The sequence below is a fragment of the Solilutibacter pythonis genome (assembly GCF_003697345.1).
Classification (GTDB): domain Bacteria; phylum Pseudomonadota; class Gammaproteobacteria; order Xanthomonadales; family Xanthomonadaceae; genus Solilutibacter; species Solilutibacter pythonis.
The window spans coordinates 222,940-277,858 of the sequence record NZ_RFLY01000001.1; the positions used below are offsets into that span (position 1 = coordinate 222,940).

Sequence of the window (54,919 nt, forward strand, 5' to 3'; positions counted from 1 at the left end):
GTCCGCCTTCACCGTGGCGGCGCCCCCACACGAGGACACCGCCACATGGCCCGGCGGCAGCAGAAAGCGCACGCCCTCCAGGCTGGCGGTGGAGCCGCTCATGGCCTGTACGCTGGTACACATCGATTAGCGGATGCCCTCACGGACCCGCGTGCGCATGTCGGGCGCGCGGGCGGTGGCGCCGTTTTCCTTCAGGCAATCGTCGACGTCGGCCTGGGTGAGGCGGGCATATGGCTTGAACTCGGGCAGGGCGGCGGCCAGCTTGTCCTGAGTGGCGAGCAGCGCGGGCAATTGCGCGCAGATGCGTTTGGCATCGGCTTCCAGCTTTTTCGCCCCGGCCTCGATTTTCTGCCCGATCTGTTCGGGCTTGCCCTCAAGCAGGCCGCCTATCGCTTCCTTCACCGCTTGGCCGGCCAGGTCGGCACCCTGGATGCCGATCGCCATCCCGGTCTCGGCGATGCCGTGCATGCCCTTGCGATACTTCAGCAGCAGCGCGCGCTGGGCGTCGTCGATCTTTACCGGCTTGCCTTCGATCAGGAACTCGCCCTGCGGATCGATTTCGGCGGCGGGTTGATCGCCGCCACCGACAGGTATGCCCCGGCCGCTTTCAAGCGTCAGGTTTTCGGTCGTCATTTCCTTGCGTGCCTCGCCGATGGCGGCCTCGACCGCCTGGCCGATCGCGGTCCGTGGCGGGGTGGCGGGCGGCGGCGCGTTGTTGCAGGCGGCCAGCGACAGGGCGGCCAGAACGGGAACGATGAGGCGAAGTTTCATATTGGAATCCTCGAAAAAGACCCGAGCGTCAGGCATCGTCGCGCCAACGGCGCAGGCGGATGGCGAGAAGAATCATGGCGATGCCGGCGGCCGCGCCGATCCACAGGCTGGGATTGCGATAAACATCGCCACCGAACACCAGCGACAGATTTTGCGCCAGCTGATCGCCGCTGCCTCCCGACCCGATAAACCGGGGGCCCTTGGTCATGCCGAATAGGTGGCTGAGAGGCCACGCGCTGGTCAGCAGACGCGCCACGATGTGCTCCCAGAACCAGTTCGAACCGATATCGAAGAACTCGAACCAACTCACCAGGACGCCGGCCAGCAACGGCACCAGCACCGCCCACAGGAATGGCTTGGATCTGGCCCAGGCCGAGCACAGCATCAGCCAGCCGGCCGTCGGCAGCGCCCACAGCATGTAGATCGGAATCCAACTGAACAACAGGGTGAGTAACCTGAAGGGCCGCAGTTGCGCCCAGTAGATGGTGAATGGATTGCCGCCATTGATGGCGATGAACAGGCTGACCAGGATGCCGAAGCCCAGCATCACCGCCAGCGCGACCAGCACGGCGGTCAATGGCGCCACCAGCAGCGCGGTCAGCAGTTTGCTCCACACGGTGAGTCCGTCGGAGACCGGCAGCGACTTCCAGAACAGCACGCTGCGATCCCGGCGTTCGTCGTACAGCGCGCCCAGCAGGTAGAAGAACACCACGAAGCCGAACACCAGCAGCGGCCAGAACGCCGACATCAGCGTGATGCCATTGATGGCGTCGCTCAGTTGGCGCAGTTTCTCGGTGGGGACGTTGGCGAACAGGTCGTTCCAATTCATGCTGGAGAGCGGGACTTCCTTGCCCTCGAAATCGACGACCTGGTCGCTGTAACGGGCGAACATGAGCTGCCCGGTGCCGCCGCCGAGCAAGGTGAAGAACAGGAAGATCGCGCCGGCCACCACCGGCGCCCACAGGAAGCCGCCCCTGTGCTCCCAGAATTCGCGTTTCAGCAGCCACTTCAGTTTCTGGGTGGCTCGCGGTGCCGCGCGGACCGGCGTGGGGCTTTCGTTGACGGTGGCGTTCATGCGTAGGTTCCCTTCATGGTGGCGACGAACAGATCGGCGAGGCCGGGAATGCGGGTTTCGCCGTATTCGCGCAATCGCGGTGCCGGCACGCCGTCGAACAGCATCACGGTCTTGCCGAAGGCCAGCGCGCGCTCGTCGAGCGGTTTGAGCGCGCGCGCCTCGTCGAGCCTGCCGGCATCGACCAGCACTTCGACGTAGCGCTGGCCGATGTCCTCCATCGAGGTGTCCAGCACCACCTTGCCGTCGCGGATGAACATCACGTCGCTGAGGATGTGTTCGACCTCCTCCACCTGATGGGTGGTGATGAGGATGGTCTTTTCCTCGTCGAAATAGTCTTCCAGCAGACGCTGGTAGAACTGCTTGCGATAGAGGATGTCGAGGCCGAGGGTAGGCTCGTCCAGTACCAGCAGGCGGGCGTCGATCGCCATCACCAGGGCCAGGTGCAGCTGCACGATCATGCCTTTCGACATCTCCTTGACTTTCATCGCCGGGTGCAACCGGGTGCCTTGGATGAAGCGTTCGAAGCGCTCGCGCGAGAAGCGCGGGTGCACGCCTTCGACGAAATCGGCGACTTCGCGGACGCGGATCCAGCGCGGCAGCACGGCGACGTCGGCGATGAAGCAGATGTCGTTCATCAATTCGTCGCGCTGGCTGCGCGGGTCTTTGCCTAGCACCTTCAGCTCGCCCTCAAACTGGATCAGGCCGAGGATAGCCTTGAGCGCCGTGGTCTTGCCCGCGCCGTTAGGACCGATCAGGCCGACGATGCGGCCGGCCGGAATCTCGAAATCGGCGCCATCCAGCGCCCGTTTATTCTTGTAGACCTTACTCAGGCCGCGTGCGTTGACGGCGATGTTCATTTCGCTCCCCATTTCTTCGATGGATCGATCAATTCGTTCGGGTCCAGGCCAAGGCGCTCGATACGTTCGAGCACCAGCGGCCATTCCTCGCCAAGAAAACGCTGGCGTTCGCTGGCCAGCAGTTTCTGCGGCGCGCCCTCGATCACGAACATGCCGAGGCCGCGGCGTTTTTCCACCAGGTCCTCGTCGGCCAGCTCCTGGAAGGCGCGCGAGACGGTGATCGGGTTCAACTGGTATTCGGCGGCGATGGTGCGTACCGAGGGCAAGGCATCGCCGGGCTTGAGTTCGCCGTCGATGATCTTTGCCACCACCAGTTCCTTCAACTGGCGGTAGATCGGAACGCCATCGGCCCATTGGTGCTCGCTCATGGCGTGAGGCTCCGGGGCAATAGCGAGAAGAACGTCGCCGGCTTGGCGCCGGCCTCCAGCGCGCGCGGGGCGGTGGAGCCGGCATCGAGGGGAATGAGGCAGACCAGGCCGAACAGGGCCAGCGACAGCGTCATGATCGGCAGGAGGGCCAAGGCGGGGCGGTGGCGTCGCATGATGGGACTCGTGTCGAAAGTTGGTGTTGTATTTAACTATAACACCAGACTGGAAGCCGTCAAGTTCCCGTCTACCCAACTGAAGTCATGGTGGCGCGCAGCCAACGCGAGCTGAAGCGCGGCGCGGGCAATGGCCGGTTCGATTGCCGTTGCATGGCCCGCGCACCACAATGTCGCAATGCCTACGAAAATGGAGAAATTTCGAGTGAAAACGGCTGTCCTTGGCGTGGTTTTCGCGCTGTCGTTCGTCCATGCCGGCCCGGTTCATGCGCAGGCAACGCCATCGGCCGTCGGCGCCAAGCCGCTGGCCGGCGAGCGCGAAAGGCTCGGTTATGCCATCGGCATGGAAGTGGGCGCGGACAATGCCTTGCAAGCGGCGCTTCCCGATCTCGACTTGGCAGCCTTCGAACAATCGATACGGCGCTCGATCAGCGGTGCCGAGCCACTCATGAAACCCGCGGATGCGCAAAAGACCTCGCTCGCGTTGATGCAGCGCGTGCAGGCCCGCCAGTCCGGCAATGCCGGGAAAGCGCCGGCGGTGTCGCGGCAGCAGGTCGGGGAGCTGCTCGGCATCAACGTCGGCCGCTCGCTGGCGCCGGTGCGTGACGAATTCGATCTGGCCGCCTTCATGCGCGGGTGGCGGGTGGTGGTGGAAAAGGGTAAGCCGCTCATCCCGCCGGCCGAGGCGCAGGCGCTTCGTGGCACCTTCGCCGAGCGCCTGCGCGAGCGCAATGCCGCCAGGCGGGCCGAGGCCGGCGAGCGCAACCGCAAGACGGGCGAGGCGTTTCTGGCCGCCAACCGCGGCGCCAAGGGGGTGGTGACTACCCGCTCCGGCTTGCAGTACCAGGTGCTGAAGCCCGGCGCCGGCGCACGGCCGCTGCCGAGCAGCCGGGTCAAGGTCGATTACGAGGGCAAGCTGCTCGATGGCAAGGTCTTCGACAGCTCCTACCAACGTGGCGAGCCGGCGGTGTTCGCGCTCAATCAGGTGATTCCCGGCTGGACCGAGGGGCTCGGCCTGATGGCGGCCGGCGCCAAGTATCGTTTCTGGATTCCCGGCGATCTCGCCTATGGCCGCCGCGGATCGCCGCCCAATATCGGCCCGAACGAAACCCTGGTCTTCGATGTCGAACTGCTCGATATCGTCAAATGATCGATAATCCCCGCTTCTGAATCGTCGTCCGGCCCGCGCCGGACGGCCCCCCGCACGCATACGCACCGGAGTTCCCGCATGAAGTCATGTTCCGTTCTGGCCGTCACCGCATTGGCCGCCGCCCTCTCGCTTGCCGCTTGCGACAAGACCGCCGACAAGGCCGCCGGCAAGGAGAGCGCCGATAAGTCCGCCGTTGCCGAGGGCGCCAAGGATGCCAAGACCATTCCCGGCCTGAAGGACGAAAAGGCGCAGGCGAGCTACGTGGTGGGCTTGACCATGGGCAAGCAGTTGGCGGACATCAAGAGCGACATCGAGCTGGAAACCGTGGTGCGCGGCCTGAAGGACGAATTGTCCGGTGGCAAGAAGCTGGTCGACGACGGGCAGGCGCGCGAGATCATGGCCGGCTTCATGGAGAAGATGCAGGCCAAGATGATGGCCGAACAGATGGCCAAGGCGCGCAAGAACACCGAAGAGGGCCAGAAGTTCCTGGCCGAGAACGGCAAGAAGGAAGGCGTCAAGACCACCGCCTCCGGCCTGCAATACCAGGTCGTCACCGAGGGCAAGGGCGCCAAGCCGGGCGAGGGCGATGCGGTCAAGGTCAAGTACAAGGGCACGTTGCTGGATGGCACCGAATTCGACAGCACCGAGAAGCAGGGCGGCGAGCCGGCCGTCCTGCCGCTGGATCGGGTGATTCCGGGCTGGGCCGAGGGCATCCGTCTGATGCCGGTCGGCAGCAAGTACAAGTTCTGGATTCCCTCCAACCTCGGCTATGGCGAGCAGGTGCCCCCGGGCGCGCCGTTCCCGCCGAACGCCACGCTGGTGTTCGATGTCGAACTGCTCGACATCGTCAAGGCGCCGAAGCACTGAAGGCAGTCCGATGACAGTAAAATGAAACTGTCATCACCATGAAGCAAACTGCGACTGCCGCCGATGCGGCAGTCGTCGTTTTCGAGGGAGGCTCTCATGCGCGTCGCGATTTTCGGCACCGGCTACGTCGGCCTGGTCACTGGTGCCTGCCTGGCCGAGGTCGGCCACCAGGTGGTGTGTGTGGATGTCGATGCGGCCAAGGTCGCGGGCCTGGAAAACGGCGTCATTCCGATCTACGAGCCGGGCCTGGAATCGATGGTCAAGGCCAACCATGCCGCGGGCCGGCTGCGCTTCACCACCGATGCGGCCAGCGCTGTCGATTTCGGCGATGTCGTCTTCATCGCCGTCGGCACGCCGCCCGACGAGGATGGCAGCGCCGATCTCCAGTACGTGCTGGCGGTGGCGCGCAGCATCGGCCGGCACCTCGCGCGTCCGGCGGTGGTCGTGGACAAGTCCACGGTACCGGTCGGCACCGCCGACAAGGTGCGCGCGGTGATCGCCGAAACGCTGGCCGGGCGCGGCGCGGATATCCGCTTCGAGGTGGTTTCCAACCCCGAATTCCTCAAGGAAGGCGATGCGCTCAACGACTGCATGCGCCCGGATCGCATCGTCATCGGCGCGGACAACGCCGAGGCCATCGAGACCATGCGTCGTCTGTACGCCCCGTTCAACCGCAACCATGAGCGCATGGTGACGATGGACGTGCGTTCGGCCGAGCTGACCAAGTACGCCGCCAACGCCATGCTGGCGACCAAGATTTCGTTCATGAACGAAATCGCCAACATCGCGGAGAAGGTCGGCGCCGACATCGAGATGGTGCGTAAGGGCATCGGTTCCGACCCGCGCATCGGCTGGCATTTCATCTATCCCGGCGCGGGCTACGGCGGTTCCTGCTTCCCCAAGGACGTGCGGGCGCTCGCGCGCACCGCTTCGCAATACGGGTATGCGACCCGGATTCTCGATGCCGTGGAGGCGGTCAACGAAGCGCAGAAGGGGCACCTGTTCGAATTGATGGCGCGCCACTATGGCGGTGCCGGCGCGCTGCGCGGGAAGACCATCGCGCTCTGGGGCCTGGCTTTCAAGCCGAACACCGACGACATGCGCGAGGCGTCCAGCCGCCGCCTGCTGGCGCAGTTGTGGGAAGCCGGCGCGAAAGTGCGCGCCTTCGACCCCGAGGCGCGCGACGAGGCGAGACGCATCTTCGGCGAACGCGCCGAGCTGACGCTCTGCGACAGTACCGACGCCGCGCTGGAAGGGGCCGACGCGCTGGCCGTGGTGACCGAATGGAAACAGTTCCGCAGCCCCGATTTCGCCCACCTGCGCGAGCGCCTGGCCGACCGCGTGGTGTTCGACGGCCGCAATCTGTACGAACCGGCCGAAGTGGAAGCGGCGGGTATCGCCTATTGGGGCATCGGTCGCGGCCGATCTGTCAAAATGGACGCATGACCGAGACTGAACGCATCGCCGAACTGGAAACCCGCATCGCCTTCCAGGAGCACGCGCTCAACCAGTTGAGTGACGCGTTGGCCGATGCGCGTGTCGAAATAGCCCGCCACTCGTTGTTGCTGACACGGGTGGTGGAAGAACTGAAATCCGCGCGCGGCTCGGGCGTCAGCGTCGATGCCGCCGACGAACCGCCGCCCCCGCATTACTGATCCCGCTTCGCCATGTCCAACTCGCTCCGCGACCAGCTTCTCGGCCTTGGCTTCAAGGCCGCCCCGAAACCCGAACGCAAACCGCCGCCGAAGGCCGGAGGTAGGCCGGCCTCGGCGCGGCTGCCGCAAACGAAGACGCCGGGCAGGCCCCAGGCGAGGAAACCCAAGGCTGCCGAGATGGATCTGGCCAAGGCCTACGCCATCCGCGCCCAGAAGGAAAAGGAAGAACGCATCGAGGCCGAGCGGCAGAAGCAGGAGGCCGCCCGCCTGCGCCGGGAAGCCCGCGCGAAGCTGGCCGAATTGCTGGTCGGCAAGGCGTTGAATGCCGAGGAAGCCGAGATCGCCCGCCACTTCGAGTACGGCGGCAAGATCAAACGCATCTACGTCACCGGCGAGCAGTTGAAGGCGCTCAACGCCGGTGAGCTGGGCGTGGTGCAGCACAATGGCCGCTATCTGCTGGTGGATGCGGAGACGCTGGCCGCCGCCGGGTCGGTGTTCGCCGATGCCGTCGCGCTCAAGGTGGACCCGGACGCGCCGGTCGAGGCCGATCCCTACGGCGATCCGAAGTATCGGATCCCGGACGATCTGGTTTGGTAGACGCGCGCCGCCGCGATCACGCGATGTTTCCATCCACTGGGTGAGAATGCCCCGCTTTGCCGCAAGCGGAGCGCGTCTCGCATGGTATTTCGCCTTTCATTGATCCTGCTGATGACGTTGGTGCTGGCCGGTGTGCTGGCGCCCGAGCGCTTCGGTGAGCTGACCCGGCACGCCGAGTTGGCCACCCTGGCCGGGGGCGGCTGGTTGTATCTCTTGATCGTGTTCGGGGTGCTGATGTTTCTCGGCTTCCTGGCCGTCAGCAAGCTGGGCAACCTGCGCATCGGCGGTCCCGACGCCGAACCGGAGTTCTCGCTAGGCGCCTGGTTCGCCATGTTGTTCTCGGCCGGCATGGGCATCGGCCTGGTGTTCTGGGGCGTGGCCGAGCCGCTGTCGCATTACGCTCACCCGCCCGAAATGCTGGATGGTCAAAGCGTGGAGTCGGCGCGCGCGGCGATGCGCTACGCCTTCTTTCACTGGGGGCTGCACCCGTGGGCGATTTATGCGCTGATGGGGCTGGCGATGGCCTGGTTCCAGTTCAACCGCCGCGCGCGCGGTTTGCTGAGCGACTTGCTGGAGCCGCTGCTGGGCCGCTGGGCACTGGCCGCGCCGGGCAAGCTGGTGGATGTGCTGGCGGTGGCGGTGACCGCCATCGGCGTGGCCACCACGCTGGGTTTCGGCGCCTCGCAGATCGGTGCCGGACTGCATCGGGTGATGGGGGCGCCGGAGGGTTTCAGCACCCAATTGGCGGTGATCGGCGTCGCCTTCGTGCTCTACATGATTTCCAGCGCCACCGGCCTCAAGCGCGGGATCAAGTGGCTTTCCGGCTTCAACATGGCGATGGCGGCGCTGTTGCTGGCACTGGTCATCGTGCTCGGGCCGACCGCCTTCATCTTCGACATCCTCACCACCACGCTCGGTAGCTATATCAACCAGTTGCCGTCGATGAGCCTGCGGATGTCGCCGTTCTCGCAGAACAGCTGGGTCGGCGACTGGACGATCTTCTACTGGGCCTGGTGGATCGCCTGGGCGCCGTTCGTGGGTGCGTTCTTCGCCCGGATTTCCTATGGCCGCACCGTGCGCGAGTTCATCGTTGGGGTGATGCTGGGGCCGGCGCTGGTGAGCTTCCTGTGGTTCTCGGGTTTTGGCGGCACCGCGTTGTTTCAGCAGATGTTTGGCCAGGTCGATTTGTTGCCGGTGCTCGAGCGGGGCTACCAGTTCGTGTTGTTCAGCGTGTTCGAGCAACTGCCGCTGGCCGCATTGCTGTCATGGTGCGCGATCGTGCTGCTGCTGAGTTTCTTCGTGACCTCGGCCGATTCGGCCACGCTGGTGTTGGCCTCGATGTCGAGCGAATCCGCCGAGGACCCGCCGCTGTCGCGGCGGATGATCTGGGGTGTGATGCAGGCGGCCATCGCCATCGCGTTGCTGGCCGCGGGCGGCCTGGCCGCATTGCAGGCGGCGGTGATCGTCGCCGCGTTGCCGTTCGCGCTGCTGCTGGTGGCGGTGGCGATCTCGCTGTTCAAGGTGCTGGGCGAAGAACAGCGCCGCGAGGCGCGCGAGGCGCGCGAGTTGCACCGCGCCGAGTTGCGTTGGCTGGCCGAGGAGCGTGGTCGCTTGCAGGCGGTGCTGGATGAGGCGGCGGGCGAATCCTCCGACGATGCGCCCGGACGGCCTCATTCCGGGTCGTAATCGAGGTTCGTCGCCAGCAATCGTTCCGCCTGCGCCAGCGCGATGCCCTTGCGCCGCGCGTAGTCCTCGACCTGCGTCCTGGACACCCGCCCGACCACGAAGTACTGGCTGCGCGGGTGGCTGAAATACCAGCCGGACACGGCGGCGGCGGGGAGCATGGCGAAATTGTCGGTAAGCGTCATGGCGGCGTTTTCGCTCACCGAGAGCAGCTCGAACAAGGTGGCTTTCTCGCTGTGCTCCGGGCAGGCGGGATAGCCGGGAGCGGGGCGGATGCCACGGTATTTTTCCTCGATGATTTCCTCGACACTCAGCGATTCGCCGGCCGCGTAGCCCCAGAATTCCTCGCGCACGCGCTGGTGCAGGCGTTCGGCCAGGGTTTCGGCGAGGCGGTCGGCCAGCGATTTCAGCAAGATGGCGTTGTAGTCGTCGTGCGCGGCCTCGAAGCGGGCGACGTGCGGCTCGATGCCGATGCCGGCGGTGCAGGCGAAGGCGCCGATCCAGTCGGGCTTGCCGGAATCGGCCGGCGCGATGAAATCGGCCAGGCAGAAATCCGGGCGCTCCACTGGCTTGTCGGCCTGCTGGCGCAGGAAGTGCAGGACGGTGTCGCCATCGTTTGTCCGCACGATGACGTCATCGCCCGCCGATTGCGCGGGAAACAGCCCGATCACCGCTTTCGCGCGCAACCATTTCTCCGCCACGATCCGCTTCAGCATCGCCTGTGCGTCGTCGAAGAGATCGGTGGCTTGCGCGCCGACGATCTCGTCGCTCAGGATCGCCGGATAGCGGCCGGCCAGCTCCCAGGCGTTGAAGAACGGCACCCAGTCGATCAGCGGCAGGAGCTCTTCCAGCGGGTAATCGTCGAAGACGTGGATGCCGGGGCGCTTCGGCGCGGGCGGGGTGTAATCGTCCCAGCCGCCATCGAACTTCCGCGCGCGGGCTTTTTCCAGCGAGACCAGCCGTTTGGCGTCGCCGCGGTTGCGGTGGCGCGCGCGGATTTCGGCATAGTCGCTGTCGTTGGCGGCAATGAAAGGCAGGCGAAGCTCCGGGGAAATCAGCGATTGCGCCACGTTCACCGCGCGGCTGGCGTCCTTCACCCAGACCGTCGGCGCATCGTAATGCGGGTCGATCTTCAGCGCGGTGTGCGCGCGCGAGGTGGTGGCGCCGCCGATCATGAGCGGCATGGCGAACCCCTGGCGCTGCATTTCCTTCGCCACGTGGCTCATTTCCTCCAGCGAGGGGGTGATGAGCCCGGACAGGCCGATGATGTCCGCCTCCACCTCGCGGGCGCGGTCGAGGATGGTCTGCGCCGGTACCATCACGCCCAGGTCGACCACCTCGAAGTTGTTGCAGGCCAGCACCACGCCGACGATGTTCTTGCCGATGTCGTGCACGTCGCCCTTGACGGTCGCCATCACGATGCGGCCGTTGGACTTGCCGGCATCGCCGCTGCGCTGTTTTTCCTCCTCGATGAAGGGCAGCAGCCAGGCCACCGCCTTCTTCATCACGCGCGCGGATTTCACCACCTGCGGCAGGAACATCTTGCCGGCGCCAAACAAGTCGCCGACCACGTTCATGCCGCTCATCAGCGCGCCTTCGATCACATCCAGCGGGCGTTTCGCCGCCAGGCGCGCTTCCTCGGTGTCCTGTTCGATCCACTGGTCGATGCCGTGTACCAGCGCATGGGAGAGTCGCGCGGCCACTGGTTGTCCGCGCCAGGCGAGGTCTTCGAGCTTTTTCTCGCCCTTCCTGCCCTTGAACCTGCCGGCGATTTCCAGCAGGCGTTCGGTGGCGTCCCGGCGGCGATTCAGCACCACGTCCTCGACGCGTTCGCGCAGCTCGGCGTCGAGGTCGTCGTAGAGCGGCAGCGCCCCGGCATTGACGATCCCCATGTCCATGCCGGCCTTGATCGCGTGATAGAGAAACACGACGTGGATGGCCTGGCGTACCGGCTCGTTGCCGCGGAAGGAAAACGATACGTTGGAGACGCCGCCGGAAATGTGCGAAAGTGGGAAGCGCCGCTTCAACTCGCGGGTGGCCTCGATGAAGTCCACCGCATAGTTGTCGTGCGCCTCGATGCCGGTGGCGATGGCGAAGCAGTTGGGGTCGAAGACGATGTCCTCGGGCGGGAAGCCGACCGCTTCGGTCAGGAGCGCGTAGGCGCGCGAGCAGATCTCGATCTTGCGCGCGGCGGTATCGGCCTGGCCGACTTCGTCGAAGGCCATCACCACCACCGCCGCGCCGTAGCGGCGCACCTGTTCGGCCTGGCGGAGGAATTCGGCTTCGCCTTCCTTCATCGAGATGGAGTTGACGATGCCCTTGCCTTGCAGACATTTCAGCCCGGCCTCGATCACGCTCCACTTCGACGAATCCACCATCACCGGGACGCGGGCGATGTCCGGCTCGGCGGCGATCAGGTTGAGGAACTCGACCATCGCCTTTTCGGAATCGAGCAGGCCCTCGTCCATGTTGACGTCGATGATCTGCGCCCCGTTCTCGACCTGCTGGCGGGCCACCGCCAGCGCGTCGTCGTAGCGGCCTTCGAGGATCATCTTCTTGAACTGCGCGCTGCCGGTGACGTTGGTGCGCTCGCCGATGTTGATGAAATTCGATTCCGGCGTGATCACCAGGGGTTCGAGGCCGGAAAGCCGGGTCTGGCGGCGGAGGGTGGTCATGGCGTGCCGGCCAAGGATGTGCGTGAACACGCGCCGGTGAAGCGGGTTGGCGGCGCCAGTCGGGGCGGTTTGGAATCCGCCGGCGGGCGGCTTGCCGGGAACGGAGAATGGTGCGCGCTCATGCCGCGTCCTCCAATGCCGGGCGGCGGCGTGGCGGCAGATCGGCGAGCGCCGCGGCGATCGCGGCGATGTGCGCCGGCGTGGTGCCGCAGCAGCCGCCAACGACGTTCACCAGCCCGGATTGCGCGAAGCCGCGCAGGATCGCGGCCATGTCCTCGGGCGTTTCGTCGTAGCCGCCGAAGGCATTGGGCAGGCCGGCGTTGGGGTGGGCGGTGACGTAGGCGTCGGCGACCTGCGCCAGGGTGTCGATGTGGGCGCGTAGTTCCTTGGCGCCGAGCGCGCAATTGAGGCCGATGGCGAGCGGGCGCGCGTGCCGCAGCGAATGCCAGAAGGCTTCGGCGGTCTGGCCCGAGAGCGTGCGGCCGGAGGCGTCGGTGATGGTGCCGGAGATCATCACCGGCAGACGCGCGCCGAGGGCGTCGAAGGCTTCTTCGATGGCGAACAGCGCGGCCTTGGCGTTCAGCGTGTCGAACACCGTTTCGACCATGAGGATGTCGGCGCCACCTTCGACCAAGCCGTCGGCGGCCTCGCGGTAGGCGTCTTTCAACGCGTCGAAGGTGATAGCGCGGTAGCCGGGGCGGTTGACGTCGGGCGAGAGCGAGGCGGTGCGGCTGGTCGGGCCGAGCACGCCAATGACGAAGCGTGGCTTGCCGGGCGTTTTCGCTTCCGCCGCGTCGCAGGCGGCGCGCGCCAGTTTCGCGCCTTCGCGGTTCAACTCGCGTACCAGGTGTTGCAGCCGGTAATCGGCCAGCGAGATCGAGGTGGAGTTGAAGGTGTTGGTCTCGACGAGGTCCGCGCCGGCGTCGAGGTATTCGGCATGGATGCCGTGGATGATGCCGGGCCGGGTCAGCGAGAGCAGGTCGTTGTTGCCGCGCTGGTCGTGGCCTTCGCAGCCGCAATGCGCGCCATGGGTGTGGCCGGCCGGCGCGAACAGCGTGTCGTAGCCATCGCGGAAGCGTTCGCCACGGTAGTCGGCTTCTGTCAGGTCGTGGCGCTGGATCATCGTGCCCATCGCGCCATCGAGGATCAGGATGCGGCTTTCCAGCGCGGCCAGCAGCGCGTCGGCGCGCGTCGGGTCGCGCCAGGGGAGGGGCGTCACGGCTTCACTCCGATCATTGCGATCACCTCGAAATGCGGCGGCCGGCGCTCGCGCGTCACGGTGCCTTCGTCCTGCAATTCCAGCCCGGCTTTTCCGATGAATTTTTGCAATTCCTTGCGGGAGAAACCCAGGTTGACGTGGCCGAACGGCTCCACCGCCGAGGCATGCGCGTGCTTGCCCAGGCTGGACAACAGCAACCGCCCGCCGGGACGCAGCACGCGGGCGGCCTCGGCGACCGCCTGCTGTGGTTTGGCCGCATAGGTGAGGGCATGCATCATCACCACCAGGTCGAAGCTGGCGCCGGCATAGTCCAGCGCGTGCATGTCGCCTTCGTGGACTTCGACGTTGGCATGGGTGCGGAGCCGTTCGCTGGCGGCGTTGACCACGCGGCGGCTGGCATCCAGGCAGATGTAGCGGCCGGAATGCGGGGCGAGGAGTTCCGCCAGCACGCCGTCGCCGGAGGCGATGTCGAGCACGTCGCCGGGGTCGAGCAGCGGCAGGGCGCTCCTGGCCAGCGCTTCCCAGGTGCGGCCGGGCGAATAGTGGCGCTCCATGTCGCCGGCCACGTTGTCGGCCCAGTTCTGGTCGTTGGCGCGGGTGGCCAGCACCTGCGGCAGGCGGGCGGCGTCCTGTTCCAGCAAGGGATCTTCGCTGCCGTCGCGCAGTGCCTGCCACAGGGTGCGCTGGGCGGGGTCGAGCGCGTCCTCGTCGAAACGGTAGTAGGCTGACACGCCTGCCCGGCGGTCGCGCACCAGCGCGGCTTCCTTGAGTTTGGCGAGGTGGGTCGATACGCGCGGCTGCGCCAGCCCGGTGATGGCGGCGAGTTCGGCCACCGTCAGTTCGTCCCTGGCCAGCAGCGCCAGCAGACGCACACGGGTGGCATCGGCGAATACCTTGAGCCGGCTCGACCAGGCTTCCAGATCCATATTCATCTCTTTATTCGAATTTAGAGATGGATTGTCCTCCCTCCCTGTCCATACGGTCAAGCAGCGTGGGTTCCACGGCGCTGGCGGGCTACAATCGCGGTTTCCATTTCCGATGCGAGGGCATGCCGTGGATTTCAGCTTCACCGAAGAGCAGTTGATGATTCAGGACGTGGCCCGGCGCATCGCGCAGGAAAAGATTGGCCCCTCCGCCGAGCACTTCGACAAGACCGGTGAGTTTCCGCTGGAAAACATTCGCCTGTTGGGCGAAAACGGCCTGATGGGCATCGAGGTGCCGGCCGAATACGGCGGTGCCGGCATGGACCCGATCGCCTACGTGCTGGCGATGGTCGAGATCGCCGCTGGCGATGCCGCGCACAGCACGATCATGTCGGTCAACAACTCGCTGTTTTGCAATGGCATCCTCACCCACGGCAGTGAGGAACAGAAGCAGAAATACGTGCGCGCGATCGCCGAGGGCAGGGAAATCGGCGCCTTCGCCCTGACCGAGCCGCAGTCCGGTTCCGATGCCACCGCGATGCGCTGCCGCGCCGTGAAGCGGGACGATGGCAGCTTCGTCATCAACGGCAAGAAGAGCTGGATCACTTCCGGGCCGGTGGCCAAGTACATCGTGCTGTTCGCCATGAGCGAGCCGGACAAGGGCGCGCGCGGTATCACCGCCTTCCTCATCGATACCGAGCGCGCGGGCTTCGGCCGCGGCAAGACCGAGCCGAAGCTGGGCATCCGCGCCTCGGCCACCTGCGAGATCGAATTCGAGGATTACCTCGTCCAACCTGACGAAGTGCTGGGCAAGGAAGGCGAGGGCTTCAAGATCGCGATGGGCGTGCTGGATGCCGGCCGCATCGGCATCGCCTCGCAGGCCATCGGCATCGCCCGCGCCGCTTACGAGGCCACGCTGGCCTACGTCAAGGAGCGCAAAGCCTTTGGCCAGCCGATCGGCGCGTTTCAGATGACCCAGGCCAAGATCGCCGACATGAAGTGCAAGCTCGACGCCTCGCTGTTGCTCACCCTGCGCGCGGCATGGAAGAAGGGCCGAGGCGAGCGTTTCAGCACCGAGGCGGCCGTCGCCAAGCTGACCGCTTCCGAGGCGGCGATGTGGATCGCCCACCAGGCCGTGCAGATTCACGCCGGCATGGGCTACAGCAAGGAAATGCCGGTCGAGCGTTATTTCCGCGATGCCAAGATCACCGAAATTTACGAGGGCACCAGCGAGATACAGCGCTTGGTCATTGCCCGCAACGAGACCGGTTTGCGCTGACGGTCACTTCCATACGTCCCGCCTGTACAGGTAGATGAGATGACAAGCAAGAAAGCCGCCCCGCGCGCCGCTTCCGCAGCGCGTGCCCCCGTTGCTTTGCACCAGGCCGTTCTCGAAAGTCTTGGCAAGCACGGGGATGTCCGCCGTTTCGCCGAAGCGTTGTATGCGCGAATGTCCGATGCCGAACTCGGCACCTATCCGGCCGAGGTCTGGGCCGCGCTGGCCGCCGATGCCCTGGCCTTCGCCCGCACGCGCAAGGCCGGCCGGCCCTCGATCCGGGTGTTCAGCCCGGAGGCGAAGAAAAATGGCTGGGATTCGCAGCGCAGCGTCCTGCAAATCGTCAATGACGACATGTCGTTCCTGGTGGATTCCGTCACCAACGCGCTGACCGAGCGCGGTATCGGTGTGCATGTGCTGATCCACCCGGTGCTGCCGATCAGCCGCGACAAGGCCGGCAAGCTGCGGGCGGTGGGCGAAGGCGGGAACGAATCGTTCATGCACGTCGAGATCGACCGCCTGGACAATGCCGATGCCCGTGCGCTGGAGGACACCATCGCCGGGGTGCTGACCGAAGTGCGCGCGAGCGTCGAGGACTGGCCGGAGATGCAGCGCCGCATGAACGATGCCGCCGAGAGGCTCGCGGGACAGGGCGAGCCGGTGCCGGCCGAGAGCGTGGTCGAGGCGCAGGCGTTCCTGCGTTGGGCGGCCGACAACCATTTCACCTTCCTCGGCTACCGCGAATACGCCGTGAGGAAGCGGGGCAAGGAGGACGTGCTGGTGGCGGTGGCGGGTTCCGGCCTGGGCATCCTGCGCGAGGACGACAGCAAGCCGCGCATACTGAAATCGATGGACGCCTACCGGGTGCAGAAGGCCGGCAGGCTAGACCCGCTGATCCTGTCCAAGACCAATGCCCGCGCCACCGTGCATCGCCGCGGCTACATGGATTACATCGGCGTGGTGCGCTACGACGCCAGCGGCAAGCCGGTCGGCGAGAAGCGTTTCATCGGCCTGTTCACTTCCAGCGCCTACAACCGCCGGCCGTGGGAAATCCCGGTGGTGCGTTCCCGCTTCGATCAGGTCATGGCCGATTCCGGCCTGCTCGCCTCCGGCCACAGCGCCAAGACCCTGCGCCACGTGCTGGAAACCTTGCCGCGCGACGAACTTTTCCAGGCCAGCGCCGCTGAGCTTGCCGCGCTCGGCAGCGGCATCCTGGGCTTGCAGGAGCGTGCCGATAGCCGGTTGTTCATCCGCCGCGACCGTTATGGCCGTTTCTATTCGGTGCTGGTCTACGTGCCGCGCGAGCGCTTCAACACCGACGTGCGCCTGCGCATCGAATCCATGCTGAAGGAAGTGCTGGCCGCCGATCACGTCGAGAGCCACGTGCTGATGGGCGATTCGCCGCTGGCGCAGATTCATCTCATCGTGCATCCGCGCGATGACGCCGAAACCGTGGCCGATCTCTCGGCGCTGGAAAGCCGGTTGGCCGGCATCGTGCGCAACTGGCGCGACGACCTCAACGATCTGTTGATCGAGCGTCATGGCGAGATCGAAGGCGTGGCGCTGGCCAAACGCTACGGCAGGGCGCTTAGCCCGGCCTACATCGAGCAGGCAAGTCCCGCCGCGGCCGCCGACGACGTGGCCCGGCTCGCCGCCCTGGGCGGCGCCGGTGATCTCGGCATCAGCCTGCGCGTCGACCCCGCCGCCAGCCGCAACGCCGGCGCGATCGAGGTCAAGCTGTTCCATCGCAACGACAGCCTGCCGCTCTCCGACGTGCTGCCGATGATGGAGAACATGGGCCTGAAGGTGATCGAGGAATACCCGCACCGGATCGAGGCCGAGGACGAAGTCGCCTACATCCAGGATTTCGAGGTTGCGCTCTCCGACGAAGCGGCCGACCCGAACGGCAACTCGGCCGCCTTCATCGAAGCCTTCGGCCGCGTCTTCCGTGGCGAGCTGGAGAACGATGGCTTCAACAAGCTGATCCTGGGCGCCGGCCTGAGCTGGAAGCGGGTCGCCATGCTGCGCGCCTACTGCAAGTACCTGATGCAGGCCGGGGTGCCGTTTTCACAGCAATACGTCGAAGCCACGTTTGCCCGCTACCCGTTGCTGGCGCGTTTGATGGTCGAATATTTCGAGGCGCGTTTCGACCCCGCCACCGGCCGCGAGAGCAAGGCCGAGATCAAGGCCGGCGCCGATGCGTTCGCCGCCCAGATCGACGTGCTTTGCCGTGGCGATGATGCCGCCTGCGTCGCCGTGAAGCCGGTGATCGCCGCGCGCAGCCAATCGCGCAAGGCGCAGATGGAAGCGACCCGTACCGCGTTCCTCGGCCTGCTCGACCGGGTCAAGAGCCTGGACGAAGACCGTATCCTGCGCAGTTTCATGGGCGTGATCGATGCGACGCTGCGCACCAACTACTACATCGATTACGCCGGCGGCCTGCGCAAGGATGGCGGCCCGGCCGACTACCTCGCCTTCAAGCTCGATCCCTCCCTGGTGCCGGATCTGCCCAAGCCGCGTCCTTACCGCGAGATATGGGTCTGCGGGCCGCGCGTGGAAGGCACCCACCTGCGTTTCGGCCCGGTGGCGCGCGGCGGCCTGCGCTGGTCGGATCGCCGCGAGGATTTCCGCACCGAGGTGCTCGGCCTGGTCAAGGCGCAGATGGTGAAGAACACGGTGATCGTGCCGGTCGGCTCCAAGGGCGGCTTCTTCGCCAAGCAGTTGCCCGACCCGGCGGTGGATCGCGATGCCTGGTTCGCCGAGGGCGTGGCCTGCTACAAGTGCTTCATCAACGGCCTGCTCGACATCACCGACAACTTCGCCATCGACGGCAAGATCGTGCCGCCGGCCGGCGTGGTGCGTCATGATGGCGACGACCCGTACCTCGTCGTCGCCGCCGACAAGGGCACCGCGACCTTCTCCGACATCGCCAACGGCATCGCCCAGGCGCATGGTTTCTGGCTGGACGACGCGTTCGCCTCCGGCGGCTCGGTGGGCTACGACCACAAGGGCATGGGCATCACCGCGCGTGGTGCGTGGGAGTCGGTCAAGCGCCATTTCCGCGCGCTCGGCCACGATACCCAGAAACAGGCGTTCACCGTGGTCGGCATAGGCGACATGTCCGGCGACGTGTTCGGCAACGGCATGCTGCTGTCCAAGCACATCCGCCTGGTCTGCGCTTTCGATCACCGTCACGTGTTTATCGATCCCAATCCGGATGCCGCCCGCTCGTTCAGGGAACGCCAGCGGCTATTCAAGCTGCCGCGTTCGTCCTGGCTGGATTACGACAGCGCACTCATCAGCAAGGGCGGCGGGGTGTTTTCGCGGGCCGAGAAATCGATCGAACTGACGCCGGAAATGCGCGCGGCACTGGGTATCGATCCCGAGGTGCGGCGCCTGAGCCCGACCGAACTCATCTCGGCCGCGTTGAAAGCGCCGGTCGATTTGTTGTGGAACGGCGGCATCGGCACTTACGTCAAGTCCAGCCGCGAGAGCGACGCCGATGCCGGCGATCGTGCCAACAACGCGCTGCGCGTCAACGGGGCCGATCTGCGCTGCAAGGTGGTGGGCGAGGGCGGCAACCTGGGCTTCACCCAGCTTGGCCGGGTCGAGGCCGCCCAGCACGGCGTGTTGCTCAATACCGATTTCATCGACAACTCGGCCGGCGTGGACACCTCGGACCACGAGGTCAACATCAAGATTCTGCTCAACGGCGAAGTGCAGAAGGGCAAACTCAAGCTGGCCGATCGCAACAAACTGCTGGCGTCGATGACCGACGAAGTCGCGCGGCTGGTGTTGAACGACAACTACCGGCAGAACCAGACCCTGTCGCTGATGGAGCGCATGGGGCAGGCCCGGCTCGGCTCCAAGTTGCACTTCCTGCGTACACTGGAGGCCCAGGGGCAGTTGGATCGCAACATCGAGCATCTGCCGTCGGATGCCGAGATGGCCGAGCGCAAGGCGCGCGGGCAGGGCTTCACCCGGCCCGAACTGTGCGTGCTGCTGTCGTATTCCAAACTGGTGGCCTACCCGCAACTGCTCGACAGCGACGTGCCGGAAGACCCGTACCTGTCGAAGGAACTGGTGCGCTACTTCCCCGAGCCGCTGCAAGCCAAGTACGCCAAGACGATGGAGCACCACCGGCTGAAGCGCGAGATCATCGCCACCGCCGTCACCAACTCCACCATCAACCGCATGGGCGCGACTTTCCTCATGCGCATGCAGGAGGATAGCGGTCGCAGCATCGGCGACATCGCCAAGGCCTACACCATCACCCGCGAGACGCTGGACGCGCGCGAGCTGTGGGTGCAGATCGACGCGCTCGACGGCAAGGCCGCCGACGAGACCCAGATCGACGCCTTGCAGGTGATCTGGGAAGCACAGCGCGGCTTCACCCGCTGGTTGCTGTCGCGCCCTGGCGCCATCCCCAGCATCACCGCCGCGGTCGACCGCTACCACGACGGCTTCCGCGACATCCGGGCCGGCGAAGGCATCCTGCCGCCCTCCCAGCGGCCCGCCTACGAGGCCGCGCGCAAGGAATGGCGGGCGAAGGGTGTGCCGGCACGCCTGGCCGACCAGCTCGCCGCCTTGCCCTACCTGGAGCCCAGCCCGAACATCATCGAGTTGGCCCGCGAGCGCAAACTGCGGGCGGTGGAAGTGGCGAAGGTCTATTTCCGCCTGGGAGACGCCCTGCGCGAGCCGTGGCTGCGTGAACAGATCGAAGCGCTGAAAGTGGACGGCCGCTGGCACGCGGTGGCGCGTGGCGTACTGCGCGACGAACTGGCCGCGCAGATGCGCAAGCTCACCGAGCAGGTGCTGGCGATGCCGGGCAAGGATGCCGAGGCCAAGGTCACGGCCTGGCTGGAGCGTGACGACCCGACGCTGCGCTTCACCCTCGCCATGCTGAACGAACTGGCCGCGCAGAAGACGCTCGATTACCCGACCGTTTCGGTCGCGGTGCAGCGTCTGGCGCAACTGGCCTCGCGCGGCTGAGCGCCGGCGCGGGGTGGGGCGGTCCCGCTTCAGTACGCGTTTGGCGGCTGAATGGGACTTTCCCACCCCGGTGCCAGGGTGAAATCTCGGGCCGGCGCATCCACGAAACCGGATGCGCCACGGCCCCTGGGCGTGCCGCCAGACAGCGCTTTCGCTGGAGGAACAATGTTCGATACGGGAAGCATCCTATCCGTGGGCGACGCCGCTCTGTTCGTATCGGAAGCGGGCCGGGCCGATGGGCCGCCGATCGTCCTGCTTCATGGCGGGTTGGGGAGCCGCAACGACTTTCTGCCGCTGGCGAAGCATCTTGCCGCCGACCACCGCCTTGTCGCCATCGACAGCCGTGGGCATGGGCGCTCGACGCTGGGGAGCGCTTCGCTCACCTACCACCGGCTTGAACAGGACACCGCCGCCATCCTGACCGAACTCGGGCTGACAGATGCCGGGATCATCGGCCATAGCGACGGGGGAATCGTTGCCTTGCGCCTTGTCGCCTCCGGCGCCATCGCGCTTCGCTTCGTCGTCGCGGTCGGCGCGCATTGGCGGATGCCGGCCGATGACCCGACGCGCGCGCTCTATCGGCAAATCACGGTGGACGAGTGGCGTGGCATGTTTCCGGCGCAAGTCCGCCACTACGAGGCCGAGAATCCCGCAGCCGATTTCGGGAAGTTGTTCGACGCCACCGTGTCCATGTGGCTCGGTAGCGGCGACGAAGCCTATCCAGGCGAGTCGGTGCGTTCGATCGCCAGCCCGCTTCTGGTGGTGCATGGCGATGAAGATTTCCTGGTTTCCCGTCGCCAGGCTTTCGAACTGGTCGAGCAAGTCGAGGGCGCGCGCTTACTGAACCTGCCTTTCGCTTCGCACACCGTGCTGGAAGACAGCCCCGGGGAAATACTCCCGGCGCTCAAAGCGCTTCTCGCCAGCCTGCCGGGCCAATAGTCAGGATTCATGTGTGGAGAGACGCATGGCTTCGTTTTCGCATTGCCCATCCATGCGTCACCGGTCTTCGCGTTATGCTCGGCGTATGAGCTCCTCTCGCTTCGCCTTCCTCGCCAGTCCCGCCGCCGATGCCCAGGCGGCATTGGCCGCGCTGGTCACGCTGCATGGCCAGTGCGAGCCGGCCGAGGCCGAGGTGCTGGTCGCGCTGGGCGGCGATGGCTTCATGTTGCAAACCCTGCATCGCCACGGCGATCTGGGCAGGCCGGTATTCGGGATGAAACTCGGCACGGTGGGTTTCCTGATGAATCAGTACCGGCTGGAAGCGCTGCCCGAACGCCTTGCCGAAGCCGGGCCGGCGGTGCTGCGGCCACTGGAAATGGTCGCGCAGACCGAATCCGGCGCGAGCATCGGTTCGTTGGCCTACAACGAGGTTTCGCTGCTGCGCCAGACTCGGCAGGCGGCGCATGTCGCCATCGATCTCAACGGTATCCAGCGGCTCGACGAGTTGATCTGCGATGGCGTGATGGCCGCCACCAGCGCCGGCAGCACGGCATACAATTTTTCCGCCGGCGGGCCGATCCTGCCGCTGGGCACCGGCGTGATCGCGCTGACCCCGATCGCCGCTTTCCGCCCCCGGCGCTGGCGCGGCGCGGTGCTGAAGGCCGATACCGAAGTCCGCTTCCGAGTGCTGGACCCTTACAAGCGCCCGGTCAGCGCCACCGCCGACTCGCACGAGGTGCGCGATGTGGTGGAGGTGACGATCCGCGAATCGAGAACACGCACCGTCACGTTGCTGTTCGACCCGGAGCACAATCTCGAAGAGCGTATCCTGGCCGAACAATTCGTGGCTTGAGCGCATGGGCGGGCGGATATCTCACCGGCCGAGTATCGGCAATGGTGTCCGCAGCCTGGTATCAGTATGGGGGAACAAAGATATTCGTGGCGGAATACCAGAAGCGCGGTATACGAATCCACTGCTCAGACGGCTGGCTGGGGTAGGGATGGTTGCCTGGCTGTGGAGCCTGTTGGCGTTTGTGCTGGGGGTGGTCATTAGCTTCTGGTTCGCGGGCCTGGAGGACGAACGGGCCATCAAGGAGCATGCACGCGTTTTTCAAGCCGGGGCGGAGAGCGTCTACAGCGCGCTGGAGTATCGCCTGCAATCCTGCGAGCTCGTGCTGCGCTCGATGCAGTTGTTTTACCTGTCCTCGGATGAAGTGAGAGAGGACGAATTCGATGTCCTGGCCACCAATCTGATGACCGGACGCGGGCTGCCGGACTTGCAGGCGGTCACCTATTCCCGCCGCGTCGATTCCGCGAGTGGCATCGATTTCATCATCGAAAGTGTGGTTCCGCGGGCGGGCAACGAAACGTTGTACGGGCGCAGGCTCGGCTCGCGCCCAGGCGACCGCCAGGCCGCGCTGGCCTCCGCCGATGGCGACGATGTCAGGTTGTCGGCTCCCCTTCACTTGCGCCAGGTCGGGACTGAGGGTGCCGGCATCGGGGTGGTGATGCGGCTGCCTGTTTATTCGCCGGGGGGGCTTCCGCGCAATACGGCCGAACGCCGCCAGCGCTTGCGCGGCATGCTGGCGGCCTCGTTTCGCGTGAGTAAGTTGATCGAAGGCGCGGGCGCGATCATGCGGAAGCATCCATTGCGGGTGGAGGTGAAAGACCTGGGCAGCGGCGAAATCCTGCATGAGGGCATGGCGACGAAGCAGACGCCCGGTTTCATTCGCAATTTGGACTACGGCGGGCGTAGCTGGCAGGTGGCGATTGAGGACAGCGCGCCGGTGCATGCCGTATCCCGCTGGATGCTCGTGTTCTGGCCGGGCGTGTTTTCCAGCCTGCTTTTTGCCGCGCTGCTCCACTTGCTGGTGTTGCGGCGTAGCCGGGCGATGGAACTGGGGCGGGCAATGAGCGAACGCTACCGAGCCAGCGAGACGCGTTTCCGCAGGCTCAACGAGCTGCTGCCGACGCTGGTGTTGCTGATCGACGAAGAACACGGACGCATCGTCTACGCCAACCTGGCCGCCCGTGAGTCGCTGGGCATAGGTGAGCGCAATGTGCTGCTGGCCGGGCTGCTGGTCGATTCCGAGGAGACGACGCGGATCTCGGATGTTCTGAAGGCGGGAACCGGCAGTCGTGATTTCGAGATGCAATCGACCAGGGGGCAATGCTTCTGGGTGCATGCGACCTTCACCTCGATGCAGGTCGAAGAGCGGCGCAATTGGCTGATGGTGGCCAGCGACGTCTCCGAGCAGCGTCGTCTCACCGAGCGCCTGAGCTGGCAGGCCAGTCATGATGCGCTGACCGGGCTATTCAACCGCGACGAGTTCGAGCGGCGTCTACGCCAGGTGCTCGAAACGCAGGGGGACGGATACCACGTGCTTCTGTTTATCGATCTCGACCAGTTCAAGGTCATCAACGACACCGCGGGCCACGTCGCGGGCGACCAGTTACTGGTGCAACTGGCCAGGCAGATGAGCAAGAGCATTGGCGCGAACGACTTGCTGGCAAGGATCGGTGGCGACGAGTTCGGGGTGCTGATGTGTGACGTGGCGGACATGGATGCGGCGCTGGCGCGGGCCGAATGCCTGCGTTGCGGCATCGCCGGTCACAAATTCGTCTGGGAGGAGCAGCGTGGCTACGCGGTCAGCGCCAGCATCGGCGGGGTGCTGATCGAGAGCCGGGACGTATCGATCAAGGAATTGTTCATGCAGGTCGATACCGCCTGCTACATGGCGAAGGAGAAAGGCCGCAATCGCGTGCATTTCTATTTCGCCAATGACGATGCCAGTACGCGCCGGCGCAGCGAGATGGAATGGGCCAACCGCCTGCACGAGGCGATCGAGTGGAACCGGTTGCTGTTGTCCTACCAGGAACTGCGGCCCCTGCAACCGGATCTCGACACCGCGCCGTGCATCGAACTCTTGCTGCGCTTGAACGACGAGAACGGGCGGGAGGTTCTGCCTGGCGCCTTTCTGCCCGCGGCCGAGCGCTTCGGCCTGATGCCGCGAATCGACCGTTGGGTCATCGCCACCGCGCTCGCCAATCTCGACCGGCTGCATCCGGCGGGCGAAGGCCTGGCCCGGTGCGCGATCAACTTGTCCGGCGACAGCCTGGAGGACCCGTCGCTCGGCGATTTCGTGCTGGAACACCTTGCGCTTCATTGCGTCGATCCACGCCGCATTTCGTTCGAGATCACTGAAACCGTGGCGGTGCGCAACCTGACCGCGGCCAACAACCTGATCGAACGCCTGCAAGCCATGGGATGCGGCATTGCCCTGGATGATTTCGGCTCCGGCATGTCCTCGTTCGGTTATTTGAAGAACCTGCGGGTGGACACGGTGAAGATCGATGGCAGTTTCGTGTTCAACCTCCGCTCCGACCCCATGTCGCTGGCCATCGTCCGCGCGATCACCGATATCTGCCACCAGCGTGAGCTCAAGGTGGTGGCCGAATGGGTTCCCGATGCCGATACCTGCGTTCCATTGGCCTCGATCGGGGTGGATTACGCCCAGGGCAATGCTCTGCATTCACCGGAGCGGGTGGTTTTCCAGCGCTGAGGACGGCGGTATGGCAGACCGTGCGACGGCAATCTGGCATCCTGCCGGCATGGATACGCAAACCGCCCCACCCGAGCCGCTGGTCGTTGCGATCACCGCCCGCGCCTTGTTCGACATGGAGCACAGCCACGCCCTCTTCGAGCGCGAAGGCGTCGAGGCTTTCAGCGCCCACCAGCGCGCGCGAGAAGAGGAGCCGCTCGCTCCCGGCATCGCGTTTCCCCTGGTGCGGAAGCTGCTAGCGCTCAATCTCGGCATGCCGGCCGAGGAGCCGCGCGTCGAGGTGATCCTGCTCTCGCGCAATTCCGCCGATACCGGGTTGCGCGTCTTTAATTCCATCCAGCACCACGGTCTCGACATCCGACGCGCCACCTTCACTTCCGGCGCGCCGGTCTGGCCCTACATCAAGCCCTTCGGCGCGCATCTGTTTCTTTCGGCCAACCCGGAATCGGTGCGGCGGGCGCTGGAAGCCGGCATCGGCGCGGCGTCCATCCTGCCGGCCGGCGCGGCGGAGTCCCGCCACGACCAGTTGCGCATCGCGTTCGATGGCGATGCGGTGATCTTCAGCGACGAAAGCGAGCGTGTCTCGCGCGAGCAGGGCATCGAGGCATTCGGCATACATGAGCGCGAACGCGCCCGCGAGCCTCTATCGGGCGGTCCGTTCCGGGGGTTTCTCCAGGCTCTGCACGATCTCCAGCAGGTGTTTCCGGCCAGCGAAGCCGCGCCGATCCGCACGGCGCTGGTCACCGCCCGTTCCGCGCCCGCGCACGAGCGGGTGATCCGCACCCTGCGCGAATGGGGCGTGCGCCTCGACGAGGCGCTGTTTCTCGGCGGCCGCGACAAGGGGGCTTTCCTCGATGCTTTCGGCGCCGACATCTTCTTCGACGATTCGCTGCACAACGTCGACTCGGCGCGCCGGCACGTGGCGGCCGGGCATGTGCCGCACGGGGTGGCAAACCCTTAGCGGTGTCGTTGCCCGGAGGCGCGCCGGGAGAGGGCCGTCGCGGGCGTTCCGCTTCGCGCGCGCTAGCCGAGTGTGCGGCTGTTCGAAGCGACGGGGTGTGACACCTTCCGCATTTTGCTTCGCGTGCCATCAGAGGCGCTGGCCCCGCACGCGGTCATGGGAATGATTGGTCGATCAGCGGGTTCAAAGGGTTCTAAATTGTGTGTCGCTGTTCGAAGCGCCGGGGCGTGACACAGTCCTCGGGTTGCGTGAACCGCTGCGCCTCGGTGACGCTCTCGGCGAAAGCATCCCAGGACATGACGGCCCCGATGGCGGCGAACGAACCGCGGCCCGCTTGCTTGGTCTCGATCAGCGCCTGGCCGATGCGCCCGAACAGCCGCGCCTTGGCATTGATCGCCTTGCCGGATGCCTGGAACTGCTGCTGATGTTTGTTCTTGGCGGCATTGAACAGCTTGCCCAGGATGCGGTCGTGCAGGTCGATGATTTCGTCGGTGACGGTGGCCATGCCCTCAATGGCGAGCGCCACCAGGGGCGCGTAACGCCGCTGAGGCTCGAACTTCGCCAGGTCGGCGGGCGTCATCTGGCCACCCTCGCGGGCAATCTTGAGCAGCCGGTTCTGGTGAACCAGCCGCTCGATGCCGGAGGGCAGGTCGAACGCCTGCCACGCCTTGAGGCGTTCGATGTGTTCCAGCATGTGCCGCGAGTTCGGTTTGAGCGGGGATTGCCCCAGCCAGGCCAGCCACGTCGTCTTGCCGTTGTCGCGGCGCTTGAGCAGATCGTCGAGGCGACGGCGATGCACGTCCGTCAGTGGCTCAGCCAAGGCGTCGTAGAGACGCCGGTTGGTGCGGATAATCGCTTCGGCGCTCGCCCGTTCGCCCGTTCGCCCGTTCGCCCGTTCGACGGCTTGACGGCTCGACGGCTCGACGGCGTTGAGGGCGGGCACAATGACCGACTGCCGCCGCAGGTGCTCGATCAAGGTGCTGGCCAGCACGATGCCCTTGTCGGTTTGCATGGCCAGCTCGGTCAGCAACTGGACGGCTTGCCGGTAGTGGCCTATCGTGAACGGCTGGAAGCTGAACACCGTTTGCAGCTCGACCAGGTGCCCGTGTCGGGTCTGCTCACACTGCCCGTACTCGTCCCGGCTTTCGATGCCGACCTTGAGCTGGAGCGCCAAGGATGACGCCGGGAAAGCGCAGGTAGCAGAGCCGCACCGCGAAGCCCAGCCGATTGGCCGCGCCGCGCCGCTGCCGGATGGTGGAGAGGTCGCTTTCGCTCAACGTGTAGTGACGGATCAACTTATCCTTGGTGTCCGGCAACGCCAGCAGGCTTTCGCGCTCGGTGGCGGAGAGGATCGAACGGCGAGGCATGTGGTTTCCTTCTTCTTGAAAACATGGGTTTGTGACAAGCCCGCCAAGGCAACCGGCGCGGCATGGGAAATCAAGGCATTGCGATTCTCGAAAATGGTTCTTGAAACTCAATTCTTGATTGCATGTCATCTCAACGAGTTTCGATAAGAAAGGATGCCCATGCGACCGTCTGTTGTGCTTGACATGAAGCGAAGCGCAGTGCGTGAAGCGGTAGGCCGCTTTCGCGCCGCGAACCCGCGCGTCTTCGGCTCGGTGCTGCATGGCACCGACCGAGATGGCAGCGACCTCGACCTGTTGGTCGATGCGCTGCCCGGTGCCACGTTGTTGGACTTGGGCGATTTGGAAGAAGAACTGAAATCGCTGCTCGGCGTCGACGTCGATCTGCTGACTCTCGGCGACCTGCCGCCGAAGTTCCGGGCCAAAGTGCTCGCGGAGGCGCAACCGATATGAGCGAGAACCGCCTACCCGATTACCTCGACCACATTCAGCAGGCCGCAACCGATGCGCGCAGCTTCGTGGAAGGGATGGCCAAGGACGACTTCTTGGCCGATAAGCGCACCCAACAGGCTGTCATCATGAGCCTGATCGACATCGGCGAGGCGGCCACAAAGGTGATGGATGGCTACGTAAGGAATGGAGCCATGACCAATGACAGCAAGCCGCCGATGTTCGGCCCCTCTGGCGTGTTCGATCCCGCGACCTATGAGCCGCGCTCGGGCAAGACCTTCTGGATGGTCGCAACGGACGTGAGTTCGCTGGTGGGCAAGGAGGCAGCAGCCGACACGCTCATCGGCAACTGCACGACCGCACGACCAGCCTCCCGTTCAAATTCGAGTTAGAACCCATATCCAGCCTGTCCGGGTGCACTGTCAAAGAGGGATGTCCGATGACTGTTGAATCGAGAATATTTTCTGTAGCCGATTATGTTCAGCCGTCCGAAGGTGAGCCTATTCGTTCCGTTGTGCTTGAAACCCGAGACTCGATTATCGTGGTTTGGCATGTCCATCCCGGGCAGGAAATTGCAGCTCACGTTCACCCTAACGGTCAAGACACGTGGACTGTTTTGTCGGGAATGGCTGATTACTTTCAGGGCAATGGGATTGTCCGTGCCCTCAGGGAAGGTGAGATAGCCGTGGCAAGACCGGGCCAAGTGCACGGGGCGCGAAACATAGGTACCGAGCCATTTGTGTTCGTCTCGGTTGTGGCATCAGCCAATGCCGGTTACGCATTGGCTGAGCGATAGAGCCCAATCTGGAGTTAGTCCAATGAGCGGTCGGGGAGATAGGTAACAGACATGCAGCGGACACGGCTGCTAAACCAGGTCGCAAATCTCCTTGCGTCGCAGCGTGCCGCAAGCGAAGCGATCAATTGAATGGGGCCGGCATGAGACTGAACACCATTCAGTTCCCGAGCGCGTAGCCGCCTGTCCTGCCGATCAGGTCTTGACTATCGACGCCTGGGATCAGTTCTGAATGTTCTTGGAGACCACGTTATGAGCCGCAGCCGCCGCAAAACACCCATCGTCGCGCACACGACCTGCCACAGCGAGCGCGAGGACAAGAAGCTCTGGCATCAGCGCTGGCGCACCCGTGAGCGCACGGCGCTGACCAGCGCGTCGCCCGAAGCCCTGAGCGCCCATCTGCCCCTGCTGGAAAACCAGGTCAGCAGCGTCTGGTCGATGGGCAAGGATGGCCGCTCCTACTGGCCCGTCAAGCGCCAGGTCGCCACGGCGGATCGCATCGCCAATCACAAGGGATGCAACCCGCAAGAACGCGCCTCCCTGAAAAAGCGTCTGCAGCGCAAGTGGATGAACAAATGAAGCTCTCCTTCCATCGGCACATTGCGCTGTTCTGGATGATCGGTGCTCCGGGCATCTTCGCGCCCGTGATCGAGAACGCCAAGCGGCCCGATGCCGGCGCCGTCATGGCGTGGGATGTCGCCATCGTGGCGGTGATGAGCCTCTTCACCCCTTTGCTGCTGCGCTGTCCACCATTCCGGCGCTGGTATGGCTGGACGGATGCGCTGTCGGAGCGGCAGCGCCAGGCGCTTGCCCAGCGCGACCTGCGCCGCTACTACCAGAGCGCTTTCGATGACGGCTACGTGCCCCGCGTGATGCCCTACGTGTGGCGCATCATCTGGACGGTCGGCGGGTTGATGGCTGTGACCGCCGTACTGCCTACCAACACCGGACGGCCAGCCTTCGATACCTTGGTGGTCTTCTCGACCTGGTATCCGATAGGCGTGATGCTGCTGCTTTTCGCGTCGTGGCACCTTGGCTGGTCGATTCGCCAAAGAGCACAGGAGCGGCGGAAATGAGCACGTCAACCATCGAGGCGCTGGCCAGCGCCTGGGCAAGGATTGCCGAGGAAGCGGAATTCCCCACTGACTACGAGGGGACTGCCACACCACAAGCGCATCGGGCCAGCGAAGCTATTCAGGAGCGGATCCGGGAGCACATCGTCACCACCAACGACATGCGGCTGTTCGGCCTGTTGCACCTGCTGGGTCAGGTGTCGCTGCGCATGGAGCAAGCGCTGTGGCCGGAGGATTACGAGCGGATGACGCGCGAGGTTGAGGAAGCCCTGCGGGAAGCCACCGATCCCAACGCCAGGTCGTACACCCACGAAGAAGTCATGCAGGCGCATCGACCGGGCGTGAGACAAGCCATGTTGATTGGCTATGCGTGCGTCTCGGCGCAGGATCAGAACCTGGAGTTGCAACGCGAAGCCTTGAGCAAGGCCGGATGTAAAAAGGTCTTCGAGGACAAGGTGAGTGGCACGCGGGCAGACCGGCCTGGTTTGGCCAAGACGCTCGAAATGCTGCGCGAAGGCGATACTTTGGTCGTCTGGAAGCTCGACCGGCTGAGCCGGTCGGTCAAGCAACTGGTCGATCTGGTCGGCGAGCTGCACAAGCACGGTGTCCAGTTCAGGAGCCTCACCGACTCCATCGACACCGGCACACCATCCGGGTGGTTCTTCTTCCACGTCATGGCGAGCCTTGCCGAAATGGAGCGCGAGCTGACTGTCGAGCGCACCCGCGCAGGGCTGGAAGTCGCCAAGCAGCTCGGCCGCAAAGGCGGGCGCAAGCCGAAGATGACCGACAGCAAGATCGAGTCGGCCAAGAAGCTACTGGCCAGCGGGGTGCCGCCCAAGGACGTGGCCAAGAACCTCGGCGTGTCCATTCCGACGCTGTACCGCTGGGTGCCAGCCTCCACGCACGCTTAGCGTGCTTTATTTTCCGTTTTCTGAGACGCCCCCTGGTTGGGGAGGGGTGGCAATACGATGTCGCTCAGCCGCCAGCGCAGGCCCTTGCGCTCGAACACGAACGTCACCGGCTGGGCTTTGGCGCTGTTGACCGTGGCGATGAAGCGCGAAGGCGATTCGAAGCGGGTTTTCGCTTCCTTCAACGGGTCGTAGGCGATGGTCTGGCCGGCGCTGCCGCTTTCGGGAACGGTGTTGCCCGCGATGCGCTGCTTGAGGGCATGCCCCTGCAACAGAATGGCGATGCCGGTGGGGGACACCATTGCGTTCACCGCGTTGTCGGAGAGCACTCCCGCGACCGTCGCGGCGTTGCCGCCAGCGACGCCGCGTCCCAGGCGCTGATCGATCTCGCGCGCCAGCCGGTCCTCGACCTGGGCGCGCAGGTTGGCGCGCAGGGCGGCGAAGTCGATATATCGCTCCAGCTTCGACACATCCTGTTTTTCCACCGCCTGGCGGATGCCGTGGATGGCGAGGTAAGGGCCGGCGACGAGCCAGGCGCCCAGCAGAAGTACGGCGGCAATGGTAAGCGCGGCCAGGTGTTTCGGCAGTTGGTTCATCAGAATTCCAGATCGAGCGCGGCGCAAAGATAGTCCACGAATGGCGCCAGTTGCGCCAGGTCTTTTTCGAGTATCGGGCGCAGTTTCGGCCCGGTCATGACCTCATCTTCCAGCGTGCGTGCGAGCGCGAAGTTCCGGTGGCGCAGATCGTCGATGAATTCGAAATCGGCCGGGAATCCGGTGGGTGGGCGCACCAGCATTTCGTTGGATTCGAGATCGAAGCGCCGGCGTAGGGCCTTGTCGCGCGCGGTCCGTGCCCAGCCGGCCGGATTCTCGAAAATGAACTGACGCACCCGGCGCTGGGTCGGTGTTTCCGGGTGCCACAGCCCGGCACCGACGAAACTGGCGCCTGGTTGCAGATGGACGTAGAACGAAGGCGCGGCGACCTGCCGCCTGCGCTCGTGGAAAAGCCGAGCCCCTTGCCACGGTTTATATGGCGACTTGTCGTGGGCGTAGCGGGTATCGCGCTGGATGCGGAACATCGAGCCGCCGACGGTCTTCGGGTCGCTGCGGAAATGCGGGCTGATCGCGGCCAGCGCGGGTTGCAGATCGCCCAGCAGGCGCTGGAAGGGCGTTCGCACATGGGTCTCGTAATCGGCCTTGTGGGCCTGGAACCATTCGCGGTTGTTGTGGCGCGCCAATCCGTTCAGAAATTTGAAGGCGGCCTTGTCGAAATAGGCGTTCATGCGATCTCCGCTTCACGTTCGCCGCCCCAGGCATCCAGGTGATCGAGCAGGGCGAGCGTGTCGGCATCGCCGGCGTGTCGCGCGCGCAGCGTGGCGATTTCGGCGCGATAGCCGGCCAGGGTCTGGCCGCCGAGGCTGTCGTCTTCGAACATCCGTGCGCGGCGGTAGTCGTACCAGCGCGCCTGCTCGGTGAAATCCAGCGTGTCCGGCCAGTTGCGGGCGCGGTAGCGCAGCAGCAATTCGTCGAGCCGCGGGTCGCGGAAGGCGATGCCGCTGGCGGCGAGTTTGTCCGCCGGGGTGGCGCGGATCTGCGCCATCAGCCGTTTGTCGCTATCGGGAATGAATCCATCGTAGAGCGCGCCGTCGACGTCATGCCCGGTGAAATCCCGGGGCTGCGCGTACACCTGTCGGATCTTCTCGGCGAGTTTCGGGCCGCTGGCGCGGAGTTTGTCCGCACGGGCCTCGACCAGCGCCGGATCGAGGCCGAGGCGATCGAAGTCCGCTTCGCGCAGATGCGCCCATTCGACCAGCATCGGGCTACGGTTGGCGTGGACTTCCTTCAGCGCGATGCGCTGCTCGCCTTTGGGCAAATCGGCCTGGGCGACGTACAGCCGGTCGCGGATGTCCTCGGCGGAAAGCGCCAGCAGCGGCTCGATGTCCTGAGCCAGATCGAACACGATCACCCGGCTGTCGATTCGCGGATGCCGGGTCAGTGGAATGACCGGCGCGGCGCACAGGCGCGAGGCGGGAAATCGCTGCGAGACATGCAGCAGCGGCCGCATGGCGAACGTGTCGAGCAGGCGCATCGCGGCGCGTTTGTCGCGCAGGCTCAGCGCGTAGTCCCATAGCCGTGGCTGTGCGGTTTTGAGCTGGCGCGCCAGGCCGATCAGCGCGCGCACGTCGGACAACGCTTCGTGCGCCATGCCCTCGCGCAGGCCATTGTCCTCGGCCAGGTGTTCGAGCTTGAAACTGATGCCCTGGCCGTCCTCGCGCGTTCGCCATTCGATACCCTCGGGCCGCAGCGCATGCGCCAGGCGCATCACGTCGAGCAGGTCCCAGCGCGAATTGCCGCCACGCCACTCGCGTTCGTAGGCATCGAAGAAATTGCGCCAGAAGCCGAAGCGCACGAATTCGTCGTCGAAGCGCAGCGAGTTGTAGCCAAGCGTGCAGGTTTCCGGGCGCGCCATCGCCTCGAAGATGCGCGCCATCGCCTCGGCCTCCGGCAGGCCCTCGTGCCGCGCCCGCTGCGGGGTGATCCGGGTGACCAGGGTGGCCTCGGGCGAGGGCAGCAGGTCCAATGCGGGCTGGACGAAGAAGCTGATCGGCGCCTCTGTTTCGTTCAGTTCGGCATCGGTGCGGATCGCCGCGAACTGGGCGATGCGGCTCCGGCGCGGGTCGCTGCCGAAGGTTTCGAGGTCGTAGAACAGGAAGCTGGCTGGCATCAGGCGTTGACCGGTAAGGGGGGGAGGCGTCGGGTGACTTCGTTGTCCAGCCAGTTCCAGTCCAATTCCTCCAGCGCGGCGCGGCCGACGGTTGCCTCGACCAGCAACTCGCGCTGTATGCGCCCGCGTTCGAAGGCGGTGGCGTAGGGCAGGCGCATGAAGCTGACCATGCTGTAGCGCGGCACGAAGCGGCCGGGATGGCGCTCGGCAAGTTTCAATTCCAGCGCACGTTGGAGCAGGTAATCGTCATCGTCCACCCGGTCGCGCATTTCGAGGTAATTTTCCAGCGCCATGGTCTGGATGGCGAGGGCGTTCGGCGCGCGTTCGCGTTCGTAGGCGGCGAACGCGGTGGCGAGATCGGTATCGCGCTCCAGGTACTCGGCCAGCGCCAGGCAGTCCTCGAAGGCGCAGTTCATGCCCTGGCCGTGGAAGGGCACCATCGCGTGCGCGGCATCGCCGACCAGCACCGCCTGCGCGCCGAGGTGCCAACGGGCGAGGTAGAGCGTGGCCAGGGCGCCGACCGGATGGCGCTCGAAGTCTTCCCTCAGGCCTGGGATCAGCGGCAGTGCATCGGGGAAATCGCGGGAAAACAGGGCTTCGGCGTCATTGCCGTCGGTGACTGTGGTGAAGCTGGGGGCGTCGCCTTCGTTGGGTAGAAACAAGGTGACGGTGAAGGTGCGCTCGTCGTTGGGCAGGGCGATGCACATATAGCGGCCGCGTGGCCAGATGTGCAGCGCGTTCGGTTCGATGCGAAAGTCGCCGTCGAAGCCGGGCGGGATTTCCAGTTCCTTGTAGCCGTGGCCCAGCCATTCGGTGCGGCTGCCGAGCGATGTTTTTTTCTCCATTTCCGCGCGCAAGGTGGATCCGGCGCCGTCGCAGCCGATCAGGGCGTTGAAGGCGTGGCGGCGGTCGCGGCCTTCGGCGTCGTGAAAGCGGGCGATGCCGGCATCGAAATCCACGTGGGCCAGGCCATGGTCGAATATCAGTTCGGCGCCGGCGGCTTCGGCGGCATCGAGCAGGGTGGTGTTGAGTTCGCCACGGTTGATCGACCAGATCACTTCGCTGTCGTCGCGGCCGTAGCGTTGCAGGTGCGGATTGCCGGTGAGCGGATGCACCATGCGGCCGCGCATCATCACCGCGTGTTTGAGCACTTCGTCGTCGGCGCCGGCCTGGCGCAGGGCGTACAGGCCGCGCTCGGCCAGCGCCAGGTTGATCGAACGACCACCGGCATAGCCGTCGATGCGCGGGTCGCCGCGGCGCTCGAACACTTGCACCTTGAAGCCGCGCCGGGCCAGTAAGGTGGCGAGCAGGGCGCCGGCCAGTCCGGCGCCGACGATGGTCAGGTGTCGCTCAATGGGCATCGATCCATTCCTTCGCCGCCTGTGCGAAACGCAGTACGTCGTCGTGGTTGTTGTAGAGCGGGGCGGGCGAGATGCGGATCACGTCCGGCTCGCGCCAGTCGCCCAGCACGCCGCGCGATTGCAGGTGGGCGAACAGCGCCCTCCCGGCTTCGCGCCCGCCCTTCACTCGCAATGAAAGTTGCGCGCCGCGCTGGGTTTCGTCGCGCGGGGTGACGATCTGGATGGCTTCGGCCAAGTGCGCATCGATCAGGGTTTCGAGGTAGCCGGTCAACTTGCGTGATTTCTCCCGCAATGCCCGCATCCCGGCGCGCTGGAACTGCTCGGTGGCGGCGCGCAACGGGGCGAGGCCGAGGATCGACGGATTCGACAACTGCCAGCCGTCGGCGCCGGGCGTCGGGTTGAACGTCGGCTCCATTTTGAAACGCACGGCGGCATTGTTGCCCCACCAGCCGGCGAAGCGGGGGCGCGTGGTGTCGGCATGGCGTTCGTGGACGAAGCAGCCGGCCACCGCGCCGGGCCCGGCGTTCATGTATTTGTAATGGCACCAGACGGCGAAATCCGCGCCGCTATCGTGCAGCCGCAGCTCCAGGTTGCCGACCGCGTGGGCGAGGTCGAAGCCGACGAGCGCGCCGGCTTCGTGGCCCAGGCGGGCGATAGCCTCCAGGTCGAAGGCTTGTCCAGTGCGGTACTGCACGCCGGGCCAGAGGACGAGGGCGAGCCGCGGGCCGTGCATGCGGATGGCCCGTTCGATGGCATCCATCGAAAACACGCCGTCCGGCAGGTCGGGTTCCACTTCGATCAGGCTCAGGGCCGGGGACAGGCCGTGGTATTGGAGCTGGGATTCCACCGCATAGCGGTCGGACGGGAAGCTGCCCGCTTCGACGAGGATCGCGTCGCGCCCGGCGGCGGGCCGGTAGAAGCTCACCATCATCAAGTGCAGATTGGCGCTCAGCGAGTTCATCGCCACCACTTCCGATGGCCGGGCGCCGACGATCTCCGCCAGTGGTTCGCGCACCAGTGCGTGGTAGGGCATCCACTGCGCCTGTCCGGTGAAGTGGCCCTCGACCGCCTCGCTCGCCCATTTGTCCAGCACTTCTTCGACATGCGCGCGTGCGCCGCGCGGTTGAAGGCCAAGCGAATTGCCACAGAAATAGGCCTGTTGCAGGCCCTGCTGCCTGGGGAACAGGAATTCGTCGCGGAAGCCGCGCAGCGGACAGGCGGCATCCCGCGCCAGTGCGTACTCGGGGGTCAATGGATCGTTCATGCAAACCTCGATGCGGGCAGGCCGAGCCATTCCAGCGCGGTGCCGTGGTAGAGCCGGGCCTGTTCGGCACCGGTGAGGGCCAGCCGTTCGATGCCTTCGCCCGGTGTCTCTTCGCCGAGTGGGAAGGGGTAGTCGGTGCCGAGCATCACCCGCTCTACGCCGCAGGCATCGAGCAGATAGCGCAATGCGCGTTCGTCGGCCACCCACGAGTCGAAGTACAGCCGCTTGAGGTATTCGCGTGGATTGCGGAAGTTGTCGGTGGCGACGAGGTCGGGCCGCATGTTGAAGCCGTGTTCGATGCGGCCGATGGTATAGGGAAAGCTGCCACCGCCGTGAGCCATGCATATTTTCAGTCGCGGCAGGCGCTCCAGCACCCCGCCGAACACCAGGCAGCAGGCCGCGCGCGCTTGTTCGGCCGGCATGCCGACCAGCCAGGGCAGCCAGTATTTCGGCATTGAATCGCTGCCCATCATGTCCCACGGGTGCACCAGGATCGCCGCGCCAAGCTCCGCCGCGGCTTCGAAGAAGGGGAAGAGTTCGGGGGCGTCGAGGTTCCAGTGGCGGCCGTCGGCCAGATGCAGGTGCGAACCGATCTGCACGCCTTGCAGGCCGAGTTCGTCCATGCAGCGCTCCAGTTCGCGGATCGCCAGTTGCGGCGATTGCAACGGCACCGTGCCGATGCCGGCGTAGTGGCGGGGATGCGCGGATACGGTTTGGGCCATGTGGTCGTTGAGCGCCCGGTGCAGTTCCAGCGCATGGTTGGCCTTGGCCCAGTAGCTGAACATCACCGGCACGGTGGAGAGCACCTGCACCTGTACGCCGAAGCCCGCGTATTCCCCGATGCGGATTTGCGCATCCCAGGTCTTGGGCCATATCTCGCGGAAGAACTTGCCGTCGCGGTAGATGCGCGAGCGGCCGTCCTCGCCGTGGTGGATCACCGGGAAACGCGCCTCCCCGTACTTCGCGGCCAGATCGGGCCAGTCGCGCGGCAGGTAATGGGCGTGGATATCGATCTTCAGCATGTTCAGGTGATGTCCGCGCGGTTGTCGGCCCGCGTCTCGTAGCGCGAGGGACGTGGATTCAACGTGCCGCATCGGCCACAGGTGCGCAGTTCATCGTTCTTGTAGAAGGTCTCGAAGATGCGGAAGAAGTCCGCCTCGATGTCCTTGAGATGAAAACGCTCCTCGTACAGGCCATGGTTGCATCGCACGCAGAACCACATCAAGGCGTCGTCCTCGTACGGCTGGCGTTTGCGCTCGATCACCAGCCCCACCGAGTGTTCCATCCGTTGTGGCGAATGCGGCACTCGCGGCGGCAGGTAGAAGACTTCGCCGGCTTTGATCGGGATGTCGCGCACCCGGCCGTCCTCCTGGATCTTCAGCACCATTTCGCCTTCGAGCTGGTAGAACCATTCGGGACCTTCCTCCCGGTGGTAATCGGTGCGGGCATTCGGTCCGCCGACGATCATCACGATGAAATCCTCCTGCACGATGCACTTGTTGCCGACCGGCGGCTTCAGCAGGTGGCGGTTTTCCTCGATCCAGGCTTGCAGGTTGAAGGCGGCGGGCAGCATGGTCAGTTTTTCTTCCCGCGGCCCTGCGCTTTGGCGCGGAGATCCTCGATGGTGGGAGCGGGTTCATGGATCGTCTGGCCGGTCTCCTTGACCCAGTCGGAAACCTTGGCCCTGGATTCTTCCAGCGTGCGTCCCGCCATGTGTTTGCGTTCGTCCTCGCCGATGGCCGATGTGGCGACGGGAAAAAGATAGAAACCATGACTGTCGCTCCCGATCTGCGTGCCGTACCACTGCGGCTGTAGATTTTCCATCAGCAGGCGGTCCCAGGCGGCGGCGGTGATCCAGCGGTTCTCCGCCGTGTCCTCAAGCGTCATCGCAAGCGTCGCCAGCGCATGGGCGATGCGGTAATCGGCGGCACTCCCGCCATTCTGGAAAACGAAGGCGGCATGGCGGTAATCGTTGGCGGTGCGGAGGCGGCCTTCGTGCAGCAGCTCGCGCACCCGGGTGCGGCGCTCGAAGTCGCGGGCGATGACTTTGCGCCAGTCCACCGAACCGTTTTTACGGTCGGTCTGACCCTGCTCGAACAGGGTGCGCAACTCGGCATTGTCCCGTGGCGCGGGCGACTCCAGCGCTTGGGCGGAGGCGGCGGAAAATGCCAGCAGGCAGGCGGCGGAAAGCCAGATCGTCTTCATTCGGGCGTCCTCGTGGCGGCGATGCATTTCAGTTCGATGGCGATGGGCGTGGGCAGCGCGGCGATGCCGAGCGTGGTGCGGCAGGGCGCGCGGTCGATGTCGGGGAAATGTTCGGCCCAGATTGCGTTGTAGGCATCGAAGTCGTGCGCCATGTCGGTGAGAAAGACGGTGACGTCCACCAAGTCCTCCCAGCGGGCGCCGCTGGCTTCCAACACCGCGCGCGCGTTGGCGAACACCGCGCGGGTCTGCGCCACGATGTCGTAGGCGATGAGCCGGCCTTCGTCGCCGTAGACGTTGCCGGGCACGCCATCGCCATCCACGGCGCGCGGGCCGATGCCGGACAGGAACAGCAGCCCGCCGACGCGGCGTGCATGGGGGTAATGGCCAACCGGCTTGGGCGCGTTGTCGCTGCGGATGCCGTTCACCGATCCTCCCGGTCGATGCGGATGCGCGCCAGCGCCTCGGGGTATTGCCCCGCCAGATCGGATGGCGAGGTGGCGTTGAGGCCGAGATCGTGAGCGCGGCCATCGCGCAGGGTGTAGACCCAGGCATGCACCGCGAGCGCCTGCCCGCGTGCCCAGGCATCCTGGACGATGGTGGACTGGCAGACGTTGACCGCCTGTTCAAGCGCGTTCAGTTCGCACAGGCGGTCGTGGGCGAGTTCGGCGTCGAGCGGGGCGAGGATGCCGGCGTGCTTCTCGGCAACGTCGCCGACGTGGCGAATCCAGTTGTCGGCCAGCCCCACGCGGGTCTGGTGCAGGGCGGCATGGACGCCGCTGCAACCGTAATGCCCGACCACCAGGATATGCCCGACCTTCAGCACGTCCACCGCGAACTGGATCACCGACAGGCAGTTGAGGTCGGTATGCACGACGACATTCGCGATATTGCGATGGACGAAGACCTCGCCCGGCGCCAGGTCGATCACCTGGTTGGCCGGCACGCGCGAGTCGGAGCAGCCGATCCACAGGTATTGCGGTGACTGCTGGGCGGAAAGGCGCTCGAAGAAGTGCGGGTCCTCGGCGTGGATGCGCTCGGCCCAGGCGCGGTTCTTGCGAAGCAGATGGTCGATGCGGGTCATGGCGTATGGCTTGCCAGCCCTGGGCCGGCTTCAGCGGGCAAGCATACGCGTTTGTGGTGGGCCGGATGGTCCGGGCGTGGCGGCGCGGGCCACGGCTCCCGGTTCGGCGGGCACGCCTGGCCCGCCGCGTGCTTGGCGATGAATACGCCGTTGGAAAGGGAGGCATGGAAACTGGCGGTGGCGGAAGGGGGCGGCTTCCTTCGACATCGGCCTTGCCTTATCCGGTGAAGCCGACCGAGCGGGTCTCGGTGAAAAACCGCATCGCCTCCAGCCCGCCCTCGCGGCCGTAGCCCGATTGCCCGACGCCACCGAAGGGTGTGCGCAGGTCGCGCAGCAGCCAGGTATTGATCCAGACCATGCCGCAGCGTATTCGCGCGGCCAGACGGTGGGCGCGGGCGAAGTCGCGCGTCCATACCGAGGCGGCCAGGCCGTAGTCGCTGGCGTTCGCGAGCGCCAGCGCGTGAGCCTCGTCGTCGAAGGGTTGCAGGGTGAGCACCGGGCCGAAGATTTCCTCGCGGTTCGTCGCCGAATCGGGGCCAAGACCGTCGATGATCGTCGGCGCCACGAACCAGCCGGGACGATCGAGCGCGACACCGCCCGCCAGCACATGGCCGCCCTCGTCGCGCGCGCGCTGGATCGCCGCCATCACCTTGGCGAAATGGGCCTCCGAGACCAGCGGGCCGATGCGGGTGGCTTCGTCCAGCGGGTCGCCAACGGCAAGCGCCGAAACGGCTTCGACCAGCGCATCGCGCACTTCGGCGTAGATGCCGCGCTCGATCAGCATGCGCGAGCCGCACAGGCATATCTGGCCGCTGTTCTGAAAGGCGCTTCGCACCAGCGTGTCGAGGTTCTCGCGCCATGCGCCATCGGTGAAGACCAGGGTGGGATTCTTGCCGCCAAGCTCCAGCGAGACTTTCTTCAACATCGGCGCGGCGCGCTGGTGAATGCGTTTTCCCACCGTGGTGCTGCCGGTGAACGAGATCGCCTTGATGGCCGGCGCGATCACCATCGCTTCGCCGACCTTCGGGCCAACCCCGTGGACCAGATTGAACACGCCGGGTGGAAAGCCGATGGCCGCGGCCAACTCCGCCAGCATTGTCGCGCTGGCCGGGGTCACTTCCGAGGGCTTGGCGAGCAGCGTGTTTCCCGCCGCCAGCGCCGGTGCGATCTTCCAGGTGAACAGGTAAAGCGGCAGATTCCACGGCGAAAGGGCGCCGACCACGCCCAGCGGGGGGCGCAGGGTGTAGTGCATCCCGGCTTCGCCGTGGTGGAACTCGCTGGAGAACTGCGTGGCGGCATGGGCGAAGAAGCGTAGGTTGCCGATGGCGCGCGGGATTTCCACTTGGCGCGCCAAGGCGACAGGCTTGCCGCCATCGCGCGCTTCGGCGCGGGCGAAATCCTCGATACGCGATTCGAGCGCCGTCGCCAGTTTTTCCAGCCAACGTGCGCGCTCGCTGGCGGGCAGGGCCGACCACATCGGCCAGGCGGCCTGGGCGGCGGCGATGGCGGTTTCGACGTCGCGCTCATCGCCATCGGCGGCTTCGGCATACACCGCGCCGCTGGCGGGGTCGTGGACAGGCAGCCAGCCACCGCCGGCGGCATCGCGCGGCGCGCCGTCGATCCAGTGCGGGAAGCGTTGCGTCATCGGCCCGGCCTGGGTTGGCGGGGTGGAGTCAGATCGAATTCATCCGTCCGCCATCCACCGCGATCGACTGGCCGCTGACGTAAGCCGCCGCCGGCGTGCAGAGGAAGACGATCACGCTGGCCACCTCGGCGGGGTCGGCGAAGCGTTGCGCCGGAATCAGCGCCCGCATCGCCGCCCGCACTTCGTTCTCGGGCTTGCCGCTCTGCGCCATCTGGTCCCTGACGATCTGGGCGATGCGCCCGGTTTCGGTGAAGCCGGGCAGCACGTTGTTGACGGTGATGCCGTCGGCGGCCAGTTCCTTCGAGAGCGTCTTGGCCCAGCCGGCCACGGCCGCGCGGGTGGTGTTGGAAACGCCCAGGTTGGGGATCGGCTCGTAGACCGAGGTTGAAATCACGTTGACGATGCGCCCGTAGCCGGCTTCGCGCATGCCGGGCGTCAGCGCCTGGGCCAATGTCTGGTTGGCGATGAGGTGCTGGCGGTAGGCGGCGAGGAAGGCGTCGATGTCGGCATCGATGGCGCGGCCGCCGGGCGGGCCGCCGCTGTTGTTGACCAGGACGTGTACCGGGCGCTCGGCGGCCAGGGCGTTCGTCGCCGTGCGCAGGGCATCGGTGTCGGCGATGTCGGTGGTGATGAAGCCATGCCGCTGGCTTCCATGCCGGGGCAGGGTGGCGATCACTTCGCGCAATGCCGGCTCGCGCCGCGCCAGTACGGTGACATCGGCGCCGAGCTGCGCCAGTTCAATGGCCGTGGCGCGGCCGATGCCCTCGGAAGCGCCGCAGACAAGGGCATGTTTGCCGGTGAGATCAAGTTGCATCATCAGGTTCCTTCAAGGTGTCTTGCATCAAGCGGGCGATGTGCCGGGCGTCGTGGCCGTTCTGCGCGGCCAGCCGGCCGGCGACGGCCCGGCGGTTGTCGTGCGGCTGATTCTGGCTCAGTTTGTCCTTGATTTCGATGTGCTCGGGGCGCAGGCGGAATCCTCGGACGCCGCGTAGCTGGACGCGTTCGGCCGGGTTGTCCGGGTCGAAGCGCCAATCGCCGCCGGCGGCCTGTTCGAAGTGCCGGCTCATGCGGGCGATCAGTTCGATCAGGCTTTCCTCGTCGTCGAATTGTTGCAGCCGCCAGTGCAGGTGGGCGGTGCTGTAGTTCCAGGTGGGCACGCGGGCCTGTTCGGCCTTGTCCGTATACCGACTGGCGGATACGTAGGCATGCGGGCCATGCACGATCACCAGTGCCGGCGCATCGTCCAGGCGCGCCTGCGGGTTGGCCCGGGCCCAATGGCCTTCGACCAGCACGCCATCGGCATCGCGCCGGTAGAGCACGGGGATCTGGCTGGCGATGGGCGCGCCATCGGCGGTGGCGGTGAGCAGGGTGACGAAGGGGTTGTGCGCGATCAGTGTGTCCAGCCGGCTCGGGTCATCGTTGGCGAAGACACGCTGGACGAACATGCCTAGGCCCGCCGGCCCAGATTCAGCACCATCTTGGCGCGCAGTCGGTCGTCATCGCCCGTGGGCGGCGAAATGTCGTGCAGGCTGAAGCCGCGATGTAGGGCGTCGTCCTCGTCCAGGCCGTCGAAGGCGACGAATTCGGCATCCATCAACGCGGCGCGCGCGGTATCCGGGCTGTCGTAGGGCAGGGTGGCGCCGTCGGCATCGAGCACCTCGGCGGTACCGGCCTCGCGCACGCGCAAACGCGCCCAGATCAGCGTGTCGCCAAGCGTGGCGAGCCACCATTCGTCGTGAGCCATGTCGTCGTCGTGCAAGGCGATTTCATTCATGCACCGATCTCCGGGAGGGCGAGCGACCACAGCCACAGCAAGCCGGCCATCGCCAGGGCGAACAAAAAGGTGGCGAAGGCCAGGCAGGCGGGAGTGGCCAGGCCGGTAAAACCCGCATCGCGCACTTCGCGGTAGCGCATCGACAGTAGCCACCACAGCGCGCGCGGGTCGAGGAAGGCGCCTTCGCCCAGGCGCGCGCGCATTGCCGGGTGTCGGTCGCGTAGATGCACCAGCGCCAGCGGCCAGAAGATCACGAAGGCCGAAGCGCCGGCGATGGCGACGCCGACGAAGCACAGGGCGATGAACAACGCCATCGCTCAGAACTCCGCGTTGCCCGGCGCGCGCGGATAGGCGATGGCGTCGCGGATGTTGGTCAGCCCGCAGACGTAGACCACCAGGCGTTCGAAGCCAAGCCCGAAACCGGCGTGCGGCACCGTGCCGTAGCGGCGGAAATCGCGGTACCAGCCGTAGTGCTCCGGATCCAGGCCGAATTGCTGCATGCGCGCATCGAGCAGGTCCAGGCGTTCCTCGCGTTGGCTGCCGCCGATGATCTCGCCGATGCCCGGCGCCAGCACGTCCATCGCCGCCACCGTCTTGCCGTCGTCGTTCATGCGCATGTAGAAGGCTTTGATCGCCTCGGGATAGTTCATGACCACCACAGGGCGACCGACGTGCTCTTCGGTCAGCCAGCGTTCGTGCTCGGTTTGCAGGTCGAGTCCCCATTCCACCGGGAATTCGAACTTCCTGCCGGCTTTTTGCAGCAGCGCGATGGCATCGGTGTAGTCGATGCGTTCGAACGGCGCGTTGATGAACGCTTCGAGGCGAGTGATGGCGTCCTTCTGCACGCGCTCGGCGATGAAGGCCATGTCGTCGCCGCGCTCGTCCAGTACGGCGCGGAACAGGTACTTGAGGAAATCCTCCGCCAGATTGGCGTCATCGTTCAGGTCGGCGAAGGCGATTTCCGGCTCGATCATCCAGAACTCGGCCAGATGGCGCGTGGTGTGGCTCTGCTCGGCGCGGAAGGTGGGGCCGAAGGTATAGACCTTGCTGAGCGCGAGGCAATGCGCCTCCACGTTGAGCTGGCCGGAAACGGTGAGGAAGGTCTCCTTGCCGAAGAAATCGCGGGAGAAATCGACTTCGCCCGCCTTGTCGCGGGGCAGGTTGGCCATGTCCAGCGTGGAGACGCGGAACATCTGGCCCGCGCCCTCGGCGTCGCTGGTGGTGATGATTGGGGTGGAAATCCAGTAGAAGCCTTGTTCGTGGAAGAAGCGATGCACCGCCATCGCCAGGCAGTGGCGGATGCGGGTGACGGCGCCGAACAGATTGGTGCGCGGACGCAGGTGGGCGACCTCGCGCAGGAATTCCGGCGACATCGGCTTGGGTTGGATCGGGTAGGTCAGCGGGTCTTCCACCCAGCCGACGATCTCGACGTCGTCGGCCTGGATTTCGAAGCTCTGCCCCTTGCCCTTCGACTTGACCAGTTGGCCGCTGGCGATCACCGAGCAGCCGGGCGTCAGGCGCTTGATGTCCTCGAAATTGGCAAGCTGCCCGGCGGCGACCACCTGAATCGGGGCGAAACCGGAGCCGTCGCTGACGTTGACGAAGGCCAGCCCCGCCGAGCCGCGCACCGTGCGCACCCAGCCCTTGACCGTCACCTGGCCGCCTTCGGGGAACTGGCCGGCCAGCGCGGCGGCCACGGATGTCGTCGTCATCGTCTTGAATCCTGTGTTTCGGGCATCGATCAAGCGGGGAAGTTTAATTCAGAAGTACACTGCACCCATGGCCGTCACCCTCGCCCCCGCCGCACTCGAACGCGTCCGCGCCTATCTCGCCGCCGATCCGGCCAAGGCCGGCTTGCGTTTCGGCGTCAAACGCACCGGCTGCTCCGGCTGGGGCTACGTGATCGACATGGCCGTGGCCGCCAACGATGGCGACGCGGTGTTCGAGCAGGACGGTGTCTGCGTATGGGTCGATGCCGACAGCCTGCCGCTGGTCGATGGCACCGAGATCGATTTCCTCAAGCAGGGCCTCAACGAGCAGTTCGTGTTCCGCAACCCCAACGTCAAGGGCGAGTGCGGCTGCGGCGAGAGCTTCACCACCGACCCGGAGAAGGGCTGAACCGGCCCGGCGGCGGCAACTTGCCGCAAGTCCCATGATTCCTGCATAATTTCCGGCTCCCTGCGGGGTCTCCCGCCGGGGTGCTCGCTCCACGGCGCCGCTGGCGGTGTCCGGGAGCTGTCGGGCAAGGCAATTCCGCCTTGCCGATATCCACGAGGAAACGAAATGCGTCATTACGAAGTCGTGTTCCTGGTCCACCCGGATCAGAGCGAACAAGTGCCTGGCATGCTCGAGCGCTACACCAGCGCCATCGAGAACGCCGGCGGCAAGATCCACCGCGTCGAGGACTGGGGCCGCCGCATGCTGGCCTACCCCATCAACAACCTGGTCAAGGCCCACTACGCGATGTTCAACATCGAGTGCGACCAGGCCGCGTTGGACGAACTGGTCGATGCCTTCCGCTTCAATGATGCGGTGCTGCGTCATCTGGTCATCAAGCGCGACGAGGCCGTCACCGAGCAATCCTTGATCATGAAGAACAAGGACGAGAAGGGCGACAAGCCGGAGCGTGGCGAGCGCCGCCGCCGTGACGAGGAAGGCAGCGAGAACGCCGAAGCCGCTTCCGACGATAGCGACAACAACGAAGCCGAAGCCGCCTGAGGAGCACGCACATGTCCAAGTTCTTCCGCCGCCGCAAGTTCTGCAAATTCACCGCCGAAGGCGTGACCGAGATCGACTACAAGGATCTCAACACCCTGCGCCAGTACCTTACCGAGACCGGCAAGATCGTGCCGAGCCGCATCACCGGCACCAAGTCGCGCTACCAGCGCCAGTTGGCGACCGCGGTGAAGCGCGCCCGCTATCTGGCGCTGCTGCCCTACACCGACAACCACGACGTTTGATTCCGCTTTGCCCGCCCGCCGTGGCGGTGTCCGGGCCGGCCGTGCTTCCCGTTGACTCCCGTCACTGCGAGGCGCGTGCTTTTTCGGCCCGCAACCCCACCACGGCAGGTCGTGCGGAATTCGTTTGTCGATGAAACGATGAATCCCGTCCATCCGGACAACTCACAAGCTGCGGGCATTCCCGCTAACGGAGACACTCAATGAAACTCATCCTCCTACAGAAGGTGCAGAACCTGGGCAAACTCGGCGATACCGTCGATGTGAAGCCGGGCTTCGGCCGCAACTACCTGGTGCCGCAGGGCAAGGCCGTGCCGGCCACCGCCGCCAACCTGGCCGAGTTCGAGGCCAAGCGCGCCGAATACGAAGCCAAGGCCCAGGCCACGCACGACGAGGCCGAGTCCCGCCGCGCCAAGTTCGAGGGCGCCAGCGTGACCATTACCGCCAACGCCTCCAACGAAGGCAAGCTGTACGGCTCGGTGACGCCGCGCGACATCGCCGATGCGTTCACCGCCGCCGGCCTGCCGCTCAACAAGAGCGAAGTGATGATGGGCGAAGGCCCGCTGCGCCACACCGGCGAGTACGAAGTGATGGCTCATTTCGCCGCCGAGGTGGAAACCCCGGTCAAGGTGATCGTGGTGGGCGAGGACGCGTAAGCCTGTCCGCCTGCAAGATCGACGGGCGTCCTCCGGGGCGCCCGTTTCGTTTTGTGACGGCCGCTGATTGCGGCTTCCACATGACCAACCGACTTGGAGTTGTCCACAGGCACTCCACCAGAATCCCACCGTTTTGCTGTCTGGTGGCCCGGCAAGCGGGCTTCTAGCATGGATGCCCGACAAGCGCCGCGGAATTGATCGAACCCCATGTCCAGCCGCCCCGATTTCCGTTCCAACGATCACGCCGACCGCCGTGTCCACCAGTTGCGCCTGCCGCCGCAATCGGTCGAGGCCGAGCAGGCGGTGCTTGGCGGGTTGATGCTGGCGCCGGAAGCGTTCGACCGGGTGGCCGATCTCGTCACCGAGCACGATTTTTACCGCCGCGATCACCAACTGATCTTCCGGGCGATCCGCGAACTGGCCGACCGCAACCGGCCCTTCGACGCGGTGACGCTGGGCGAATGGTTCGAATCGCAGGGTCGGGCCGAGGAGGTGGCTGGCGGCGCCTATCTAGTCGAATTGGTCAGCACCACGCCTTCGGCCGCCAACATCCGCGCCTATGCCGAGATCGTCCGCGACAAGGCGGTGCTGCGGCAGTTGATCGAGGTCGGCACCGGCATCGTCAATGACGGCTACCAGCCGGAAGGCCGCGACAGCACCGAGATCCTCGCCAAGGCCGAACAGGAAGTGTTCGCCATCGCCGAAGCCGGCAGCCGTGGCCGCGCCGATTTCGTGGCGGTCAATACCGCGCTCAAGGATGCCTTCGAAGTATTGCAGGAACGATTCGAGAACGGCGGCAGCATTACCGGCCTGCCGACCGGCTACAGCGATTTCGACCAGATGACCGCCGGCCTGCAACCGACCGATCTGATCATCCTGGCGGCACGCCCGGCGATGGGCAAAACCACCTTCGCACTCAATATCGCCGAATACGCCGCGATCCGCTCGAAGAAGGCGGTGGCGGTGTTCTCGATGGAAATGTCGGCCTCGCAGCTGGCATTGCGCCTGATCTCCTCCAACGGCCGGGTCAACGCCACCCGCCTGCGCACCGGTCAATTGGAGGACGAAGACTGGAGCCGCGTGGCCGGTGCCATCCGCATGCTGAAGGAAACCAAGATTTTCATCGACGACACGCCCGCACTCTCGCCGGAGGTGCTGCGCTCGAAATCGCGCCGTTTGAAGCGCGAACACGATCTTGGGCTCATCGTCATCGATTACCTGCAACTGATGCAGGTGCCGGGCAACAGCGAGAACCGCGCCACCGAGATTTCAGAAATTTCACGTAGCCTGAAGGCGCTGGCGAAGGAACTGAACGTGCCGGTGATCGCCTTGTCCCAGCTCAACCGCTCGCTCGAAACCCGTACCGACAAGCGTCCGGTGATGGCCGACCTGCGCGAATCCGGCGCTATCGAGCAGGATGCCGACATCATCGTCTTCATCTATCGCGACGAGTACTACAACAAGGAAAACTCGCCGGACAAAGGGCTGGCCGAGATCATCATCGGCAAGCAGCGCTCCGGCCCGACCGGCTCGATCAAGCTGAAATTCTTCGGCGAATACACCCGCTTCGACAACTTGAGTCACGACAGCATCGGGGCTTTCGAATAAGCTTCATTGGCGATGATGCCTTTTCCTGAAGAGGCAACGAGCCGTTTTCGGGGAGCGGGACCGGCTTCGCATTCGAATCCGTAATGGTCAATCCCCAGTGCATCGAAGGCGCCGCGGGCTGGGAGGCATGTATGGCTCCGGCCCGACGAATGCCTAGAATATCCCCATGAACAGTGCCGTCTTCCACCAACGCCCGACCCGGATCGAAGTCGACCTGGCGGCGCTTTCGCACAATCTGGCCGCGATCCGCGCCCATGTGGGGGTGCCGGTGATGGGCATTGTCAAGGCCAATGCGTATGGCCATGGCCTGTTGCAAGTGGCGCGGCATCTGGCGGCACAGGGCGTCGACCAGTTGGGGGTGGCCTTCGTCGAAGAAGGCGTGGCCTTGCGCCAGGCCGGCATTCGTACACCGATCCTGGTGCTGGGTGGCATCTTCGGGCCGCAGGTCACGCAGTATCTCGACCACGACCTGGAGATCACCGTGTCCTCGCTGGACAAGCTGCGCCAGGTCGAGGCTGCGGCCGAGTCGCGCGGCAAGCGCGCGGTGATCCATCTCAAGATCGATACCGGCATGGAACGGATCGGGGTGCACAGCTACCATGCCGGCGCATTGATCGAGGCAGCCGCGGCTTCGCCATGGTGCGAGGTCAAGGGGGTGTACTCGCATCTGGCTTGCTCCGACGACCCCGTTTCGCCGATGACCGCGATGCAGTTGGAGCGCTTCCACGAAGCCTGCGCGCATTTCGAGCGTATTGGCGCGCCGATGCCGATACGCCATCTGGCCAATTCCGGCGGCGTGCTGCATTTTCCGCACACTTGGCTGGACATGGTGCGGCCGGGGATCATCCTTTATGGCGTGATGCCCGCCCCGGCCTCGCGCCCGACCATCGAACTGGCCCCGGCGATGGCGGTGAAGTCGCAAGTGGTGTTCTTCAAGGTGGTGCCGGAGGGCGCGAGCGTCAGCTATGGCGCCACCTGGCGGGCCGGGCGCATGACGCGCATCGTCACTGTGCCGATCGGCTATGGCGATGGTTGGCCACGGGCGTTGTCCTCGTGCGGCGAGGTGCTGATCCACGGCCGTCGCTACCCGATGGTCGGGCGTGTCTGCATGGATCAGTTCATGGTCGATATCGGCTGGGACAGCGCCTGGAACGAAGACGAAGTGGTGCTGGTTGGTCGGCAGGGCGGGGAGCGTATCCGCATCGAGCAGGTCGCCGAGTGGGTGGGGGCCATTCCCTACGAACTGCTGACCGGTTTGAACGAACGCATCCCGCGCCACCATCTGGGCGGTTGAGCCGTCCTTACTCCACGCCGATGTCCTGCGCGTGAACCTGAATGCCGGTGTCGTGTTCACGTTGCGGCCACTGCGGCATTCCTAGGCTGGCCGCCTTCGGATTTGAACGCCAAGGAGCGCCGTAATGAATACTTCACTGAAAGCCGGCCTCGCCGCCGCCCTCGCCACCAGCATGCTGGCCGGCTGCGCCAGCTATACCGGACAGACCAATGACCCGAACGACCCCAATCGCACCCAGCGTGGTGCGCTTATCGGCGCGGGTATTGGCGCGGTGGCCGGCCTGCTGGCCGGCAAGGACGCCACCGACCGCCGCCAGAAGGCGATGGTGGGCGCGGGCATCGGTGGTCTGGCGGGGGCCGGCGTCGGTGCTTATCAGGATCGCCAGGAAGCCGAACTGCGTCGCCAGACCGCCGGCACGGGCGTCGATGTCCAGCGCGATGGCGATGTCATCAAACTCAACCTGCCCGACGGCGTGACCTTCGATTTCAACAAGACCGATGTCAAGCCGCAGTTCTACACCGCGTTGAACTCGATTGCCAAGACGATCAACGAATACAACCAGACCATCGTCGAGATCAACGGCCATACCGATAATGTCGGTAGCGTTTCGGTCAATCAGCGCATTTCCGAGCAGCGCGCTCGCTCGGTCGCCGCTTACCTGGGCGGGCAGGGCGTGCAGCAGGTGCGGCTGGAGACGCACGGCTACAACTTCCAGTATCCGGTCGCCGACAACAACACCGACCAGGGCAGGGCGTTGAACCGTCGCGTCGAAATCCGCTTGATCCCGCTGCGCAGCGGCGCTTGATTCACCACGTCCGCGCTTGATGCGAAAGGGCCGCTCACCGCGGCCCTTTCCGATTCATTCGCCGGCCAACCATGCCAGCAGGTCGCTGCGGGTGATGAGCCCGGCAAACTCGCCATCATCGTCCACCAGCGCGATGTGGCCGCGCTCGAACAGCGGCAGCAGAGCATCGAGTGGGGCGTCGATGGCAAGCGAATCCAGCTTTCTGACCATCACGGTTTCCACTTTGTCGTCGAAGCGCTCGCGTTCGCCGTATACCTGCAACAAGAGGTCGCTCTCGTCGATGATGCCGAGGATACGGCCTTGGTCCAGTACCGGTAGCTGCGAAACGCCGTGTTCGCGCATCAACGAGAATGCCCGGCGCAGGCTGTCGCCCGGCGCAACGGCGATCAACGAGGCGGCGGGGCGGAGTAGATCGCGCAGGGTGGCGGTATTGGGGTTCATGGCGTCGCGGATGATGGGCTGCACGCATTATGCGTCGGCATCATGCCGATTGGCATGGCACTGGCCTGTCACCCATTCGCTGGGGAGCGCATAAGCTCATGTTCCGCTGGTTCGAATGCGTGCGTGGCGGGGCATCCCTTGCGCGTATTGGCGGTGCGGTTCGTCGATGCGATCTGGTGCGGTACGTCGGCATCTACGTCCTGGCCGCGCTGGTGCCGTTCGTTCGAGCCGTTGACGGTCGATGATTTGGCGACGGCGGTTTCGCCGCATTTGAGGATGACGTTGGTCGAGTGGCCATTCAGCCAGGGTAGGGCGCGAATGCGCACAACCCGGCATCCACACTGTAGACTTACCCGGTCGGTCAATTTTGACTCAACCGAACCGCTGCAAGGTTTGCGATACCTGGTTCATCCGGGGGTGCACTGGCTTCGACGGGGGTTGCGAAATCGTCTGGCGCATGCCGAGGGGGCAGCTTTCCTCGTAAATCCAGCGGCAAAACATATAGTTGCCAACGACGACAACTACGCTCTGGCCGCTTAAGGCCTAGCCCCGAAAGCGCTTGTGCCCGTGCTCGCGCCGTAGGGTCATCATCACGGGATCGGTCTTGGCGGCGACCCGCCAACCAAGGCCAAGACAAAGCGGGTATGGGTTGCGGTGTGCCTCGCACGTTGTGTTGCCGCCGCCCGAGATCGAACAACGAGCTAAGCATGTAGTGCCGGGCATGGAGTGCCTCCGGACGGCGGTTCGATTCCGCCCACCTCCACCAACAACGTGTCCGCGAATGTTCCGTGGACGCATCGAAAAGGGCCGGAATACCAGGAAATTCAAGGCTTCCGGCCCTTTGTTCGTATGAGCGGCGACAGGATCAACAAAATTTTCATCAAACTTGTTGACGTCCGCCATTCATATGCCTATCATTTCCAGCTCCCAACACGTGGGGCCATAGCTCAGCTGGGAGAGCGCCTGCATGGCATGCAGGAGGTCAGCGGTTCGATCCCGCTTGGCTCCACCACTTTTCGGCGCGACGGATGCCTCTCCGTTCCGCATGCAAGATCGACGTCCCTATCGTCTAGAGGCCTAGGACACAACCCTTTCACGGTTGCGACCGGGGTTCGAATCCCCGTAGGGACGCCACTTACAAGACGCCCGCGAAAGCGGGTGTTTTTCTTGCGATCCTATCCACGCTGATGGATTGCCGATCATGCGTCAGAACCAAAATCGTATGCCCACCACCCAGCCACGTTCGGTTACCGGCTCGCCGTGTTCGCGGCGCAGTTCGGCGGTCCGTCCGTAAGTACGGGACCATCGCCAACCGAAATAGGGGGCCAACTCGCGGGTGAATTCATAGCGTAAACGCAGACCGCCGTGCATATTGGACAGTCGGCGGCCGATCCGCATCCGTGCATCGTCTTTCGTGTGGATGGACAGCCCCAGCTCCGGTTGCAGAATCAAGCGATTGGTGAGCAGCGCTTCGTAGCCGATCTTGCCTTCGAATGAAGCACGCCCCTCGTTTCCGAGATACGCGGTGGCATCCACGTCGAATTTGTAGGAGGCGTGGCCATGTACGCCGAGGCCGACCCAGTCACGCCGCTCGCCGCCGGCGAAATCGCGTCGCAGGCCGATCATTCGGTCCCACCACGGGCCGGTGGCATGGCCCCACATCAGTTCGACGTTACCGTGGACGCCATGCGCCTGGCGCTCGCCGTGGCTACGCAGCCATAGGCGGTCGCGGCTCTTGCCGGTCCAGGCATGGATTTCCCAGCTTGCCGCAGCATCACGTTGCAGGCCGCGTTCGAGCCGGTCGAAACGCACGCTGGTGAGCCAGGGGTCTTCGCGCATGTGCGAGGACATGTCCATGCCGTCAAGGTTGGGGAAGGCGTCGTCGATCTCTTTTCGCGTGACTGCCGGGATGAAGTCGGGCAGTGGCTTTTTATCCGGTGATTTCGGGACTTCCGCGCGCGTGGTTGGCATCGATTGCGGCGCGCGTGGCACAGGGGCGTGGCCGGAGTGTTGAGCGGGGGAGGGGAGCGAGACCGCGGCCAGTGCGGTGACGAGTATCGGCTTCATCATCATGCCTCCACCCGTACCTCACGGAACATGCCCATCTCCATATGCATCAGCATGTGGCAATGAAAGGCCCAGCGTCCAAGCGCGTCGGCGGTGACTCGAATGCTGCGAACGTGGCCAGGCGGCACGCTGACGGTGTGCTTGCGCACCTGGAATTCTCCTTCCATGCTCTCAAGGTCGCTCCACAGGCCGTGCAGGTGGATGGGGTGCTCCATCATGGTGTCGTTGACCAGCACGATGCGCACCCGTTCGCCATAGTTGAGCCGGATCGGCTGTGCCTTGGAGAATGGAATGCCGTTGAAGCCCCAGACATAGCGCTCCATGTTGCCGGTGATGTGCAGCTCGATATCGCGGCCGGGCGTGCGCGGGTCGGGCAGGGGGAAGGTGGATTTCAGGTCGCCGTAAGTCAGTACGCGGCGGCCGTTGTTTCGAAGCCCGATGCCGGGATCGTTGATGCCGCGCGAGGGCGTCATCGTCTGCATGTCCACATCGGGATTGTCCGATTCACTGGCCAGATGGCTGATTTTCGCCATGTTGCCGTGGCCGCCGTGGGTATCCTTTATGGCCGTGCCGCACACTCCGGTTCCACATTTCATTTCCGCCGTTTCGGACTTTTTCATCGACGCGCCGCATTTCATTTCTCTATCGCCCATTGCGCCGTGTCCCATGTCGGCCATCGTCAGCAGCGGGCGTTGGTCAAGCGATGGAACCGCCGCCTCCAATCCCGGCGCGGGTGAGAGCGTGGCTCTGGCATGACCGCCTCGATCCATCGCCTGGGCGAAAATGGTGTAGGGCCGTTCCGCCGGCTCGACGATCACGTCGTAGGTCTCGGCGACGCCGATACGGAATTCGTCGATAGTTACCGGCTCGACATCCAGGCCATCGGCGGCGACCACGGTCATCTTCAGGCCGGGAATGCGGACGTCGAAATAAGTCATTGCCGAGGCGTTGATGAAACGCAGGCGCACTTTTTCGCCATGTTTGAACAGGGCGGTCCAGTTGCCCGCCGGCGTGCTGCCGTTGACGAGGTAGGTGTAGGTGAGCGCGGTGACGTCGGCGAGGTCGGTCGGACTCATCCGCATCCGGCCCCAGGCGCCACGATCCTTCAGCGTGGCGCGCAAGCCGTCACGGCCGGCATCGCGCAGAAAATTGCCGACTGTCCGCAAGTGACGGTTGTAGTAGTGGCCCATGATCTTCAGCTTGCGTTGAATCGCGTGCGGGTCTTCGTCACTCCAGTCGGACAGGACGATGACGTGGTCGCGGTCGGCATGGACGCGATGACCTTCACGCGGCTCGATGACGATCGCCCCGTAAACGCCTGTCGCTTCCTGCATCGAGGAATGAGCGTGGTACCAGTAAGTGCCGGCTTGCCTCAGCCGAAAACGATAGAGATACGATTCACCTGGCGCGATTCCATGGAAACTGAAGCCGGGCACGCCATCCATGTTCGCCGGCACAAGAATGCCATGCCAATGGATCGAAGTGTCTTCGGCGAGCGCGTTGCGCACGGCAAGTTCCACCGTGCTGCCTTCGCGCCAATGGAGCGTGGGCGCCGGCAACATGCCGTTGACGACTTTCGCCCGCGCGGGCCGTCCAGTCAGATTGACCGGGATCTCACCGATAACCAGCTCGAAACGTTCCCCTGCGAGCGCACTCATCGTTTGAGTATGCATATGGGCATCCCGACGGGCGCGACCCCAGCTGTGAGCCGGCGACGTGACGGCCACTCCACCCAGCGCGAGCGCGCCGGTGACGAACTTGCGGCGGTGAAAGTCGAAAAGTTCGGTCATTACTGATTGCTCTGAGCGTTGGTAAGGGGAGATGGAGAGGCCAGGCGGTACTTTGTTGAGGACGGAAGTATCGCCTCATCCGAGAGTGCCGGCATAAGCATGGGTGGGTCTAATGAATTTATTACATAATAAAAATTATGCGAAGTTGGATAGGCTGGTGCGCAAAGTGCGCGAAATCCTCACCCGGTTAGCGGCAATGTGCCGACATGCATCGACTCCGTCCACCCTGTTGGCCTGAGGGCCAAGCATGCCCTCATCCCTGCGCTGCCGCTCACTACGACCGCGTGATCCACAACCGCACGAGCCTCCATGGACCCTGGTCGGGATGGCGGATGGCAGGACATCACATCATCAATCCCCATGGCGAGCGCCTACCACCTCACGTACTGGATCGCATGATGTGGCGACACGTCCAAGCCTATGGCGACCTCGGGCCAGCACGATCGCAAAAGCGGTCATCGTGAGTGTGGTGTCGGGGGCTGAGGTCATGACGCTGTAACCAAGTGCAAGCAACCGATACGCGCCAGGCCGGATCAAGAGCGCATCCGCAGGGGCAAGCCCCTGCACCCCAAGTGCTACACTCCAGTCAACCAAGGAGCCCCAGATATGAGCAACAACGTTGAAAACCTGCTGCTGGAACACCTGAAACGATTCCAAGCCAGCCAAGATCGAATCGAGCGGAAAATCGACGAACATACAACAAGGCTGGGACGGATCGAAATTACCCTGGCAAGACTGTCTACGACCGAAGGACAGCAAGACGAAGCACATGCTGAACAAAGCGTAAGGATAGATCGTCTTGCCGAAAGATTAGAACGCGTGGAACGCCGCCTAGAGATCGCCGGTTGATGAGCCGTTGGTATCTTCGAAAAAAGAATCTGTAAGCCCCTGATTTCAGGGGCTTTTGCATCACTA

56 protein-coding genes, 2 tRNA genes, 1 other RNA gene and 1 pseudogene (1 of these 60 cut by a window edge) are annotated in these 54,919 nt (G+C 64.9%); 30 read left to right on the plus strand and 30 right to left on the minus strand.

Going from position 1 to position 54,919, the window contains the following annotated elements:
• The 6 genes in view from EBB59_RS01095 to EBB59_RS13685 are tightly spaced (at most 28 nt apart) and all read right to left on the minus strand, a layout consistent with a single transcriptional unit that may run on beyond the window.
• Window positions 1–102, minus strand: the 5' portion of a protein-coding gene (locus EBB59_RS01095) for a hypothetical protein (RefSeq protein WP_122100302.1). The gene continues 141 nt to the left of window position 1, outside the view; the window shows 102 of its 243 coding nt (coding positions 1–102); it begins with the start codon at window positions 100–102; the stop codon falls past the left edge of the window.
• A gap of 24 nt (window positions 103–126) precedes the next feature.
• Window positions 127–771, minus strand: coding sequence for a YggN family protein (locus EBB59_RS01100; protein WP_122100303.1), 645 nt, complete (start codon window positions 769–771; stop codon window positions 127–129).
• Between the two features lie 28 nt (window positions 772–799).
• On the minus strand, window positions 800–1,846 hold the full coding sequence (locus tag EBB59_RS01105; protein ID WP_245978870.1) for a hypothetical protein: 1,047 nt from the start codon (window positions 1,844–1,846) through the stop codon (window positions 800–802).
• Window positions 1,843–2,715, minus strand: a complete 873-nt coding sequence (locus EBB59_RS01110; protein WP_122100304.1) for an ABC transporter ATP-binding protein — start codon at window positions 2,713–2,715, stop codon at window positions 1,843–1,845. Before EBB59_RS01110 ends, EBB59_RS01105 begins: the two co-directional genes overlap by 4 nt.
• A complete protein-coding gene (locus EBB59_RS01115; RefSeq protein ID WP_122100305.1) occupies window positions 2,700–3,071 on the minus strand; it encodes a GntR family transcriptional regulator in 372 nt (123 codons plus the stop codon). Before EBB59_RS01115 ends, EBB59_RS01110 begins: the two co-directional genes overlap by 16 nt.
• Entirely contained in the window at window positions 3,068–3,244 is a 177-nt protein-coding gene (locus EBB59_RS13685; protein WP_158601677.1) for a hypothetical protein, read from the minus strand. The genes EBB59_RS01115 and EBB59_RS13685 overlap by 4 nt, the downstream gene beginning before the upstream one ends.
• A gap of 205 nt (window positions 3,245–3,449) precedes the next feature.
• Here EBB59_RS13685 and EBB59_RS01120 point away from each other — a divergent pair, with 205 nt between their 5' ends.
• From EBB59_RS01120 to EBB59_RS01145, 6 genes are all read left to right on the plus strand, one after another.
• A complete protein-coding gene (locus tag EBB59_RS01120) occupies window positions 3,450–4,394 on the plus strand; it encodes an FKBP-type peptidyl-prolyl cis-trans isomerase (RefSeq protein WP_245978875.1) in 945 nt (314 codons plus the stop codon).
• A gap of 78 nt (window positions 4,395–4,472) precedes the next feature.
• Entirely contained in the window at window positions 4,473–5,261 is a 789-nt protein-coding gene (locus tag EBB59_RS01125) for an FKBP-type peptidyl-prolyl cis-trans isomerase N-terminal domain-containing protein (protein WP_122100307.1), read from the plus strand.
• A 96-nt stretch (window positions 5,262–5,357) separates the two neighbouring features.
• Window positions 5,358–6,707: a UDP-glucose dehydrogenase family protein gene (locus EBB59_RS01130; RefSeq protein WP_122100308.1), complete on the plus strand. Its 1,350-nt coding sequence runs from the start codon at window positions 5,358–5,360 to the stop codon at window positions 6,705–6,707.
• Window positions 6,704–6,916 (plus strand): SlyX family protein, encoded by a 213-nt coding sequence (locus EBB59_RS01135; RefSeq protein ID WP_122100309.1) that lies wholly within the window; start codon window positions 6,704–6,706, stop codon window positions 6,914–6,916. Before EBB59_RS01130 ends, EBB59_RS01135 begins: the two co-directional genes overlap by 4 nt.
• Window positions 6,917–6,928: 12 nt before the next feature.
• Window positions 6,929–7,513 (plus strand): DUF2058 domain-containing protein, encoded by a 585-nt coding sequence (locus EBB59_RS01140; protein ID WP_122100310.1) that lies wholly within the window; start codon window positions 6,929–6,931, stop codon window positions 7,511–7,513.
• Window positions 7,514–7,594: 81 nt separating this feature from the next.
• On the plus strand, window positions 7,595–9,199 hold the full coding sequence (locus EBB59_RS01145; RefSeq protein WP_122100311.1) for a BCCT family transporter: 1,605 nt from the start codon (window positions 7,595–7,597) through the stop codon (window positions 9,197–9,199).
• Here the strand turns inward: EBB59_RS01145 and metH are convergent.
• The 3 genes from metH to EBB59_RS01160 form a co-directional block, all read right to left on the minus strand.
• Window positions 9,184–11,871 (minus strand): methionine synthase, encoded by a 2,688-nt coding sequence (gene metH, locus EBB59_RS01150; protein WP_122100312.1) that lies wholly within the window; start codon window positions 11,869–11,871, stop codon window positions 9,184–9,186. The two genes, EBB59_RS01145 and metH, sit on opposite strands and share 16 nt — an antisense overlap.
• A 118-nt stretch (window positions 11,872–11,989) precedes the next feature.
• Entirely contained in the window at window positions 11,990–13,090 is a 1,101-nt protein-coding gene (locus tag EBB59_RS01155; RefSeq protein ID WP_122100313.1) for a homocysteine S-methyltransferase family protein, read from the minus strand.
• The gene (locus tag EBB59_RS01160; protein WP_122100314.1) at window positions 13,087–14,016 is read right to left on the minus strand and encodes an ArsR/SmtB family transcription factor; all 930 of its coding nucleotides are present in this window, start codon (window positions 14,014–14,016) and stop codon (window positions 13,087–13,089) included. Before EBB59_RS01160 ends, EBB59_RS01155 begins: the two co-directional genes overlap by 4 nt.
• 112 nt (window positions 14,017–14,128) lie before the next feature.
• On the opposite strand from EBB59_RS01160, the gene EBB59_RS01165 reads away from it, so the two are divergent.
• The 6 genes from EBB59_RS01165 to EBB59_RS01190 all read left to right on the plus strand — a co-directional run bounded on the left by EBB59_RS01165 (window position 14,129) and on the right by EBB59_RS01190 (window position 25,744).
• Window positions 14,129–15,292, plus strand: coding sequence for an acyl-CoA dehydrogenase family protein (locus EBB59_RS01165; protein ID WP_342769018.1), 1,164 nt, complete (start codon window positions 14,129–14,131; stop codon window positions 15,290–15,292).
• 39 nt (window positions 15,293–15,331) lie between these two features.
• Window positions 15,332–20,281, plus strand: a complete 4,950-nt coding sequence (locus EBB59_RS01170) for an NAD-glutamate dehydrogenase (RefSeq protein WP_122100315.1) — start codon at window positions 15,332–15,334, stop codon at window positions 20,279–20,281.
• 165 nt (window positions 20,282–20,446) lie between these two features.
• Entirely contained in the window at window positions 20,447–21,220 is a 774-nt protein-coding gene (locus EBB59_RS01175; protein ID WP_122100316.1) for an alpha/beta fold hydrolase, read from the plus strand.
• An 85-nt stretch (window positions 21,221–21,305) separates the two neighbouring features.
• Window positions 21,306–22,073 carry an NAD kinase gene (locus tag EBB59_RS01180; protein WP_122100317.1) on the plus strand — a complete coding sequence of 256 codons (768 nt, stop codon included), beginning with the start codon at window positions 21,306–21,308 and terminating at the stop codon, window positions 22,071–22,073.
• A 148-nt stretch (window positions 22,074–22,221) separates the two neighbouring features.
• Entirely contained in the window at window positions 22,222–24,783 is a 2,562-nt protein-coding gene (locus tag EBB59_RS01185; RefSeq protein WP_158601678.1) for a bifunctional diguanylate cyclase/phosphodiesterase, read from the plus strand.
• Window positions 24,784–24,832: 49 nt separating this feature from the next.
• Complete coding sequence (locus EBB59_RS01190) at window positions 24,833–25,744, plus strand: 5'-nucleotidase (protein ID WP_122100319.1); 912 nt, start codon at window positions 24,833–24,835, stop codon at window positions 25,742–25,744.
• Between the two features lie 235 nt (window positions 25,745–25,979).
• On the opposite strand, the pseudogene EBB59_RS01195 reads toward EBB59_RS01190, so the two are convergent.
• Window positions 25,980–27,111, minus strand: a pseudogene (locus EBB59_RS01195) (DUF4158 domain-containing protein); the annotation flags it as partial.
• A 159-nt stretch (window positions 27,112–27,270) separates the two neighbouring features.
• Here EBB59_RS01195 and EBB59_RS01200 point away from each other — a divergent pair.
• The 6 genes from EBB59_RS01200 (at window position 27,271) to EBB59_RS01230 (ending at window position 30,335) form a co-directional block, all read left to right on the plus strand.
• Window positions 27,271–27,561 carry a nucleotidyltransferase family protein gene (locus EBB59_RS01200; RefSeq protein WP_122100320.1) on the plus strand — a complete coding sequence of 97 codons (291 nt, stop codon included), beginning with the start codon at window positions 27,271–27,273 and terminating at the stop codon, window positions 27,559–27,561.
• Complete coding sequence (locus EBB59_RS14445; protein ID WP_342769019.1) at window positions 27,558–27,950, plus strand: HepT-like ribonuclease domain-containing protein; 393 nt, start codon at window positions 27,558–27,560, stop codon at window positions 27,948–27,950. The genes EBB59_RS01200 and EBB59_RS14445 overlap by 4 nt, the downstream gene beginning before the upstream one ends.
• Before the next feature lie 47 nt (window positions 27,951–27,997).
• Window positions 27,998–28,354 (plus strand): cupin domain-containing protein, encoded by a 357-nt coding sequence (locus EBB59_RS01210; RefSeq protein WP_122100321.1) that lies wholly within the window; start codon window positions 27,998–28,000, stop codon window positions 28,352–28,354.
• A 249-nt stretch (window positions 28,355–28,603) separates the two neighbouring features.
• Complete coding sequence (locus tag EBB59_RS01215) at window positions 28,604–28,930, plus strand: hypothetical protein (protein WP_122100322.1); 327 nt, start codon at window positions 28,604–28,606, stop codon at window positions 28,928–28,930.
• Window positions 28,927–29,427 (plus strand): transposase, encoded by a 501-nt coding sequence (locus EBB59_RS01220; RefSeq protein WP_122100323.1) that lies wholly within the window; start codon window positions 28,927–28,929, stop codon window positions 29,425–29,427. The genes EBB59_RS01215 and EBB59_RS01220 overlap by 4 nt, the downstream gene beginning before the upstream one ends.
• A gap of 350 nt (window positions 29,428–29,777) precedes the next feature.
• Complete coding sequence (locus EBB59_RS01230; protein ID WP_122100324.1) at window positions 29,778–30,335, plus strand: recombinase family protein; 558 nt, start codon at window positions 29,778–29,780, stop codon at window positions 30,333–30,335.
• On the opposite strand, the gene EBB59_RS01235 is transcribed toward EBB59_RS01230, so the two are convergent.
• From EBB59_RS01235 to asnS, 16 genes are all read right to left on the minus strand, one after another.
• Complete coding sequence (locus EBB59_RS01235; RefSeq protein ID WP_122100325.1) at window positions 30,332–30,928, minus strand: DUF2939 domain-containing protein; 597 nt, start codon at window positions 30,926–30,928, stop codon at window positions 30,332–30,334. The genes EBB59_RS01230 and EBB59_RS01235 overlap by 4 nt on opposite strands.
• Window positions 30,928–31,614: a DUF2461 domain-containing protein gene (locus EBB59_RS01240; RefSeq protein ID WP_122100326.1), complete on the minus strand. Its 687-nt coding sequence runs from the start codon at window positions 31,612–31,614 to the stop codon at window positions 30,928–30,930. The genes EBB59_RS01235 and EBB59_RS01240 overlap by 1 nt, the downstream gene beginning before the upstream one ends.
• The gene (sbcB, locus tag EBB59_RS01245; protein WP_122100327.1) at window positions 31,611–33,056 is read right to left on the minus strand and encodes an exodeoxyribonuclease I; all 1,446 of its coding nucleotides are present in this window, start codon (window positions 33,054–33,056) and stop codon (window positions 31,611–31,613) included. The genes EBB59_RS01240 and sbcB overlap by 4 nt, the downstream gene beginning before the upstream one ends.
• Window positions 33,056–34,417: an FAD-dependent oxidoreductase gene (locus EBB59_RS01250; protein WP_122100328.1), complete on the minus strand. Its 1,362-nt coding sequence runs from the start codon at window positions 34,415–34,417 to the stop codon at window positions 33,056–33,058. The genes sbcB and EBB59_RS01250 overlap by 1 nt, the downstream gene beginning before the upstream one ends.
• Window positions 34,407–35,681 carry a kynureninase gene (kynU, locus tag EBB59_RS01255; protein ID WP_122100329.1) on the minus strand — a complete coding sequence of 425 codons (1,275 nt, stop codon included), beginning with the start codon at window positions 35,679–35,681 and terminating at the stop codon, window positions 34,407–34,409. Before kynU ends, EBB59_RS01250 begins: the two co-directional genes overlap by 11 nt.
• Window positions 35,678–36,703: an amidohydrolase family protein gene (locus EBB59_RS01260; RefSeq protein ID WP_122100330.1), complete on the minus strand. Its 1,026-nt coding sequence runs from the start codon at window positions 36,701–36,703 to the stop codon at window positions 35,678–35,680. The genes kynU and EBB59_RS01260 overlap by 4 nt, the downstream gene beginning before the upstream one ends.
• A 2-nt stretch (window positions 36,704–36,705) precedes the next feature.
• Window positions 36,706–37,254 carry a 3-hydroxyanthranilate 3,4-dioxygenase gene (locus EBB59_RS01265; protein WP_122100331.1) on the minus strand — a complete coding sequence of 183 codons (549 nt, stop codon included), beginning with the start codon at window positions 37,252–37,254 and terminating at the stop codon, window positions 36,706–36,708.
• Between the two features lie 2 nt (window positions 37,255–37,256).
• The gene (locus EBB59_RS01270) at window positions 37,257–37,886 is read right to left on the minus strand and encodes a hypothetical protein (RefSeq protein WP_122100332.1); all 630 of its coding nucleotides are present in this window, start codon (window positions 37,884–37,886) and stop codon (window positions 37,257–37,259) included.
• The gene (locus EBB59_RS01275; RefSeq protein WP_122100333.1) at window positions 37,883–38,311 is read right to left on the minus strand and encodes a RidA family protein; all 429 of its coding nucleotides are present in this window, start codon (window positions 38,309–38,311) and stop codon (window positions 37,883–37,885) included. Before EBB59_RS01275 ends, EBB59_RS01270 begins: the two co-directional genes overlap by 4 nt.
• A complete protein-coding gene (gene can / locus EBB59_RS01280) occupies window positions 38,308–38,967 on the minus strand; it encodes a carbonate dehydratase (RefSeq protein ID WP_122100334.1) in 660 nt (219 codons plus the stop codon). The genes EBB59_RS01275 and can overlap by 4 nt, the downstream gene beginning before the upstream one ends.
• 217 nt (window positions 38,968–39,184) lie before the next feature.
• Window positions 39,185–40,612, minus strand: coding sequence for an aldehyde dehydrogenase (locus EBB59_RS01285; protein ID WP_122100335.1), 1,428 nt, complete (start codon window positions 40,610–40,612; stop codon window positions 39,185–39,187).
• 28 nt (window positions 40,613–40,640) lie between these two features.
• Window positions 40,641–41,426, minus strand: coding sequence for an SDR family oxidoreductase (locus EBB59_RS01290; protein WP_122100380.1), 786 nt, complete (start codon window positions 41,424–41,426; stop codon window positions 40,641–40,643).
• Window positions 41,416–42,057 (minus strand): FMN-binding negative transcriptional regulator, encoded by a 642-nt coding sequence (locus EBB59_RS01295; protein WP_122100336.1) that lies wholly within the window; start codon window positions 42,055–42,057, stop codon window positions 41,416–41,418. Before EBB59_RS01295 ends, EBB59_RS01290 begins: the two co-directional genes overlap by 11 nt.
• A gap of 2 nt (window positions 42,058–42,059) precedes the next feature.
• A complete protein-coding gene (locus EBB59_RS01300; protein WP_122100337.1) occupies window positions 42,060–42,386 on the minus strand; it encodes a hypothetical protein in 327 nt (108 codons plus the stop codon).
• Window positions 42,383–42,700, minus strand: a complete 318-nt coding sequence (locus tag EBB59_RS01305) for a hypothetical protein (RefSeq protein ID WP_122100338.1) — start codon at window positions 42,698–42,700, stop codon at window positions 42,383–42,385. Before EBB59_RS01305 ends, EBB59_RS01300 begins: the two co-directional genes overlap by 4 nt.
• A gap of 3 nt (window positions 42,701–42,703) precedes the next feature.
• Window positions 42,704–44,098, minus strand: coding sequence for an asparagine--tRNA ligase (asnS, locus tag EBB59_RS01310; protein WP_122100339.1), 1,395 nt, complete (start codon window positions 44,096–44,098; stop codon window positions 42,704–42,706).
• A gap of 67 nt (window positions 44,099–44,165) precedes the next feature.
• Between asnS and EBB59_RS01315 the strand changes: the two genes are divergently transcribed.
• The 7 genes from EBB59_RS01315 to EBB59_RS01345 all read left to right on the plus strand — a co-directional run bounded on the left by EBB59_RS01315 (window position 44,166) and on the right by EBB59_RS01345 (window position 49,706).
• The gene (locus EBB59_RS01315; RefSeq protein WP_122100340.1) at window positions 44,166–44,504 is read left to right on the plus strand and encodes a HesB/IscA family protein; all 339 of its coding nucleotides are present in this window, start codon (window positions 44,166–44,168) and stop codon (window positions 44,502–44,504) included.
• A gap of 165 nt (window positions 44,505–44,669) precedes the next feature.
• Window positions 44,670–45,104, plus strand: a complete 435-nt coding sequence (gene rpsF / locus EBB59_RS01320; RefSeq protein WP_122100341.1) for a 30S ribosomal protein S6 — start codon at window positions 44,670–44,672, stop codon at window positions 45,102–45,104.
• Window positions 45,105–45,115: 11 nt separating this feature from the next.
• Window positions 45,116–45,346, plus strand: a complete 231-nt coding sequence (gene rpsR, locus EBB59_RS01325; protein ID WP_122100342.1) for a 30S ribosomal protein S18 — start codon at window positions 45,116–45,118, stop codon at window positions 45,344–45,346.
• A 200-nt stretch (window positions 45,347–45,546) separates the two neighbouring features.
• Window positions 45,547–45,999: a 50S ribosomal protein L9 gene (gene rplI, locus EBB59_RS01330; protein ID WP_122100343.1), complete on the plus strand. Its 453-nt coding sequence runs from the start codon at window positions 45,547–45,549 to the stop codon at window positions 45,997–45,999.
• 207 nt (window positions 46,000–46,206) lie between these two features.
• Complete coding sequence (locus EBB59_RS01335) at window positions 46,207–47,607, plus strand: replicative DNA helicase (protein ID WP_122100344.1); 1,401 nt, start codon at window positions 46,207–46,209, stop codon at window positions 47,605–47,607.
• Window positions 47,608–47,773: 166 nt separating this feature from the next.
• Window positions 47,774–48,901, plus strand: a complete 1,128-nt coding sequence (gene alr / locus EBB59_RS01340; protein ID WP_122100345.1) for an alanine racemase — start codon at window positions 47,774–47,776, stop codon at window positions 48,899–48,901.
• Between the two features lie 124 nt (window positions 48,902–49,025).
• The gene (locus tag EBB59_RS01345; protein ID WP_122100346.1) at window positions 49,026–49,706 is read left to right on the plus strand and encodes a YiaD family glycine zipper/OmpA-like lipoprotein; all 681 of its coding nucleotides are present in this window, start codon (window positions 49,026–49,028) and stop codon (window positions 49,704–49,706) included.
• A 54-nt stretch (window positions 49,707–49,760) separates the two neighbouring features.
• Here the strand turns inward: EBB59_RS01345 and EBB59_RS01350 are convergent, their stop codons facing one another.
• Entirely contained in the window at window positions 49,761–50,147 is a 387-nt protein-coding gene (locus EBB59_RS01350) for a CBS domain-containing protein (RefSeq protein ID WP_147455471.1), read from the minus strand.
• A 68-nt stretch (window positions 50,148–50,215) separates the two neighbouring features.
• A complete protein-coding gene (locus EBB59_RS13690; RefSeq protein ID WP_122100348.1) occupies window positions 50,216–50,473 on the minus strand; it encodes a hypothetical protein in 258 nt (85 codons plus the stop codon).
• A gap of 87 nt (window positions 50,474–50,560) precedes the next feature.
• Here EBB59_RS13690 and ssrA point away from each other — a divergent pair.
• The 3 genes from ssrA to EBB59_RS01370 all read left to right on the plus strand — a co-directional run bounded on the left by ssrA (window position 50,561) and on the right by EBB59_RS01370 (window position 51,281).
• Window positions 50,561–50,913, plus strand: a transfer-messenger RNA (tmRNA) gene (gene ssrA / locus EBB59_RS01360).
• 170 nt (window positions 50,914–51,083) lie between these two features.
• Window positions 51,084–51,159, plus strand: a tRNA-Ala gene (locus EBB59_RS01365).
• Between the two features lie 46 nt (window positions 51,160–51,205).
• Window positions 51,206–51,281 (plus strand) — tRNA-Glu (locus EBB59_RS01370).
• A gap of 72 nt (window positions 51,282–51,353) precedes the next feature.
• On the opposite strand, the gene EBB59_RS01375 is transcribed toward EBB59_RS01370, so the two are convergent.
• Entirely contained in the window at window positions 51,354–52,214 is an 861-nt protein-coding gene (locus EBB59_RS01375; protein ID WP_158601679.1) for a copper resistance protein B, read from the minus strand.
• Between the two features lie 2 nt (window positions 52,215–52,216).
• Window positions 52,217–54,004 carry a copper resistance system multicopper oxidase gene (locus EBB59_RS01380; RefSeq protein ID WP_122100350.1) on the minus strand — a complete coding sequence of 596 codons (1,788 nt, stop codon included), beginning with the start codon at window positions 54,002–54,004 and terminating at the stop codon, window positions 52,217–52,219.
• A 206-nt stretch (window positions 54,005–54,210) separates the two neighbouring features.
• Here EBB59_RS01380 and EBB59_RS14505 point away from each other — a divergent pair, with 206 nt between their 5' ends.
• The gene (locus tag EBB59_RS14505) at window positions 54,211–54,468 is read left to right on the plus strand and encodes a DUF3653 domain-containing protein (protein WP_122100351.1); all 258 of its coding nucleotides are present in this window, start codon (window positions 54,211–54,213) and stop codon (window positions 54,466–54,468) included.
• Window positions 54,469–54,610: 142 nt separating this feature from the next.
• A complete protein-coding gene (locus EBB59_RS01390; RefSeq protein ID WP_122100352.1) occupies window positions 54,611–54,853 on the plus strand; it encodes a hypothetical protein in 243 nt (80 codons plus the stop codon).
• The last annotated feature ends 66 nt before the right edge of the window (window positions 54,854–54,919 follow it).

Excerpts from the sequence above, each read along its gene's own strand:
- metH (WP_122100312.1), bottom strand. The coding sequence starts at position 11,871 with ATGACCACCCTCCGCCGCCAGACCCGGCTTTCCGGCCTCGAACCCCTG.
- EBB59_RS01145 (WP_122100311.1), top strand. The coding sequence starts at position 7,595 with ATGGTATTTCGCCTTTCATTGATCCTGCTGATGACGTTGGTGCTGGCC.
- EBB59_RS01230 (WP_122100324.1), top strand. The coding sequence starts at position 29,778 with ATGTTGATTGGCTATGCGTGCGTCTCGGCGCAGGATCAGAACCTGGAG.
- EBB59_RS01335 (WP_122100344.1), top strand. The coding sequence starts at position 46,207 with ATGTCCAGCCGCCCCGATTTCCGTTCCAACGATCACGCCGACCGCCGT.
- EBB59_RS01305 (WP_122100338.1), bottom strand. The coding sequence starts at position 42,700 with ATGGCGTTGTTCATCGCCCTGTGCTTCGTCGGCGTCGCCATCGCCGGC.
- alr (WP_122100345.1), top strand. The coding sequence starts at position 47,774 with ATGAACAGTGCCGTCTTCCACCAACGCCCGACCCGGATCGAAGTCGAC.
- EBB59_RS01190 (WP_122100319.1), top strand. The coding sequence starts at position 24,833 with ATGGATACGCAAACCGCCCCACCCGAGCCGCTGGTCGTTGCGATCACC.
- EBB59_RS01185 (WP_158601678.1), top strand. The coding sequence starts at position 22,222 with ATGGTTGCCTGGCTGTGGAGCCTGTTGGCGTTTGTGCTGGGGGTGGTC.
- EBB59_RS01390 (WP_122100352.1), top strand. The coding sequence starts at position 54,611 with ATGAGCAACAACGTTGAAAACCTGCTGCTGGAACACCTGAAACGATTC.
- EBB59_RS01295 (WP_122100336.1), bottom strand. The coding sequence starts at position 42,057 with ATGTTCGTCCAGCGTGTCTTCGCCAACGATGACCCGAGCCGGCTGGAC.
- EBB59_RS01315 (WP_122100340.1), top strand. The coding sequence starts at position 44,166 with ATGGCCGTCACCCTCGCCCCCGCCGCACTCGAACGCGTCCGCGCCTAT.
- EBB59_RS01140 (WP_122100310.1), top strand. The coding sequence starts at position 6,929 with ATGTCCAACTCGCTCCGCGACCAGCTTCTCGGCCTTGGCTTCAAGGCC.
- EBB59_RS01215 (WP_122100322.1), top strand. The coding sequence starts at position 28,604 with ATGAGCCGCAGCCGCCGCAAAACACCCATCGTCGCGCACACGACCTGC.
- EBB59_RS01220 (WP_122100323.1), top strand. The coding sequence starts at position 28,927 with ATGAAGCTCTCCTTCCATCGGCACATTGCGCTGTTCTGGATGATCGGT.
- EBB59_RS01165 (WP_342769018.1), top strand. The coding sequence starts at position 14,129 with ATGCGAGGGCATGCCGTGGATTTCAGCTTCACCGAAGAGCAGTTGATG.
- EBB59_RS01350 (WP_147455471.1), bottom strand. The coding sequence starts at position 50,147 with ATGAACCCCAATACCGCCACCCTGCGCGATCTACTCCGCCCCGCCGCC.
- EBB59_RS01265 (WP_122100331.1), bottom strand. The coding sequence starts at position 37,254 with ATGCTGCCCGCCGCCTTCAACCTGCAAGCCTGGATCGAGGAAAACCGC.
- EBB59_RS01235 (WP_122100325.1), bottom strand. The coding sequence starts at position 30,928 with ATGAACCAACTGCCGAAACACCTGGCCGCGCTTACCATTGCCGCCGTA.
- EBB59_RS01130 (WP_122100308.1), top strand. The coding sequence starts at position 5,358 with ATGCGCGTCGCGATTTTCGGCACCGGCTACGTCGGCCTGGTCACTGGT.
- EBB59_RS01200 (WP_122100320.1), top strand. The coding sequence starts at position 27,271 with ATGCGACCGTCTGTTGTGCTTGACATGAAGCGAAGCGCAGTGCGTGAA.
- EBB59_RS01115 (WP_122100305.1), bottom strand. The coding sequence starts at position 3,071 with ATGAGCGAGCACCAATGGGCCGATGGCGTTCCGATCTACCGCCAGTTG.
- EBB59_RS01175 (WP_122100316.1), top strand. The coding sequence starts at position 20,447 with ATGTTCGATACGGGAAGCATCCTATCCGTGGGCGACGCCGCTCTGTTC.
- EBB59_RS01270 (WP_122100332.1), bottom strand. The coding sequence starts at position 37,886 with ATGAAGACGATCTGGCTTTCCGCCGCCTGCCTGCTGGCATTTTCCGCC.
- EBB59_RS01125 (WP_122100307.1), top strand. The coding sequence starts at position 4,473 with ATGAAGTCATGTTCCGTTCTGGCCGTCACCGCATTGGCCGCCGCCCTC.
- EBB59_RS14505 (WP_122100351.1), top strand. The coding sequence starts at position 54,211 with ATGCATCGACTCCGTCCACCCTGTTGGCCTGAGGGCCAAGCATGCCCT.
- EBB59_RS01260 (WP_122100330.1), bottom strand. The coding sequence starts at position 36,703 with ATGCTGAAGATCGATATCCACGCCCATTACCTGCCGCGCGACTGGCCC.
- EBB59_RS01100 (WP_122100303.1), bottom strand. The coding sequence starts at position 771 with ATGAAACTTCGCCTCATCGTTCCCGTTCTGGCCGCCCTGTCGCTGGCC.
- EBB59_RS01285 (WP_122100335.1), bottom strand. The coding sequence starts at position 40,612 with ATGACGCAACGCTTCCCGCACTGGATCGACGGCGCGCCGCGCGATGCC.
- EBB59_RS01105 (WP_245978870.1), bottom strand. The coding sequence starts at position 1,846 with ATGAACGCCACCGTCAACGAAAGCCCCACGCCGGTCCGCGCGGCACCG.
- rpsF (WP_122100341.1), top strand. The coding sequence starts at position 44,670 with ATGCGTCATTACGAAGTCGTGTTCCTGGTCCACCCGGATCAGAGCGAA.
- sbcB (WP_122100327.1), bottom strand. The coding sequence starts at position 33,056 with ATGCCAGCCAGCTTCCTGTTCTACGACCTCGAAACCTTCGGCAGCGAC.
- kynU (WP_122100329.1), bottom strand. The coding sequence starts at position 35,681 with ATGAACGATCCATTGACCCCCGAGTACGCACTGGCGCGGGATGCCGCC.
- EBB59_RS01290 (WP_122100380.1), bottom strand. The coding sequence starts at position 41,426 with ATGCAACTTGATCTCACCGGCAAACATGCCCTTGTCTGCGGCGCTTCC.
- EBB59_RS01210 (WP_122100321.1), top strand. The coding sequence starts at position 27,998 with ATGACTGTTGAATCGAGAATATTTTCTGTAGCCGATTATGTTCAGCCG.
- EBB59_RS01180 (WP_122100317.1), top strand. The coding sequence starts at position 21,306 with ATGAGCTCCTCTCGCTTCGCCTTCCTCGCCAGTCCCGCCGCCGATGCC.
- EBB59_RS14445 (WP_342769019.1), top strand. The coding sequence starts at position 27,558 with ATGAGCGAGAACCGCCTACCCGATTACCTCGACCACATTCAGCAGGCC.
- EBB59_RS01110 (WP_122100304.1), bottom strand. The coding sequence starts at position 2,715 with ATGGGGAGCGAAATGAACATCGCCGTCAACGCACGCGGCCTGAGTAAG.
- EBB59_RS01300 (WP_122100337.1), bottom strand. The coding sequence starts at position 42,386 with ATGAATGAAATCGCCTTGCACGACGACGACATGGCTCACGACGAATGG.
- EBB59_RS13685 (WP_158601677.1), bottom strand. The coding sequence starts at position 3,244 with ATGCGACGCCACCGCCCCGCCTTGGCCCTCCTGCCGATCATGACGCTG.
- EBB59_RS01250 (WP_122100328.1), bottom strand. The coding sequence starts at position 34,417 with ATGCCCATTGAGCGACACCTGACCATCGTCGGCGCCGGACTGGCCGGC.
- EBB59_RS01160 (WP_122100314.1), bottom strand. The coding sequence starts at position 14,016 with ATGGATCTGGAAGCCTGGTCGAGCCGGCTCAAGGTATTCGCCGATGCC.
- rpsR (WP_122100342.1), top strand. The coding sequence starts at position 45,116 with ATGTCCAAGTTCTTCCGCCGCCGCAAGTTCTGCAAATTCACCGCCGAA.
- EBB59_RS01375 (WP_158601679.1), bottom strand. The coding sequence starts at position 52,214 with ATGAAGCCGATACTCGTCACCGCACTGGCCGCGGTCTCGCTCCCCTCC.
- EBB59_RS01380 (WP_122100350.1), bottom strand. The coding sequence starts at position 54,004 with ATGACCGAACTTTTCGACTTTCACCGCCGCAAGTTCGTCACCGGCGCG.
- EBB59_RS01170 (WP_122100315.1), top strand. The coding sequence starts at position 15,332 with ATGACAAGCAAGAAAGCCGCCCCGCGCGCCGCTTCCGCAGCGCGTGCC.
- EBB59_RS01345 (WP_122100346.1), top strand. The coding sequence starts at position 49,026 with ATGAATACTTCACTGAAAGCCGGCCTCGCCGCCGCCCTCGCCACCAGC.
- EBB59_RS01135 (WP_122100309.1), top strand. The coding sequence starts at position 6,704 with ATGACCGAGACTGAACGCATCGCCGAACTGGAAACCCGCATCGCCTTC.
- can (WP_122100334.1), bottom strand. The coding sequence starts at position 38,967 with ATGACCCGCATCGACCATCTGCTTCGCAAGAACCGCGCCTGGGCCGAG.
- rplI (WP_122100343.1), top strand. The coding sequence starts at position 45,547 with ATGAAACTCATCCTCCTACAGAAGGTGCAGAACCTGGGCAAACTCGGC.
- EBB59_RS01240 (WP_122100326.1), bottom strand. The coding sequence starts at position 31,614 with ATGAACGCCTATTTCGACAAGGCCGCCTTCAAATTTCTGAACGGATTG.
- asnS (WP_122100339.1), bottom strand. The coding sequence starts at position 44,098 with ATGACGACGACATCCGTGGCCGCCGCGCTGGCCGGCCAGTTCCCCGAA.